Raw genomic sequence first — 57,671 nt, forward strand, 5'->3', positions numbered from 1 at the left:
AGCAGAGCTGTTAGGCTACAAAGACTGGGCTTCGTATGTAATGACGTCGCGTATGGCGCAAACAACTGAAAATGTATATGGCATTTTAGATGACCTTGCCCCTAAAGCAGTTGAAAAAGCAAAAATTGAAGCCGCTGCTATTCAAAAAGTAATTAATGATTCGGGCGAAAGCTTCGAACTTAAACCTTGGGATTGGGCATTTTACGCTGAAAAAGTACGTGCTGAAAAATACGACCTAGACCCTGCGTTAGTTAAACCTTACTTTGAAATGAGCTCAGTAATTAACGATGGTTTATTCTTTGCGATGAATAAACTATACGGTATTACGTTCAAAGAACGTCAAGACTTACCGGTTTACCACGAAGATGTAACCGTTTACGAAGTATTCAACGCTGACGGCAGTGCAATTGGTTTATTTTACATGGACCCATACGCACGTGAAGGCAAGCGTGGCGGCGCATGGATGAGTGCATACGTAAGCCAAAGCGGCTTAAAAGGCACTAAACCGGTTATTTATAACGCGCAAAATATTCCAAAACCTGCTGAAGGCGAGCCAACGCTTATGACCTTTGACGAAGTGTCGACTATGTTCCATGAATTTGGTCATGCGGCTCACGGTTTATTCTCAGATGTTAAATACCCAAGCCTTGCTGGTACTGCAACGGCGCGTGACTTTGTTGAATTTCCATCTCAAGCACATGAAGATTGGATGATTGAACCTAGCGTACTTGCTAATTACGCTAAGCATTACAAAACCGGTGAGCCAATTCCACAAGCATTACTTGATAAAGTATTAGCATCGCAAAAATTCAACCAAGGTTTTGGTACGACTGAATATTTAGCGGCTGCTTTACTGGATATGGAATGGCATTCATTTGGTTCAGATAAAAAAATCAATGATGTTCAAGAGTTTGAAAACGCAGCACTAAAAGCTCACGGCATTGATTACTACCCTGTACCACCGCGTTATAAATCAAACTACTTTAGCCATACTTTTGCTGGCGGTTACTCTGCGGGTTACTACGCCTACCTTTGGACTGAAGTATTTGCAGCCGATGCGTTTGCACATATGGAAAACAACGGCGGTTTAACACGTGAAAACGGTGATAACTTCCGTAAAGAAATCCTATCAAAAGGTAATAGCCGCGACTTAATGCAAAGCTACATTGAGTTTAGAGGTCAAAAACCGACAACCGACGCACTACTTAAGCGCCGTGGTTTAGTAGAATAATAACTTAACTTATTATTTTTAACATAAAAGCCCGCTTGCGGGCTTTTATTGTTTATACCTTAATTTATAACAGATAAACTTAGCCAATTAGTTATTACAAAATGATGGTTATGGGCTATTTATTTGCAGTGACCCTACTTTGGGCATTTTCGTTTAGTTTAATTGGCGTATATTTAGCTGGGCAGGTTGATGCATGGTTTAGCGTATTAATACGTGTTGCGCTAGCCACATTGGTATTTTTACCTTTTATTAAACGCCTTCCTCCCGCCACCGCAATCAAGCTTATGCTAATAGGCGCTGTGCAACTTGGTGTTATGTACAGTTTTTATTACCACTCATTTTTGTTTTTAAGCGTCCCTGAAGTATTGCTTTTTACCGTAATGACGCCGCTCTATATCACTTTATTGAACGACGCCCTTAACAAACAGTTTAATCCGCAATTTTTTATTGTCGCTTTAATTGCCGTATTGGGTGCTGTCGCAATTCGTTATGAAAACCTCGACAATAACTTTTGGTTAGGGCTGTTGCTTGTGCAAGGAGCTAATTTAAGTTTTGCCACTGGTCAAGTCACTTACAAACGACTAATGCAAGGCAAGCAGCTTGACGGCAAAGCGGCATTTAGCTGGTTTTTTATTGGTGCGCTTATTATTGCCGGCTTATGTTACGCTTTATTTGGTAATCCAAGTAAGTTACCAAGCACGAATACACAATGGGGAATTTTAATTTATTTAGGAATTGTGGCCTCAGGCCTAGGTTATTTTTTATGGAATAAAGGCGCAACGCTTGTCAATGTTGGGGCTTTGGCAGTTATGAATAACTTACTTATTCCAGCCGGTATTATTGTTAATATTATTATTTGGAATAGAGATGCCGATATTTTTAGGCTAAGTGTTGGTGCTGCAATAATGCTTTTAGCTTTAGTGGTTAATCAAATAATGGCGAAAAAATAAGTTCACTTTCCTGTCGTTTAAATGTCATTAAGTGTGACTAAGGTAGTGCAACTTTTATTTTTTAAGGATAAACAATGAAACGTATTACCTTATCTGCCAGCTGCCTTCTATTTGTTGCACTTGTTGGCTGTGACGACGAAGTTAAAGTAGTCGAAAAAGACGTGGTAGTAACGAACACACACGTTGAAATTGTAGAAGTGCCGACCCCAGTGGTTGTAGAAGTTGCACAAGGAAGCAATATTCAACTAGGTACACGCCCAGATTATTTAATAAACGACATGGCGCCAAGCGAACTAAAAACACAATTAACCTCTTGCCAAGATGGCCCATTTTATACGACAGACTTTTCAATTGGGCATCGTGGTGCGCCAATGCAATACCCTGAACATACTAAAGAGTCTTACGTTGCAGCAGCGCGTATGGGGGCAGGTATAGTAGAGTGCGATGTAACGTTTACAAACGATAAAGAACTCGTATGCAGGCACTCACAATGTGACTTACATACCACCACCAATATTTTAGCAATTCCAGAACTTGCTGCAAAATGCAGTGTGCCATTTACCCCTGCCAATCCAAATACTGGGGTTTCTGCTTCAGCAAAATGCTGTACAAGCGATATTAGCCTGAGCGAATTTTTAACCCTTGAAGGAAAGATGGATGGCGCCAACACAAACGCCACCACGGTAACTGAATACCTCAACGGCACCCCAAATTGGCGCACCGATTTATACGCAACAACAGGTACGCTTTTAACCCATAAGCAAAGTATTGAATTATTTAAAGCACTGGATGTAAAAATGACCCCAGAGCTTAAGTCGCCTCAAGTTAGTATGCCTTTTGATGGTATGAGCCAAGAACAATATGCACAAAAAATGTTGGATGAATACACGCAATTAGATGTACCAGCAAGTCAGGTTTATCCACAATCATTTAACTTAAACGATGTTAAATACTGGATAAATAACAACCCTGAATTTGCAGAACAAAGTGTTTATTTAGATGGCCGCGATAGCGAAGCAGGGTTTGATCCGAGCAATCCAGCAACATGGCAACCAAGCATGGCCGAGCTGGTTGCTGACGACGTTAAAATACTCGCGCCTCCCATTTGGATGATGTTAACCATCGATAACGATAATAATATAGCTCCTTCACAATACGCCATTGAAGCAAAAGCTGCTGGCTTGAAGCTCATAGCATGGAGCCTTGAGCGCTCAGGGCCGCTAAATGAAGGCGGTGGTTATTATTATCAATCAATTGCTGATGTAATAAATAACGATGGCGATATGATGACTGTAGTTGATGTTTTAGCAAAGCAAGTAGGCGTTATTGGTATATTTTCTGATTGGCCCGCCACAGTAAGTTACTACGCAAGCTGTAATAAAATGCCTGCCAGTATTTAAAAAACGCATTTCAGCGGTCGTTTATTCTGCTGCGCTCAGTTACCATAAAGAGAGAATCTAAACATTTTTAACTGAGCGCTTTTATGATCATCCAACAACATAATGCTGATTTACCAACACCAACAGGCCTAATGCGAACCACAGTGTATCGCCCACAAGCCGATGGGCAGTTTCCTGCTATTATTTTTTACTCTGAGATTTTTCAGCAAACCGCCCCCATTGCCCGTAGTGCTGCACTTTTGGCAAGCCATGGTTTTGTTGTGTTAGTACCTGAAGTATTTCATGAGTTAAACCCTATCGGGACTGTACTTGCCTACGACGATGCAGGTAAAGATAAAGGTAATGCTGATAAGTGGGAAAAACCGCTTGAGCATCACGATAGCGACACACAAGCATTAATCGATTTTGTAAAATCGCAACAATACTGTTCAGGTACAGTGGGTGCAATGGGCGTATGTATTGGCGGGCATTTAGCTTACAGAGCTGCACTTAATCCCCAAATAAAAGCGGCGTTTTGTTTATACGCAACCGATATTCATAGCGACACACTACCAGCTCAAAAAGGAAACAATTCATTTGAGCGCATGGCCGACATACAAGGTGAAATACATTTTATTTGGGGTAAACAAGACCCTCATGTACCACAGGAGGGTCGCAGTAAAATTTATCAACAATGTATTAGTAGCGGTATTAATTACCAGTGGCAAGAAGTTAACGCACAACATGCCTTTATGCGCGACGAAGGTGAGCGATATGACGGTGCACTCGCAATCACTATGTACCAACAAGCGGTGGCGCTATTTAACCGCACGCTTTAATGCAAAGCCATTGAGTTATTTAAACGCTTTTCAGCATACCCAGCGCGGTATGCTGCTTTACAAAGTACGCTTTTAAATAATCAATAAATAACCTAAGTTTTTTAGAGCCAGTGGCACCTGGCGGAAACACCCCATAAAGCTCAATATCTTTAGTTTTGTAATCGTCTAGTATGATCTCTAGTAGCCCTGCTTGGACTTTAGGCCACGCATCATAAAGAGGAATACGACCAAGGCCATGCCCCGCCTCTACAAATGCCGTTCGAGCTGCCGCATTATTAGTACTTAAACCACCTTGCATTGTAATGTCGTGTTTTTTGCCATCTTTTTGAAGTGTTAATGTTTTACTTCCTAATTGATACACGACCCACTTGTGCGCTTTTAACTCCGCTGGGTTTTTAGGTTTACCAAAGTAATCAAAGTAATCTGAAGAGCCACAAATACAGGTGCTCATTGTGGTGAGTTTTGTAGCTTGTAAGTTTGAGTCACTTAACGCAACACCACGAATAGCAATATCAAAGCCATTTTTTATTATATCTACTACGTCGTCTGTCAGTTGTAGGTCGATGTCAATTTTTGGATATTGACGCTTAAACGTATTTATAGCGGGTACAATTAATTGCATGCCTACATTAACAGGGCAACTCACTTTAAGTAAACCTTGCGGCTCGCTTTTTATATTTTCTATTTGCTGATTCGCGGCATTGGCTTGCTCAGTAATAACGCGACAGCGTTCGTAATACGCTATACCGGCCTCAGTGAGTGTCATTGTGCGAGTTGAGCGATTTAAAAGCGTAACTTCAAGCTGGGTTTCTAGCTTTTTTAAGTGATAGCTTGCCACAGCACGCGTTAAACCTAGTTGCTTAGAGGCGGCAGTTAAACTTCCTTGCTCTACAATTTGTGCAAACACCACCATACTTTTTAATTGTTCGAATGACACTTTCATGGTTGTTTCCGCCTAGTTTAAAATTCAACCCACACATTGTATCAATTATTAAACCAATAAAGTCAAATTTATCATCGTTGTTTAAAGCAGTTTAAATGCATATAGTAAATACACGAGTTTGGTGAATACCAAATACTGATTAACTCAATTATCGAAGGAATATTGTTATGGCTAAAAAAATACTTATGGTACTTACTTCACATTCGGACCTTGGTAACACAGGTGAAAAAACCGGTTTTTGGGTTGAAGAATTTGCAGCACCTTACTATGCATTTGTTGATGCAGGCGCTGAAGTAACACTTGCGTCTCCGGCTGGCGGCCAACCGCCAATTGACCCTACAAGCACGCTTGCTGATTTTCAAACCGATGCAACTAAACGTTACGATGCAGATAGCGCAGCGCAAGCGCTAATGGCTAATACCCATGCACTAAGCGAAGTAAATTCAAGTGATTACGACGCAGTATTTTACCCTGGTGGCCACGGCCCATTATGGGATTTAGTAGATAACACCGATTCTGTATCGCTAATTGAAAATTTTATTAAAGAAGAAAAACCCGTCGCTGGCGTATGTCATGCAAGTGCTGTGTTTTTAAATGCCAAAGATGCAGACGGAAACGCATTGGTAGCTGGTAAAAAAGTAACCGGCTTTACTAATAGCGAAGAAGAAGCAGTACAACTAACCGACATAGTCCCATTTTTAGTAGAAGACGAGCTGATCAAAAAAGGCGGCGACTACCAAAAAACTGAGGACTGGGGTGTGCTTGCTTTAGAAGATGGTTTATTGATCACAGGTCAAAACCCTGCAAGTTCAGAGCTTGCTGCTAAAAAACTATTAACTAAATTAGGTTAATAGCAATTATACACTAAAGGCCAATACGGCCTTGATTAAGCACAGCATTTAAGCTGTGCTTTTTATTTGCTTTTCATTACTCAATACAATTCCTATACTAGCAACTGCTTAAGCTCATTAGGGAAAATATATGACAACCCAGTCTCTGTCATTAGTTACTACTTCAAGATTTGCAATATTTAGTATTGTTGCTGTTTGCTTTGTACTTCAAGTTATTAATAGCCTCCCTGGAATAAACCTCAATGGTTTAGGTATTTATCCGCGTAGCATTCAAGGTTTAATTGGCATACTTTGCGCTCCCTTTTTACACGGTAGTTGGTGGCACTTTGCCAGTAATATGCTGCCATTTGCGGTGCTCAGTTGGCTTATTTGCCAATACAGTGTTAAACGATTTTACACCGTGTTTGTTTTTACTGCGCTTGTAGGAGGTTTGCTTGTATGGGCATTTGGTCGCAGTAATTTTCATGTTGGTTTGAGCGGCGTAATATATGGTTTATGGGGTTTTATTCTCTGCTATGGCGTGGTTAGGCGCTCGCTAAAATCAATCGTAATCGCTGTAGTCGTTGCCATACTTTATAGCGGTTTTATTTGGGGCGTATTGCCGCAACGTTTTCATATTTCGTTTGAAAGCCACTTATTCGGAGCCTTAAGTGGTTTGTTTTTGGGTTATAAATTAGCAAAAGCAGATAGACAAAAAGGTTTGTGAAAAAACTATTTTAAGTAAATCAATCTAACAGTGAGGTTATTTATGAGCAATAAAAACGATTACACACCACCCAAAGTATGGACTTGGGAAAGTGAAAGTGGCGGTAAGTTTGCCAGTATTAATAGGCCCATAGCTGGGGCAACTCATGACAAAACCTTACCTATTGGTGAACATTCATTTCAGCTTTACTCGCTAGCAACACCGAACGGCCAAAAAGCCGCTATTATGTTTGAAGAACTTTTAGAGCTTGGCCTTAATGATGCGCAATACGATGCTTATCTAATTAATATTGGCGAGGGAGATCAGTTTGGTTCTGACTTTGTTAATATTAATCCAAATTCAAAAATTCCTGCGCTACTTGATCACTCAACAACACCGCCAACACGTGTATTTGAGTCGGGCTCTATTTTGCAATATTTAGGTGAAAAATTTAACGCATTTATACCTAAAGGCCTTGTAGCAAAAACCGAGTGTCGTAACTGGTTATTTTGGCAAATGGGTTCTGCACCCTACTTAGGCGGCGGGTTTGGCCATTTTTATAGTTATGCGCCAAGTAAAATGCAATACCCTATTGACCGCTTTACTATGGAGACCAAACGCCAACTCGATGTACTTAACCAGCATTTAAGTAACAATGACTATATGGCGGGCGATGAATATTCAATTGCCGACATGGCTATTTGGCCTTGGTATGGCTCGCTTGTTTTAGGCGACTTGTACGATGCTGCAGAGTTTTTAGACGTTACCTCTTATACGCATGTTGTTAGATGGGCTAAACAAATCGCTGAGCGTCCCGCGGTTAAAAGAGGTCGTCGTGTTAATCGCACATGGGGCCCCGAAGAAGACCAGTTAGCCGAACGACATAGCGCAGACGACTTTAAGTAAACTGTTGCTAACACTTCAAAAAACCAGCTTAAATGCTGGTTTTTTATGTTCAATTTTAATATGGCGTTGCTAAAGTGATCACACTCCACTAACTGAGAGTAGAATATTTAATCATATCAACCTAGTATAAATTTACTTACTTCAAAATTTGTGAAAACACCGTGGTCAAACTAACAAAAGAGCAAATTTATAAACGCCTTAATAATGAAGAAGATGCTAAAGCCTGCAAAGAAATTGATGAATCTGCATGTAAAGAGGTACCCGGTAACTTCATTATTTTATTACTGAGCCAGCTGTTTAGTAAATTTGCAGATGCACTACTCAACCCTAAAGTAACGCTCCCTTGGTTAATGCAAAGCATAAATGTGCCTGGCAGCTTTATAGCTTGGCTTGTACCAATAAGGGAATCTGGCTCTTTACTTCCGCAGTTGGCCATTGCCGATGTGATCCGCAAACTATCTGTTCGAAAATGGGTATGGGTAATTGGCGCTATTGCGCAATCGTTATGTATCTTTGCGATGGTAGGCGTTGCTTTTGCATTAGAGGGAAAACAAGCGGGCTACGCTATTTTAGGTTTATTAATTTTATTTAGTTTAGCGCGTGGCTTTAATTCAGTAGCAGCAAAAGATGTACTGGGAAAAGTGATTCCAAAAAAACAGCGAGGAAACATTAGCGGCTTAGCGGCAAGTATTGCAGGTTTAGCAACCCTGACCTTTGGGCTGTTGATGTGGTTTTTTTCTCAGCAAAAAGAACAAAACACGGTATTAATTGCTTTGGTATTGGGCGCAGTAATGTGGATTGTGGCGGCCTTTTTTTATAGCCGCATAAATGAATACAAAGGGGCCACTGAGGGAGGAAAAAACGGTTTACTGCACGCATTTACAAAGCTTAAACTCCTTTACCACGATAAGCAATTTGCCCACTTTGTTGTCACACGGGCTTTTTTGTTGTGCTCAGCCTTAAGCGCACCATTTTATATTATTTTAGCAAGTCGCCAGTCGTTTGACTTTTCATTACTTGCAACGTTTATTGCCGTATCGGGGTTAGCTAGTTTAGTGTCGGCGCCAATTTGGGGGCGATTAAGTGACCTATCAAGCCAGCGAGTTTTAGTGCTTAGTGCCATGCTAGTCACTTTCAATGGCTTAGCGGTATTTGTTATTGCAACGTGGTTTAACCATCTGTTGAGTGCATGGTTGCTACTGCCTACGCTTTACTTTTTACTCTCTGTTGCTCACCAGGGGGTTCGCCTTGGCCGTAAAACGTATTTAGTCGATATGGCACAAGGAAACAAACGTACCGATTATGTTGCGGTAAGTAATACGGTTATTGGTGTGCTTTTACTCATGTTAGGCAGTCTTGGGTTATTTGAGAGCTTTTTGTCTACCGCTGAACTTATTTTGCTCTATAGCATGCTTGGGTTTTGTGGCGCTATTAGTGCATTATTTTTACCTAAAATAGAATAAACATCGCCATAACAATTCGCACTAACACCCAAAAGCACTTACTTTATTAATCCATTTAGTATAAACATTTTATTACAATTACTTACACCCTAACGTTAGTTTTTGCCGTAGGCTGAAGAGAGTTAAATACTTGCCTACTTAAAACTACACAAAGGGACTTACCATGTTGAAACCGTTTAGTGCATTACTTATATTGCTTGCGCCTAGTGTTTTATCGGCACAAACTATGTCGATTAAAACTACCGAAGAGTTAGTAACTACCGACTCAACGACGTTATTTGCATTCAACAAAGAGCTTAAACAGCTAGAACATATTGATTTGCTATCGGCACAAAGTACTCAGCTAATTTTGCCTGATAATGCCATTGGCTTTGACGTGGCAACACTTGCTAATTCGAGTGGTAAACAAGCGCTTGTTGTAGCAAGCGATGGCATTTACAAAGCAGGCAAAGATACACCTTCACTGTTATTTACATACACATCAGTAATAAACCAGCTAGAAGTCACCGAGTTTGAAAAAATAAACTTTATTATTGATGCAAACAAAGATGGACTGAGTGATATTTTGCTCCCTGACTTAAAGCAAACAACTCTGTATGTTCAAAACACCAACGGCCAATTTACTCCTCATACTTTTGAAAAAACAGCGCTATTTACCGGTGATTTTTCAAAAGAAGGGCTCACTCTTGAGGTTGATATTAATAACCAGCCTACTATTACCGACTTTAACCACGACGGCCTAAACGACTTAGTATTTTTAAATAAGCAAGGCGCCAATGTACTTTACGCGAATGCTAATGGTTACAATAAAACCATGGCTGACGTTAATTTTAAAATTGAGCTGGGCGAGCTCAGTAACGGTGAAAAACGCAAAATAAAACAGCTTATTGATATAAACAACGATGGTTATTTAGACTTTATTACCAAGCAATATAAGCCAGTGAAAGGTATGGATTCGCTCGATATTGAAATAGCGCATAACCTTTATTTGGGTAATCAAACAGGTTTTAGTGAAACACCTATTAAATTGTTAAATACCAGCGGCCCTAGTCAGCTTGTATTTGAAACAGATTTTAATAACGATGGCTTAATAGATCTTCAAACAATGGACTTAGACATTGGCCTTGGCACTATTGCTTCTATGGCTATGGGCGGTGGTAAAACTGACGTAGATGTAGAAATGAATATTTATAAGCAACAAGCAGATGGCTCATTTGCCAGCAAATCAAGCATAGAAATTGATCTTGAGATGGAAATAAATATGAGTAATGGCGATGCAACCCCGCCTTTATACATAGGCGATATAAACGGCGATAACAAAACCGATGCAGTCTATAAGTACAGCAAAAAAACGCTCTATGTTTACTACGGCGATGAGAACAATTTGCTGAGCAAAAAGCGTAAAAAAATAAAGTTAACTTTACCTAAAAAAAGTAAAGATATTTTGTTAGTTGATATTAACCAAGACGGTAAAAAAGACTTTGTGTTTAAATTTACAGAAGAAGATGGCACCAGTAAAATATCAACCCGCTTAAACTAACCTCCTACACAAAAAGCCCAGAATTACTGGGCTTTTTGCAAAGGCTTTAACATATGTTTACGCTTTAATACTGAGAAGCGAATCAAATTTAGACAAACCAAACTTTTCTTGAACAGCCGATAGTATAGCGTCTTTATCTTCATCATTTATTTGGCTTGAATACTGCTCTAATAATTCATCTAGGTAACTTACTACCTCTTCTGTATTAACTTGCTCTAGTGAATTTTGTGGCGGTGGAGGCGGCCTTTGCCCTTCAGGGCGGCCAGCATTACCAATACTTTTAGCGTCAAATTCAAGCTCGCTCATTAATTCTGCCAGCTCTTTAGTAGGTGAAATACCCTGCTCTTCAAACGCAGCTTGAATGCTCTTTGCATCTTCAGATGTTAAGTTTTCGGGATCAAACTGCGCTAGCGTTTCTTTTACAAAATCACTTTGTTCTGACGTTAACGATGCAGCTTGGCTTTTTTGCTGCGGGATAAAACTAGTAGCGTTATTGTTTATAGAATTGATCATGTTAGTTTCCTTTCAACGTTCACGACGAGGTGGTTTATATTCACTTAATTCTTGCTCGCTGATTTCCCCATTACCGTCAGCATCAATTTCATCAAAAATAGTCTGTGCGTCACCGTGAGGTGGTTTTTTAGTATTAAATTCGTCAAAACTAATTGCACCATTGCCATCGGTGTCGAGAGTTGAAAAGTCTGGCTTAGGCTGTTTGTTATTACTTCCTTTTGCAGCAATATTGGCCGAAAAAACAATGCTAAGTAATACAATTATTGCCGTTGATCTTAAATGCTTCATAGTAATAACCTTATATTCAGGACATGTTGATACCGTAAACTTACACCTTAAAAAAGCAAAAAATGTGCAAACAATAAGGAAGCATTCAATAATTTAAAAAATTGATGTGTTCTAGGGCGTTCTGGTTGCCCAATTTACAATCAGCAGATAAGCTAACGCAAACATGTGCAAATGCGCGTAATACTGCCCTTAATTCTCAAAGCTGATATACTGCTTGGGCATATAAAACAACTAATTACAGAGCACTTTTATAAATAATGATTAATAACCATCTCTACTTAGCAGGCAAGCTGTGAAAACACCAAAACGCTTACAACCCCTTATCGATGACGGTTTAATTGATGAAGTACTTAGCCGACTAATGAGCGGCAAAGAAGCCGATGTATTTGTGGTTAGATGTGGTGAACACATCCGGTGTGCCAAGGTTTATAAAGATGCCGTTAAACGCAGCTTTAAAAAAGCCGCACAATACCAAGAAGGCCGTAAAGTTCGCGGTGGTCGCCAAGCTCGTGCCATGGGGAAACGCTCAAGTTATGGGCGCCAGTTAGAAGAAGAAATTTGGCAAAACGCTGAGGTTGATGCACTTTCTCGATTAGCTAGGGCCGGTGTGCGCGTACCCGACACATATTGCTGTGTTGATGGTGTATTACTTATGGAACTTGTGTCTGATAGCGATGGCGATGTTGCGCCGCAGCTAGGCCATGTAAGTATGAGTAGAGAGGAAGCTATAAAACAACATACACTGATGATGCATTACATTATGCTTATGCTGTGCGCGGGTATTATTCATGGCGATTTATCAGAGTTTAACGTGCTTGTTGACGATAAAGGCCCTGTGATTATTGATTTACCGCAAGCTGTAAATGCGTCTGCTAACAATAGCGCTGAAGCCATGTTTGCTCGTGACGTAAACAATATGCGCCGATATTACAGCGAGTTTGCGCCTGAGCTGTTAAATACTCAGTATGCCAAAGAAATGTGGGCACTATTTGAAGAAGCAAACCTAACACCTAACTCTATACTTACAGGTGAGTTTGAAGATAACAGCGAAGACGCTGATGTTGATTCTATACTTGACGAAATTCAAGCCGCTGCCGATGAAGAACAAGAACGTTTAGCGCGTATCAACTTCTCTGACGACGAGTAATAACACTCATTTTTATGATAATCGCTTTGCTCCCTTATTGCGGGTGTACAAAGCGATACCCCACCCCATAAACAGATTGAATCACACTCTCAGTTTTAGTTAACTCATCAAGCTTTTTGCGTAATTTTTTTATGTGGCTGTCAATTGTTCTGTGGCTCACAATGCGCTGATCGGTATACATGGTATCCATTAGGCTATCACGTGAATAAACTCTACTCGGGTTATTAAACAACGGTTTAAATAACTGAAATTCAACGTTTGTAAGCTCAATGTTGTTATTTTTATAGTTCACTTTGTAGGTGGTTTCATCTAACTGCATTGCCGACGTTTGAGCCTGTGACGTATTAATACGCCTTAAAATAGCTTTAACGCGGGCAACCAGCTCTGCGTAACTAAATGGCTTGCAAATATAATCGTCAGCGCCTAACTCAAGCCCTAACAGACGGTCTATTTCTTCTACTTTAGCCGACACCATAATAATCGGTACTGTGGAAAAGCGCCTAATCGCTTTGCATAATTCAATTCCGCTTTGACCTGGTAACATTACATCAAGTAACACAAGGTTGGGCCTATTAATTTCAAGCCATGGAAGTACGTCATTCCCATGGTGTATTTGATGAGTATTAAAATGATGATTCATTAAAAAATCACTCATTAAATTAGCCAATTTTTTTTCATCTTCAACTATTAATATTTGTTCACTCATTGGCATCTCGCTTTGTCATATAAGTCCTAGCCACTTACTAAAGTAGGTAAATTAAAAAGTTACACTTCTGCGCTTTACATTGTGGGTAAGCTAATCACAACAGCAAGGCCGCCTATGCTTGCTTTCTCTGCGACTATTTCACCATGATGGCCTTCGACTATGTGTTTACATATTGATAAACCAAGGCCCGCTCCACCTTTTTGGCGGTTACGCGCACCATCAACCCGATAAAGGTATTCAAACAAATGCGCTAAATGCGAAGACTCTACCCCAACGCCATTATCCTCGATGGTCAGCTCAATAAATGATTGCCCTTTTTTGCTTATGTTCTCAGCGGTTATTGAAATAGTAGTGCACTGAGCATAGTGCACAGCATTCATTAAAATATTGTCAAATAGCTGCAATAGCCGTGTTTTATCAGCCTGAACAATAGCTTGTTTGGCACTGTTAAGTACGTAAATATTAATTGCATGTTGTTCAAAAAGTACCTGATATTTTTGCTCAATTGTATTTAACAGTAATGTTAAATCGGTTGGCTGCATGGTGTAATGCATCCCCCCTAATTCAGCACTATTTAGCATGTGTAAATCATCAATCAACCGTTTTAAATGCATTGCCTCATCGTTAGCAGAGCTAATGTTTTGGGTGTTGGGCTCACGTACGCCAAGTAACATTGCTTCAAGTTCACCAAGTAAAATGCTCATGGGTGTTCTTAATTCGTGAGAAATATTTGCCAGCCAACGTTTACGCACTTTTTCATCTTTAGCGAGCGTTAAGGCAAGCACGTTAAAGTCTTCACTTAACTGACCTAATTCGTCTTTTCGATCAAGGGTAAGCTTAGTGGTGAAGTTACCTTGGGTCAGCTGGTGCATACCTGTTGCAATTTGTTTTACGGGGCTGACTAAATGTCGTGATAATAAAAAAGTTAACAACAAGGTAAATAAAGCAGCGGCTATAGCAATAAGCCATAAGTAGTTGGTTTGCTGCTCTAAAAAGTCAAGCTCGTAGCCATCAACTAAACCATCTCTTTTAGAAACAGCTATATAACCAACGGCTATATTATTAACAATAATTGGCGTATTTATATAGGTAAGCTCATCAAGGTAATGCCCTCTTATTGGCTGTTTATTTTTATCAAGCAACGCGTAATGAGCTATATTATTGGGCTTAGGTGGGCCTTTCATTTCAAAGCGGGCGCGTTCTGGCGGGGGCGGTCTCATTGAGCGACTTCTTGGCCCCGGGCGTTCAGAAAATTGACTACTTTGTAGCTCGGTTTCGATAAGGCGTCTAAAGCTTTTATTATCACGGATGACTTCGTCCCATGAGGCACTGCTTTCATATTGCGTGGCGAGCTTTATAACGAGTGGCTCAAGTGCTTTTATTTCTTTAGCATTCACATAATCAATAACCCCCTGACCTATACTCCATTGTATAAGCACCACCAGCCCTGCAATAATACTGAAGGTAAAGCTAAACAAAATTAAAAAAAGCTTATTATGAATTTTCATAAGGGAGTGTTGACCTTAAAATAAAACCGCCACTTATAACTTGGCCACATTTAAATAAATAGTTTAACAACCAAACGTGCAAACAATGTGTATTTTCCTAAATTTTTATACAAAAAAGGCGACCTAAGTCGCCTTTGTATTATTCACTTTTTAAGTGTTTATCAAAAAAATCTAAAAAAGCCTGCAGCGTTTTAACGCGATGTGCTTGATGCGATAAGTAATGGTCGCCATCGTCCAGCTCAATATAGGTTACATCTTTTCCTTCATCATCGAGTTCATCTTCCATTTCACGGCTATGGTAAACAGGCACCACACTGTCATCGCTGCCATGTACTAATAATATAGGTCGGTTGATTTGCTTTGCGTACGTTACAGGTGAGTTAGCCTCTAACATATCGTCATCTGTACCAAACTGCTTTCTTACTATTTCTTTATTAGTAAAGTAACGCGCTTTAAAAACAAGGTGCTCTAAATCACTTACGCCTGCAAAACTGGCAGCACATTTAAATGTTTCAGGGTGCTTAACAACCGCCATTAACGCAGCATACCCCCCATAACTTGCGCCACCAATACAGATTTTTTCAGGCTGTGCTATGCCTTGTTCAATTAGCCAATTAGCACCATCTTGTAAATCGTCTTGCATGGCTAAACCAAAACCCTGAATCGACTCCATTAAAAACTCGTAACCATAACCACTTGAGCCCCTAAAATTAGGTTGTAAAACAGCGTATCCGTTATAAGCAAGCAGTGCCGTCCAATAATCAAAGTTAGCGTAATCTCGCGCCATTGGACCACCATGCGGGAATATTATAGTGGGTAATTTATCGCCCTTTTCATACCCTACAGGCAACGTTAAATAACCTTCAATGGTTAATCCATCTCGCGCTTTATAACTAATGCGCTCTTTACCGCCGTATACTGTCTCATCTATTTTTGGGTAAGCATGAGCAAGTAAAGCCAATTCATTCTTAGTTCTATCGCCAAGAAGGTACATGCCAGAGGTGCTGTCTGAGGTAAAGTAAACAATATACTTTTGTTGGTCTTCGGTGGTGCTTACAATGTCAAGATCGTACTCATCTTTAGCGAGCGATGCACGTAGCGAACGGTACAATTTATCTAAATCTGCATCCCAGTAGTTTACCCCGTCCTCTAAATGAGAATCAGTAAAGCCTGCAACCTCACCTGTTTTGCTAGAATAAAAAATAGAACCATCAAAGTCGTATTTATCATTACTGTAAATTAACTCGCGCTCTTTGGTAGTTAGGTTAAGTCTAAACAATGCATCTCGCCCGTTGTGCAAAGCCGAGATATATAAAAGGTTAGGGCTTTTATCAAACCCTAATATAGAAATACTTTGCTCACTAAATACTTCGTAATCAAATAACGTGTCCCAGTCTCCAGTCTCAGCGTTAAGTAATTCATAAGTAAATTGAGTATCGTCCATTATTTTAGCGATTCGCACATTGCCTTGTCTGTCGGAAAACCACGCTGTAACATTATTACGAGGCCTTTGTATTTGCGTTCTGCGCAATGTGGTTAGGTCTAACTCGTATACCGCAGGAGTATTAGCTATTTTAAAGTCACCCTGCACTAAAATTTTATTTTTTTGCTTAGGTAAAAAACTAACAATTTTATCGGCAAACTGTGGCTGTCTCTCGCCACGAGCTGCATTACCCCTCATAGCCAACTTAATGCCTTTATCGTTAGTTAAGTTATAAGCATACATAAGTGTTGAAGTATATTTAGCACCACCAAATTGGTACTTTATATGGCGTGCACCAAGCAACAGCACATCATCATTCGCCCAACTATACCAGTCAAAAAATACAGTTTGGTTGTCAGACTGTAAAACAGGGGTAATAACACCTGTTTTAAAGTTTTTTACCATTAAAATTAAAGTGCCTTTGTTGTTTCTTACAAAGGCAAGGTTTTCACCATTAGGCGAAAGCTTTACTTGGCTAAAGTCTTTTAAGCCAGCAAAGGCTTCTATTGGTAGTTTTTTATCTTGCGCGCTAAGGGTGTTAAAGCTCAGAAGAGTAATTAATGCAGCAGCAATGAATTTACGCATCAAAAATCCTTTTATTTTTATGTTTTTAAATCAGGTCCGTATTCTACAACTGAGGGCGCTTCAGAACAAATTTATCTTTTGTTGTACTAAAGTAATCGCCACCCATTTTTCCTACAGCATCTAAGCGAGTAGGATCTATATAACCGTTTACTAATATTGCATCATCAACGCAAATACCTACTACATCTAATAACATCATTATACCGCCACTTGCCTGTTCAGAAATAGTAATGACCTCACGTAGTGTGCATTCATAGCGTACTTTAGAAGCCTCGACACTTGGCGGGCTCACTAACAAACTTGGCGCCTGTTGTATATTTGCTTCATCAAACTCGCTCACGTCATTTGGATAATTAGCACAGCTTTGATTCATTTGTTCAACTAAGTTATGGCTAACAATATTGACTACACACTCTTTAGTTGCCAGTAAGTTAGTTAAGGTGTCTTTGTTGGCTTGATCTCGCGGGTTTACCTGAGTAACACTTAATACAGGAGGGTTACAGCTTGCGACGGTAAAAAATGAGTACGGGGCAATGTTCGCAATTCTCTTCTCACTTAACGTGCTGATCCATGCAATAGGTCGTGGGCTTATACCACCCACTAAATATGAATACACATTGTGATTGGCATTGTTAGTTAAATCTAAAAACATGTTTTTCCTTTTTATTATTAAAACTAAATCGCAATTTAAAACCTTTACGTATTAACAACTTTAACTGTTTTGTATTTCAATACTTTTATCTAGCAACCAGTACCAACTAGCTAATACGCAAGCAAAAAACACAAATAACGTGAACACTAATATACTAACTTTAAGCGACGAGTCGTAAATTAAATGCGTGAAAAAATAAACATAGTGTGGTTCAAACGCGATTTACGCTTAAGCGATCATCAGCCCTTAAAAAATGCGTTCGATACTGACATAGCGACCTTAATACTTTATAACTTTGAACCAATCCTACTTGAAGATGCTCATTACAATGAGCGGCATTGGCGCTTTGTATATCAATCTATTGTTAATTTAAATTCTCAGTTAGCGCGCTTTAATGCAAAGGTTTATATATTTAATGAAAATATGCAAACACTGCTTGATAGGCTCAATAACCAGTTTGAAATAGCACGTATTTTTAGTCACCAAGAAATCGGGCTAAACAATACATTTGAGCGCGACCTAGCAATTAAAGCTTGGTGCCATCATAACCATATAGACTGGCTAGAATCGCCAACTGGCGCTGTTATTCGTGGTAAAAAAAATCGTGATAACTGGAATGAGCGCTGGCAAAAAACAATGCAAGCTCCGCTTGCTATACCTAATTGGAAAAATGTTAATACCGTAAAACTTAAAGATTATGAAACTCCAGTGTTACCTAAAACCTACACGCAAGATGATGATAACTTTCAACAAGGAGGATCGCTTCACGCAAGAGAAGTTATGCAAAGTTTTTTTGGCCAGCGCGGTAAAGGCTATCAAAAAGGGATTTCTAGCCCAAGCTTAAGCCGTACACATTGCTCTAGGCTCTCGCCATATTTAGCGTGGGGAAATATAAGCCTTAGGCAAGTCTATCACACTGCGATAGACGCTTATCATTCATCACACCCAGATAAGAAAGGTTGGAAACGCCCGCTTGCTGCTTTTGTATCTCGTTTGCATTGGCATTGCCACTTTATGCAAAAATTTGAAAGTGAATGCACCATGGAATTTAAAGCATTAAATCCGGGATATCACTCATTTCCATATCGTACCGATGAGCATGTAGAACGCGACATTGAGCGCTGGGCACAGGGGCAAACAGGCATACCAATAATAGATGCATGCATGCGCTGTTTAAAAGCCACCGGTTATATTAACTTTAGAATGCGCGCTATGCTTGTGAGCTTTGTAACGCATCATTTAAATATAAGTTGGCAGCAAGCAAGTTTGCCACTGGCGAATTACTTTTTAGATTTTGAACCCGGTATTCACTACCCGCAAATTCAAATGCAGGCATCGGTTACGGGCATTAATACTATTCGTCATTACAACCCGATTAAACAATCAGAAGATCAAGATTCTACCGGCGCATTTATTAAAAAGTGGTGCCCCGAGCTTGAAAAGCTTCCTATTGAGTATTTACACGAACCATGGGAACAAACCCCAATGGAGGCATTGTTTAACGATTTTAAACTCGGTGAAGATTACCCAGAGCCGATGCTTGATTTGACGGTCGCATCTAAAGACGCCCGCGAGCGATTATGGCAATACCGAGAGCGTCCAGACGTTAAACGTGCCATAGGCAAAATTCTTAGAAAGCATGTTGCAATCACACCTAAAACAAGCAAAGTAAAAAATAAAAGCACCACTAAAAATAACACTAAGGTTAAGTAATTATGGCGCATAAAAAACTAAACCTACCTCACAAAATATGCCCAGTATGCGACAAGCCATTTTCGTGGCGTAAAAAGTGGCAGCGTGACTGGGATAATGTAATTTATTGCTCAGAGCGGTGTAAGCGCAATAAAGAGTAATTGAAATTTACTGGCGTCTATTTTGCAACATCATCAGAAATTAGTGCTTTTTCAGCCGTTATTTAAGCTTTTTTGTAAATAACGCTTAATGAGTCTGAAAAGCTTACATGCAACGCAAGGAGAAGATGATGACGATTAAAAAAACAGCAAACTCAACGTGGTCTGGTGACATTAAAACAGGCAAAGGCAGTATTTCAACGCAAAGTGGCGCACTTAATAAACAACCGTATGGCTTTAATACCCGCTTTGAAGGTGAGCCAGGGTCAAATCCTGAGGAGCTAGTAGGTGCGGCGCACAGTGCCTGTTTTAGCATGGCGCTGTCGCTTGCATTAGGTGATGCTGGTTTTACGGCCGATAAAATTGATACCAAAGCAACGGTAAGCCTTGATGAAGTAGACGATGGCTTTGCAGTGACGCATATAGCTATTGAAGTAAACGCACGTATTAAAGATATTGCTAATGAGCAATTTCAAGCATTGTGTGAGCAAACTAAAAAAGGCTGCCCTATTTCAAAGCTGCTTAATACCGAAATATCACTTAACGCAACACTCGAGAGCGTCTCATAACCGACTATTACCTATGCTCAATAGTAGGTAATCTAAGCCAAGTAAGTTTTTACTTGGCTTTGCATTCATTACCCAACCCTTTTTGAGTTGTTTAAATTTAATAAATCGTTAAGTAGTGCAATACCCATACCTAACGCCGGCCATATCACCCATAAATAATTTGGCGAGGTAATTAAATTAATGACTGTTAATAGTGTTAATACAGCTAAATAACGCTTTAGATTTTCAAAAAATGTAATTGTACTCATGTTTACTCTCCTCTTTATGTATGAGGTTATTTTTAAACATAAACACAGCAAATACAGCTGTTAAAAGTCACTCAATATTATGACAAGTGTCATCAATTAGGGCTTACTTATTAATCACTTATAACTAGTTAAAATATAAAAACTCATACTTTAACTTGTTTGTGTTAAAATCGGATTTAAACTAACCTTAATGTATATGTTACAAAGGCTGAATTAAATGAATGAAAAATCAACAAATTGCGCAAAAGTTACCTGCAGTAACTGTGAGGATGCAAACACACTTGAATTTGATTTTTCAATGGCCTTCCAACCTATAATAAATTGCCAAACCAACCATATTTTTGGCTACGAGGCATTAGTGAGGGGGCTAAACGGCGAATCTGCTTATTCTATTATCTCAAGAGTGAACGAGGAAAACCGTTATACGTTTGACCAGCTTTGCCGTATTAAAGCCATTAAGCTAGCCTCAGAACTAGGCATTACATCAATGCTTAGCATCAACTTTTTACCCAACGCTATTTATAAGCCTGAGCGCTGCATACGCACCACATTAGAAGCGGCAAAAAAGTATAATTTCCCAATTAAAAACATCATGTTTGAGTTTACCGAGGTAGAAAAAGTAGAAGACACCGCACATATAAAACGCGTGGTTGATTATTACCAATCGCTTGGCTTTAAAACCGCGACCGATGACTTTGGTGCGGGTTACTCTGGTTTAAATCTACTTGCTGACTTTCAAACAGATATTATTAAGCTAGATATGGCACTAATACGCGATATTAACCACGATACGAAACGCCAATTAATAGTAACTCATTGCTTAAGCATGTTTCGCGATTTAAATATTACAGCCCTAGCTGAAGGAATTGAAACAGTAGAAGAATACATGTGGCTTAAACAGGCTGGCGTTGAGTTAATGCAAGGCTACTTATTTGCAAAGCCTGGCTTTGAGTGTTTACCTAATGTGAATCTTGATTTTTAAGGTAGAGAACAATCGCACACCTTAAGTTTATAAAAAGCTTGATTAATGCCGCTTATTGTAAAGCGGCATTAATCTATTAAGTCTAACCTACTGCTTACCTGACCATGCCTGCACTAATTGGGTTAATTGCTGTTTTATATCATTACTAGCAATTGCCTGACTTAGGGTTTCAGTTAAAACTTTAATTTCGTCCTGATTACTATTTTGTGCAATAACCTCACTTAACTGCTGCCCAAACATCGTAATTGTTTGATTAACATTATTAGCATTGAGTGTTTTATTGAGTTCACTTAACTGAGAGTGTGCGCTACTTTTTTCAATTACACTAATTAGCTCTGCAACACTGCTTTTATCTGGCGCTTGGTGTAATAAGCTTTGAAGTGTTTCATTAAGTACATTAAAGCTCTGACGATTATCTAAATTGGCCAAGTTTTCGCCAACCGTGCCAATTGATGCATTGTAGTCATAACTTAAATTACTTTTACTAAGTTTATTTGCAATGCCCTCTAACGCCTCATGCAAATATCCCATTTGCTCAACTGCCATCATTACTGGGCTACCAGCACCATCAAGTTTATTTAACCTCACAAAGTCAGCTTTAATTTGCTCATAGCGCGCTTGTTCTTGCGCTGTACCGGTACCACGTAGTTCACCTAGTTTAAGCAAATTTTCTTCAGATCCTTTACTGAGTGTTTGAGCCTCACCCCGGTAATGATCGCAAATCAAATTCTCAAGCTCTTCGTCATTCATGGCTGCAACCACTTTTTCAGCCATTTTATTCATATTACGGTAACTACCTTGCAGCTTAAATGGCGGCTCTGTACGGTAGTTGTTATCTTGAGCAGCAGAAGCAATATATTGCGCATTTACTTTTAATACGGTGTCTCTAATAGTAATCAGTTTATTAATTACTGCTTTAATTTCGTTGGCCTCAGCCTGTGAGTAGCCATATTCAAGCTCGTTTAACGGTATATCTTCACCTTGGCAAATACGCACAAATTTGTATAGGTCGTCCATATTTCTGTTTGCCAGCGGTGCAAGCACGGAGTTAGACGTAAGGGCATTTTCTATAAAGCTCATTGCAAACTCTTGCTCGCACCCTGCCAACGTATCACCTAAGTTATAAATATCGGCACGGTTGGCAAGCATATCCGGTATTTTAAAGCTCTCACCCGATTCGGTATAGGGGTTACCCGCCATAACCACAGCAAACTTTTTCCCGCGTAAATCATACGTTTTACTTTTTCCATTCCACACACCATCAATTCGGCGCGAGCCATCACATAGCGAAATAAACTTTTGTAAAAATTCAGGGTTAGTATGCTGAATATCATCTAAATAAAGCATTACGTTATTGCCCATTTCAAAGCTTTGATTGATTTTAGCAATCTCTTTTTCGGCAGTTGCGTTAATGGCTTGAGATGGATCTAGCGATACTTGGTCGTGCCCTATTGACGGGCAATTTACTTTTACAAATGTTAATCCTAGGCGGTTAGCTACATATTCTACAAGTGTTGTTTTACCATACCCTGGCGGTGATATAAGCAACAGCATACCCATTAAATCGGTGCGTTTGTTTTTACCCGCTGAGCCAATTTGTTTTGCTAAGTTATCGCCAATAATTGGAAAATACACTTTATTAATAAGTTGGTTTCGTACAAATGAGCTTAAAGGCCGCGCTTTAAATTCATCTAACTGTAAGCGCTCTTTTTGCTCAGCTAAAATTTCACTACGAAGAGAATGGTATTGCTCAAAGGCGGGCACTTGCCCAGTAATATATTCACGCGTACGTGCATAAAACGACGCATAATCAACTTGAAGTGTTTGCTCACTTATTTGCTTATGCTGCCCCATTAATCCACTAACAGTGTTATCGGTATTTACGTCTAAAACGCTGTACTTGAAAGAAGTAGAGGCTGTTAAATGAAGGTAATTCGCAGCTTCAGCTTGAACTTCACCGCTAATATTACTGTGTTGTAAACAATAGGCATTTAGCCAACTTAAATAAAGTAGCCCTCGCCCATCTGCGCTATTAAGTGTGGTATTAGCTTGGGCCAGCTCTTTGCTAAACCCCTTACTATTTGCATCATTGTTAAACTGCTCGGCGAGGTTTTTAGCTTGCTGAGATACGATAAACAGAGGTTCATCTGCACTTTTTTGCTGCGCCAATTGCTTTATTAAATACGCCGCGCTGAGCTCACTTGATAAATCACTAAAGTGCACAAGCATACGAGGTATCGTATTTAAAAACTCGCTGATATATTCACTCAGTTGAGATGTTAAAGCGCTAATAAAATTAATTGCACCAAAGTGCGTTTCCATCAACAATGCATTTTTTGCTTGGTGATAAAAAGTAGCCAACTGCTCTGCTGACAACTGCGCGCTGTAAAGCTGCGCAACTACCCTACAACTCACTGGGTAAATGAGTAAATCCAGGGTGCTTTTTTGATTAAGTAAAGACTCTAATATTGTGCTAGCGTCATGATCGTGTATGCCCTTTTCGTAACCTTCTTGGTAACGGGGCTCTGCAAATTTTTGCACTACATTTAACAGCGTGCTGTTGTCTTTAGCTTGATGCAGTTGTGTAAATGTAAGTGCATGCTCACTATTTTCGCACGCTAATAAAATTTGCGCAGCTAAATATTCACCACGATAAATAGTGCTGTTTTCAGACACGAGCGCTTGCTGCCACAAGTGACGGCTTTGCGCTAATGTTTCAACACTTTTTGCATCGGTAATTGGCTCAAAATAATCGGTCCCTGTTAAATGCAGCATTAGCTGCTCATCGCGAGGCAGTAACGTTAAATCAAGTAATTGCTTATTAACACTAAATGCGTGTTTACCTATACTTACCGTGTTACCGCCATCGGTAAATATATCTTGTTTATCACGTAATGAGCGAATGCCCTGATCTTTGCTCGCTTTTAGTTTTGACTGAATATCATCGGCACGTATTTCGTCGCCAATATCTTTTAACTCTTGCGTAAGTGCACGTAATTTACTGATCATCGGATCAGCTGCAAAGTAAGTGTTTAGCGCATCTAACTCAGTGAAACTTTGCGATCGTCGGTTAACGCCCTGTAAAATACGCTCTGCGGCATTTGCTAAATTAAGTGCACGGCGCTGACGCGCATCTATTAAACTTTGTTTATGCGCTTCAAAGCTCTCATAAACGTCATCGCGCTTGGCTATTATTTCGCTGAGGTATTCATCAAAATCGCTAAATTGCGACTCGAGCTCTTCTAGCTGTATTAACAAACGCGATAACTGATCGTCACACGCCTCAGGGGTTTTTGCATTATTTAATGCGTTAGTAATACTTTGCGAAAACAACTTAAAACGGGCGGCAAACTCAGCTTTAGCCTCAACGCTGCCTAAGCTTTTTTGACGTATTTCTATGCCTGCTTTTGCCCTATTGACTAACGCATATACACCGCTAATATCTTCTAAAATTTGGGTGCGAATACGGCTATCGTCTATGTCTAAATCAAGCATTGTGTGGTTAAGTAAATCAAGCTCCACACTTTGTTTATCAAGCTCGGCAATATAGGTTTTAAGTTCGGTTACGCTTTCACTCTTAGCGCTTAGCTCTTCGAGTTCTTTTAATTTTTTATGATACGGCTCAAGTGCTGTTGATTGCTGTAAAAAAGCAGCAGTTGCTTGGCTTACACCGCTCAAATACTCATCTACATCAGCTTGTAACTGGTTAAGTGCATCTGTGTCTATGTACTTAATATCTTCAAGGCTGATTATTTGCCCTTTTAGTACTTTTAACGCGTCTATTGCCGTAACAAATTCAGACACTGCTTTAAAGCTATCAGGGCGAACCTCTCGTGTTACTTCTGTGTACTGTTTAGTTATATCTGCAAGTGCTTGCTTAGCTTTGTTCTGTATTTCAGTTACTTTTTCAAATTCATCAAGTACTTGTTCAGCTGTCTCAAAAATACTGTGCAAGCTTTGCGCTATGTCAGCAAACTCAGTTTCGTTGAGCCAATGATAGCGGTCAAATATATTTCGGCTCAGCGAAATCATATCTTCGTAGTGAAACAAACTTGGGCTTTGTTCGTTAATCGCTTTGCATACGCTATATAAATCTGAAATACCGCGTACTAAATCGGGGTTACCAATTTTTCCAAAAAAACTCGTTAAAGCAGGTGCATTGGCGGCAAACTCAGCAGATACAAATGGGCTTTGCCATATTTGGATTGGGTGCACGCGCTCAGCTTGTTCGTTATCGGCTTTGAAGGTTAACGCTATGCCATCGTTGTAAATACCATAACCGTGACAGTAAATTGGGTTTTGTAAGTTTTTATCAATAATATTGTAAGCAAACAAAGCATAGCGTCCTTCGCTTGGCTCATAAAATACATACAAAACATCTTCGCCATTGGGCGATTTAACTTGGCGATGAAATTCTAAATCATCAATTTGTTCTTCAAATGAGCGAGCCTGTCCCGACTGCAAATAGTAACCACCGGGGAAAATAATACCGTGGTCTTCGGGTAAGGTAACACAAGCGCTACCAATGGCATCTTGACGCATAACCTGCAAAGTGCGGCTGTTAAAAATAAAATAGCGCCACTGCTTTTCACGGTATGGCAAAATTTTAAGTAAAATCATGTCCCCCACTTGCGCGTATTCAACCTCGCTATCAGCAAGCGATTGATTTTTATCTTCAACGGGTTCTTGATGAATGCCTTCGCCGGTTTCGGTGCTGTTTTCTATTTTTATGGTGAGCGTGCCACCAATAGTTTCAACAAATACGGTATCAGCAATATTTATATGACCGTGACGCCCTTCAACATGATCACTGCGGTCTGTTTGTTGCCATTCAAAATCATAATCGTGTGCGTGCTTAATATCGCGCTCACCACGGTTATCTATGTAATTAATGGTGTTATCAGGGTGTATTTCCCATCTAAACACTCGCACATCAGAGAGCTTTTCACCAATCTGAAACAGCGCAAATAACTTACCGTTTTGCTGGTATAGGTGCTGTAGCTTGGTTTGTTTGTAGTAAGTATAAAGCTCTTCGAAATCTCTAATAAAACGGGTATCGGTTAAAAATAAGGTTTGTTCTGGGTATGGCTCAATTTCAAAGTGATCCTCTTGCTGAACCAATTTGTGCACACTAAATACATCATCAATTGAGGTTTCTTTTTTCAGACCCAAAAACACGTTGTAAGCAAAAATAACTTTGTCGCCCACAATAACAATATCGCGTGGCGTACAGTTTTGCTCAGTTCGCGCACGCACGCGCCCTTTAACCTGAAGCTCTGTACTACCAAACTCGCTAATACGCTGCGTATTAACGTTATCTGTTTGCGTTTTGAGTGTTGCGCCAAAGTTATTTAAGCGACGCTTAATTAAATCGTACGATCCCTGCTCTAAAGCATGTTGTGTTGAGTCCGTCATTAAACCTTTCCTGCAGTATTACTTTTTGTATGTGTGATCAAAAAAGCCGTAAAGTTAACTATTACGGCTATAGATTTAAAGGGAATTAGTCTTGCGGGTCGAGTTTAATTTTATCTTCAAGGCTGCTGCCCATATTGCCCCCTAGCATACTCAGTAACTGGCTTTTTTCTGCAGCTGTGGTGTTACTCAATTGCTTTAGTAATTTACTCATATTAAGATTTTTCATGGTTTCAGCTGAGCCGTTAGCGCCCGCTAATACTCCTTTCAAATCCTCAATTAAATTACGATCACCATTTAAGTGATCTTTAAATACAGTTTGTACTGTTTTGCTTTCATCTACTAAACCATCTATTGATTTACCTAAGCTAATAGCACTCATAAACTGGTTAAAGAACTGGCCATCGCCACCCATAATATTAATATCGGCATCGCCTAGTGCTTTGCTCATCACTTGAGCTTGATGCTCAGCTATGTCTTTACCTGCCTCAATTTTAGCCAGCACTAGCTCTTTTTGCTGGTTTAGTTGTAGTGTAAAGCTTTCGTAGTCACGGGCATCTTGGTCCATCGCATTAAGCGCCTGTAGTTTTTCTTCAAGGCCTTTGGCCTCTGCAAGCATTTTACGCTCAAGGTTAATGGCTTCAACTTCACCTTGTTTTTCATATGCATCAGCCATGGCGGTTTGTACTTGCGCTTGAGATAGCCCTATTTCACGGTTACCTTGTGCTTCGGCTTCTAATTTTTGACGCAACACTTTAGCATCCACTTCACCTTGCATTGCATTCGCTTGTGCTTTAGCAGTAATAACATCAGCTTCAGCTAAGCCCTGTGCAGCGGTTTCTACTTGGTGTGCCTGGGCAAGTATCTTTTTAGACTCAGCTTGCTGATTAGCAATGCGCAGCTCTGCATTAGCCATTGTTTCAAGTTCACGAGCTTTAAATTCAGCGGCTTGATCTTGCGCTTTAGCGGCTTCAATATCTTTAACTAATGCTTCTTCTGCTTCCGCTTTAGCTCGAATTATAATGGCGTCTTTTTCACGTTCTGCACCCGCTAAAACCTGCACATCTTTAATACGTTCTTGCTCTTCAGCTACCGACTTTTCTACTATTACGCGATCGCGCACTACATCAGCAATTTCTTTACGTTCTACTTCAAGTGCTTTTTCTTTATTAATACGTAAAATTTCAGTTTCTCTTTCTCGTTCAATGACTTCTATTTCACGAGAGCGTAAAACTTTTTCCTCTTCAATACCCAGTACCCGCAGTCGGTTTTGCTCTGCAATATCAAGCTCACGTTGCTTGTTTTGCTCGCTAATTCCAATTGATTCTTCAGATTGAATTCGAGCCTGTTCTGATTTTAAACGCTCTTCGTGGCGTACTTTTTCAGCTTCGGCGTGTTCACGCGCTTTAACGGTTTCAATTTCACGAACTTGACGCGACATTGCATCTTGTTTTTGACGTTCTATTTCAAGTGATTTTTCAGTGGCTTCTTGGTTTTGTATTTCTACTTTTGCGCGCTCATCACATTTTAATTGATTGGTTAATACATTTTGCGCTGCCGTCATTTCGGTAATACGACGAATACCTTCTGCATCAAGGATATTTTGTGAATCAAGCTTTTCAATCGACGTTTGTTCTAAGTAATCAATGGCAACATCTTCAAGTGTATAGCCAGATAAGTCTTGTCCTATCACCTCTTTAATGTTGTCTCTAAATTCGTTTCGGTGAGTAAATAACTCAACAAAATCCATTCGCTTACCAACGGTTTTAAGTGCCTCTGAAAACTTAGCTTCAAATAATTCTTGCAGCGTTTCATGCTCTGACGCACGTGCACAACCTACTTGCTTTGCAACACGTAAAATATCGTCTTTGTTTTCATTAACACGAATATAAAAGGTGATTGCGATATCGGCGCGTATATTGTCTTTACAAATCAAGCCGCCTTTGTCTTTACGTTCAAGTACCATGCGCTTTGTTGAAATATCCATCACTTCCATTTTATGGATAACAGGGTACACAATGCCACCTGTAGTGGTAACGTCTGGCTCACTTTTCATTTTATTTATAATGAGAGCTTGGCCTTGTTCCACTTTGCGATAAAACTTGCCAACAATTAACAAAATAGCAAAAATGACCGCTATCGCTATACCTACAAACGTTAATATAGGTAGTAAGTTATCTAAAAATTCCATGTTATGTCCTAACGTAATTATCGATTTATTATGTGTTATTTACAGCAAAAAACGGCGTTGTGTTACCAAGGTTTAGCAGTAACAATATAACAATGCTGCTCTTTTATATGCTCAAGTAATACAACCGTATCACCTGCGCTGAAGGGGTATTCGTCATGCGATCTTATTTCAATGAGTTGCTCAGAGCCTTGGAAATTAACTCTGCCTTGACCAAACGTTGGCGTCACCTTTCCAGTAACAACCGTGCATTCAAGACCCAATAAGTCGCTACTGCGAGAAGTTTCTACACTTGAGAAAAAGCGTTGTAATGGTTTTGAAATAATAACTGCAATTGGTAAAGCAATAATCGCGCTTACTATCAGCATCACTAAGCCAAAAACATAAAATAAAACACCGTCACCAAGTAGATAAGCAAAAAACTTATGTGCATAAATGCTAATTAGCCAGCTAAGCATAACCACTAAGCTAATTGATACCGTAATAGGAATACTGCCAAAACCAAAGTTTGACGCTGAATGGGCGCTATTTGAGTTAGATGAACTGGGCTCTATGTCTAAATCAGATTCAAACATATCAATGTCAGCAAATCCTAATAAAGTGATCATCCAAAAAAGGATTACAACCAAAAGCAGGGCCGTGAAAATAATGGTAGGAAACGTCAGTGCTAAATTCAAAAAGTCCATATTACTGCTATCCATCTGTATTAATACATTTACACAGTATGATTTTTACCATTTTGAAGAGAGTTTGTTAAGTTTTTTATAATAATTAGCCACTGGTTTATAAAGAATTGTAAATAGCTCACCTCTATTTTAATTACCTCATTATAAACCCATTACTTATAGACCTTTTTTAAACGGTCAACCTAAATCACTTACTTCTAGATTGAAGTGCTCTATCTGGATGTATGACTTTACTAATAATAGCCTCTATTTCACTGCAAGTTATACCGATAATAATGACTACGATGAATACAAAAAAGCCGCCTTGCTGAAGTCACTTCAGTTAAACAAGGCGGCTTTTATATTAAAAAATCTATAGCTTACATATTACCTAGCTCTATCATCATTGCGGTATACATGCGTAAATTTAGCTCCAATTGCTCAAGCGTAATAAATTCATGCTCAGAGTGGCCTGTATAACGTTTACCCGGCATTGATGGGCCAAACGATACGGCATTATCAAATAGTTTTGCGTTAGTACCTCCGCCAATTGATACAAAATCGGCTTGTTCGTCACCTGTAAAATGTTTAAAAATATCGAGTAGCTTTTGTGCGTGCGGCGCGTTATCTAACAGCATAGGGTTACCTATCACTGTATCTATACTCTCGAGTGTAACGTTATTGTTAGCTTGCCATTGATTAATGGCTGTCTCTATTTGCTGCCTTAAAACATCTTCATTTTTACCAACAGGGCGACGAGCATTAACGGCTAACGTTAATTTATTTCCGCTGCGCTCAATGACGGTTGGAGAAACAGTCATTGGGCCCATAAAGTCATGTTTATAGGCAATATCGCCAAACTGCTTACCGTGAAGATCTAACCCTATCAGTTGATTTACAAATTTAATAAGCTGTCCATCGCTATTGTTTTCAAGCGCTACGTCTTTAAATAACTCGCTCAAGTGTGCGATAGCATTAACGCCCGATTCTGGCTCAGATGAGTGCGCAGACATTCCTTTTATACTTATTTTTAAGCCTTTACCTTGCTCTTCAAAATTAAACTCAACATCACTAAGCGTTTTAGCTTTCGCTTTTAGTGAGTCAATTAAGCGCTCATTAGCATTATGCAGTACTAAACTTGCATCTTCTGGTATTTGGCTTTTGAATGCACCACCAGCAAGGTCGCTTACATACACTGCTTTTTGATCTGATATGGCATTAAATGTAGGAGAAATTAAGCTCCAACCTTTTTCAGCAACCACTACCGGGTATGATGCATCAATGGTTACTGCATACTTTGGTTGCTCATATGTTTTCATGAACTCAGTAAGTGGGCCCCAATCAGACTCCTCAGCCAGATAAATCATCAGCTCAATGCGGTTATTGAGCTCAATACCTTTATCTTTAATCGCTTTCATGGCGTAAAGCGCGGTAGCGATAGCGCCTTTGTCATCTTCGGTACCACGGCCAACTAATTTACCTGGCTCAGAGGTATCAATAATAAAGGGGTTTTGCTTCCACTTACTCGCATTAGCTGGCTGCACATCACCGTGTGTTACCACTGTTACCTTGTCTGTTTGTTTACCCATGCCAATAAGCACGGTGTAACCAAGGTCTTGGTAGTCGAACCCAAGCTCTGCAGCTTTCATTTTTAATACCGATTTAAAGTTAATAAAATCTGGGTTTTGTGGTGCGGGTATTGAATCTTTATTTACTGTAGGAAAAGCAACTAAGTTAGTTAGCGTGTGTACTTGCGCATTTTGGTAGGTATTTACAGCGTAATCGGCAACATTATCAATATTTTTATGTAACTGTGCGTGCGCGCTAAACGCGAACAAAAGAGCACTGGCTAAAGCTAACTTTTTCAAAACTTATTCCATTTAATTAATAACTAAGGGCTTTAATTATAGCGCCCACACAGCATTACAAATAGCGCTTTGCGGTAATTTAACAAACTATTAAGTGTAAATATTTATATGGCGGCTTTAATATGGATAGCGGTATAATAAGCGGCTTAAAATAATTGGGGTAAATCAGTGTGAATCGTCGTAAAAAAATAGTCACAAAGTTTCAAAAGAAAGACAAACGCGCTAACGCTAAATTACACAAAAGTAATAAGCCCGCGTATATATCAAAAGCAGAACGCGAGAAGCTAGAACAACAAGCAGCACAATTAACCCAAATCGAACAAAACCAAGAGCAGCCGTAACCTGCTCTTGGTTGTAAATTATATAATCACCTTAAAAAGCGACACTCATCCCTATATTAAACGAACGCCCCTGCCCTGCGAGCTGCTCAAAACCCGTGCTTTCGCCTTTTTTAAGCTGCGCAATGCTCACCCCACCAAGCGGTAGTTGATAGTACTCGTCAAATAAATTACTCACTTGTGCACTTAACGTTAAGTCGCCCCATGACGCTTTTGAACCTAAATTTACAATGTTGTAGCTATCGGTTTGGTTTTCTAATCGGTTGTTATCGACGCGTGTTTTAGCATCATTCCATTGCCACGACAGCGTATTTTCAAAGCGGCCGAGTTGATGGTTAATTGCAAACTTAGTATGCAGTGGTTTTATTTGATAAAGCGGCTGGTTGGTATCATCTCGCTTTGCACGTGTATTAGTAATATTGGCATTTAATTGCCAATTACCGAGTGCTTTAGATTGATGAATATTAGCGGCTAAATCTAACTTAACCCCATACAATACGGCATCCGTATTAGTAAATTTAAGTATGTTACGTGCTGTGTTTTCTAAGCCAAATCGATTGAAAGACCTGACGAGGTCTGCATCAATGTAGTCAGATGCATTGGTATACCAAATGTTAGCACTTACTTGCCAGTCGTCGTTTTGAGCCGATTTAATATAAGTAGAGCTTATTGTATGCGCGGTTTCTACTTCTAAATTTTGGTTGCCTATATAGCCATTACCATCACCGTACCAACCAATCATGGTGGTTGCCATATTGCTCACACCCCAGCTGTATCGCTCATACAAATTAGGTGCTCTGTTTTTGCGAGCAAGACCAAGCTGTAGCTCGTCAGTATGAGTAAGCTGATAATTAAGTAATACACTGATATCAACCACCGTGTCTGATTTATCGTGCTCTTTGCTATTAAAAGCAGCAGCGGCACTTGCGTTACTGGGCTGCATTGGCATGGCGCTCATAGTCATCATTGCCATACCTTCGTTATATGGCTGAACATCGTCAGCACGAGTATTTACATGCTCAACACGTATACCTGAATTTAACCCAACTTAGTATTTATTTGGCTCTCAAATTCTGCAAATGCTGCAATACGCTTACGCTGACCATTATTTATATTAATGTAATCGTTAGGGCCCATCATGGCGGAACCTTCAACAGCAGACCACCAATCATCAATTCGGTAATCATAAAATGCTTGCCCAAGTAATAGGCTGCTATTGCTATCTAGGTTTAAACGCCATTTAATTTGAGAGCTTATATCGCGCGCATCGGTATTCATTGGCATCATGCCTGTTTTTTCAGCGCTAAAAAAACCCATTTCGTGTTTAACCTCATGCCAATTAAGTTGGGCTTCCAATTCACTGTTTTCCAATACACGCTTGTACTGGGCCGTTGCGCCATAACTTGTGTTGTCAGTCATATCCATATACTGATTAGCAAAGCCCTGATAAGGTATTTTTTGATGTGTAAGCTTAATAACAAACTGTTGTTTTTCGTCTCGTATTGCTGCAAAAAGCGCATGGTTTTGAACGCGATATAAGGTATCTAATACCAAGTTTCCATTTCCGTCGTCGTAACTTTTGGCATCACTAAACGCACCTTGGTAATTAAAACTCAGGGTATTGCTCGCAATACGTGCTCCTACCCCCACTTTTCGCGCATTGTTTACGCTATTATATTGAGCAGATACATAGCCTGAGTGCCAGTGAAGCTCATTACTTTGGCTATACTGTGGTGAAATAGTATTTACGCTTATCACCCCGGCAATATTATCGCCACCGGCACTTACCGCTGATATACCCGCAATAACATGATAAGCCGCAATTTGATTAGCAGAAACATACGAAAGCGGAGGGTTCATATGATTAGCACATGCCGCTGTAACATCAGCCCCATCGACTAATACTTTTACTCTATCCCCCATCAAGCCATTTAAAATAGGCAAATTAGACACCCCACCTGCAGCAGAAAAATCCACACCTAAATCATTTAGTAATGATTCTGCAGAGCCAAGTGCAAGGTGTTTATTTTGCGAATGTCCATGAACCTCAATAACTTCTAAAGAGGTGTCGTCTGCAAAGGCTGCTGAAGAAAATATGCTGCCTATAAAAAAAGCCAAAGGCGTTAATAAATATGTGTTTGGAGTATTGCTTAAATCTGCCATTTTATAATTATGCCACTGTAATAGTTGGACTAATTATAATTCTTGAGGCTAGAATAAAAGCGCGACAAATTGTCGCACTTTGCTCATTTTATTTTAAATATGCCTGCGTTATTCATCATCAAAAATATCTTCTATTTTTAATTCAAATAACCGCGCTGCTTTAAACGCCAGCGGTAAACTGGGATCAAACTTACCTTTTTCAATTGCATTAATGGTTTGGCGCGATACATCTAATAATTCAGCTAGTTTAGCCTGTGTTAGATTTTGCTCAGCTCTGAGTACTTTTAAGCGGTTTTTCATTCGTCGCCCTCATCACAGCTGTAGCGTTTGTTAAGTATGTAGGTGCTAATTAAATACACTGAGCCCATTAAAAACATCAAGTCAGGTATGTCAGCCCGTACGCTAATAATGCCACTTAATTGTAAGTTACTATATGCAAGCCCACCGACCACAACCGCTCCAAGCGTAAAACCCATTGCACTTAAATGTATTTTTTGCTGTAACTCATCAAGTCCCTGTAAGTTGCGCTTATTGGCTATGATCATTGCAATGCCCACAACAACATTTACGACAATAAAAAAGCCACTCATCGCGTTATTATGATCCCAAATTAAAACCGGACCAAACGAACAAATGGCTAGCGATAGTAACCAAATGAGCGTCCACTTAGCTAAATTAGTCGTATTTATTTTTTGACGCTGCTTTAACGTTAATTGTGTTTGCATTTTTTAACCCTCTCAAAAAGTAAAGTGTGCTTTACTATACTTGTACAAAAACAACTACAAGTCAAACAAACTTTACATAAAGATTGGTTTTAATGACATTACAATGTGTTACAAATCTCTAGTGAAATGTTTCCAGCAGTACTTCTAAAAAGATAAAAATAACAATAGAATAACGTTATTAAATATTAAGTAACAAGTAGCCATGATATTTAATAAATACTCTAAAATTTAAGGATATAAAATGTTAATTACAAGGCTTATAGTTTTATGCTTATTGTTATTAAGCTTTAACTCATATAGTAAAAATACGTTAGAAGATTTCTTTGATAAAAGCGGATACGTTCAAGTTAAAATTTCACCTAGTGGGAAATATTATTCACTCACTTACAGAGAAGATACTGAAGTAAAGCTGGTCATCCTTGAAAGAGAATCTGGAAAAACAACGGCCGCATTTGCATTTGGCGAAAATCAAAAAATACGTAATGTTACTTGGTTAAATGACGAAAGATTTATGATGTCAGTAGCTAAAACAGTTGGCTTTTTAGATACCAAAGGCGGACGCCCATATTATGTTGTTGCTAATTACGATGGTTCAAAAAGACGTGAAATTCTATTCTCAAACACGTCAGTTTTAGAAGTCATTAGCACCCTTCCAAATGATAAAGAAAACATTCTAGTCGCCAAAGGTCACTTTAATGATGACTTTGCCGTTAATGTTCATAAATTAAATATTTATAACGGAAAAATGGATTATGTAGGCGGCCAACCCAAAGACGATGTCTTTGGTATAACTACCGATATTTCGGGTAACCCTAGATTGGCATTTCATTATGAAGAAGATGAAGAGCAAGAGCTTGGCAAAGGCGATTTAAGTGTTTATTTTAAGAAAAAAGTGAACAGCGATTGGCAGTCTTTAAATCTTGCTAAACTAAACTTTGAAAAAGGAGATGCGTTAGGTTTTTTAGGTATGAACCTAGAGGGTAACGAGGCCTTCTTAATGAGTGACTCGGGCAGAAAAACTACTGCTATTTACAGCCTTAACTTCGAAAGTGAAGAACTGACACTTTTAGCGTCAAATGACAGTGTTGATATTTCAACGCCAATATTTGGCCCTAACAGAGATGTTATAGGGGCTACGTTTGACCCTGATTACCCTCAATATCAATACTTTGATGCAAAGGGTGAAAATGCAATATTTAAAGAGCTAAGTGACACATTTAAAAATTACCGATTACAATTTACAAGCCACTCTAAAGAAAAAGGTCTTTCTGTGTTTTCTGTAGAAGCTGATAATTCGCCAACTACTTTTTACTTGTACGATACTAAAAATAAAAAAGCGACTTTTATTGCCTCAAGCGCCCCTCAGATAGATAAAAAAAGCCTCTCTATGACTGAACCTTTTAAAATAAAAGCAAGAGATGGCGTTGAATTAAACGGCTATTTAACCATACCAAAAGGAGCTGCTGATAAAAACTTACCTGCAATTGTATACTTGCATGGCGGCCCACATGGACCTAGAGATTTATGGCAATACAACCCTGAAACTCAGTACATGGCTTCATTAGGTTACGCTGTGCTTCAAGTAAACTTTAGAGGGTCTGGTGGCTATGGCAGCGAGTTTGAGGAAAGTGGTTATAAAAAATGGGGACGCGAAATGCAAGACGACGTCACTGATGCCACTTACTGGGCTATTAATGAAGGAATAATAGATAAAGATAAAATATGTATCTATGGTGGTAGCTACGGTGGTTACACTACGTTAATGGGCGTTATTAGGGAGCCAGACCTGTACAAGTGTGCAATTGGTTATGTGGGTGTATATTCAATTCCAGAAATGAAAGAAAGCGGCGATATCCCCACCAGAGAGTCAGGTCGAAAGTATTTAGACATGGTTCATGGTACCGACATGGAAGATATGCAAGCTCGCTCTCCTTCATTTAATGTTGATAAAATTAAAGCTAAGCTGTTTATTGCTCATGGTGAGGACGATGTAAGGGTTCCTATGGAACAATATGAAGCATTAACGTCTGCGCTTGATAAAATAGGCTATCCATATGAGTCAATGGTGAGAGACGAAGGACATGGATTTCATCAACCTAAAAACATCTCTGATTTCTACACAAAAATGGCTGAATTTTTTGCAGAGAGCCTAAAATAATACGCTAATAAAATTGTGCCAGCATAAATGCTGGCACTTTCATCCACTCCACTAAAAAACAATTTTACGTAGCTTCCACTGCTTTTAATAGCATCCAAAAGTTATGCCCACCATCATTAAATAATATAAATCGTATTTATTTAACTCTATCTAATGACTTAGCCTACCGCTTCACTTAAACTAATTGCTTCAAGTTTTTCTATATTCATTTCATAAATTTTTTGCATTTATAACCCACAGTGCTTTTTGCTCTGGCGTTACTTTTTTATATTTAAACATCTAATTCAAAGGGGGTTTATGAAACCTGATGTTACATCTATACCCAATCAGCTAAATAAAACGGCTATTTTAATTGTGCTGGCGTTAGGCACCTTTATTTTAGGTTTATCTGAATTTTCGATGATGCCAATGTTGCCCCTTATAAGCGAAACATTTGGTACTACACCTTCTCAAAGTGGTTATGCTATAAGCGCGTATGCTATAGGCGTAGTGGTTGGTGCACCTGTGTTAATGCTTACAACGGCTAATATGCGAAAACGAAAAGCACTGCTGATTTTTTTAAGTTTAATGTGTGTATCTAATGGGCTTAGTGCATTGGCTACGTCGTTAGAGCAGTTAATCATATTTAGGTTTTTAAGTGGATTGCCTCATGGCGCTTATTTTGGTGCTGCCATTTTGCTTGCATCTGATATTGCGCCGCAAGGTAAACGAGCCAGCTTTATGTCAAAAGTATTTATGGGATTAACCATTGCAACTATTGTTGGTGTGCCCGTTGTAACATTGGTAGGCCAAAATTTAAGTTGGCGTTACTGTTTAGCTGGTGCTGCAGCGATTGCTTTTGTTGCATTTATTTTAGTTTATAAAGTCGTGCCCAACATAGACAACGCTAAACCCTCTAACTTATTAAACGAGTTTGGTGTGCTCAAAAACAAGCTCGTATGGTCAATTCTAGGCATTGTTATTATTGGCTTTGGTGGTGTTTTTTGTATTTATACCTACATTGCTGACACCATTTTAGATGTAACAAATACAGCGCCTTATACTATTTCGGTGGCAATGGTAATGTTTGGCATTGGCTGTACACTGGGTAATTACGTTTTAGGAAAAGCTGCAGATAAGTCGGCAATAAAAACGACTGGCTTTGCGCTTGTATGCACCATTATTTTTGCATTTGCTTATGTTACGGCAAGTTATAATATTTGGGTACTTTATGCGGTTATTTTTTTCATCGGTTGTAGTGTCGGTTTAGCGACATTAATTCAAAGCCTACTCATGGATGTAGCACCTGAGGGTCACGCAATGATAGGCGCATTAGTTCAATGTGCATTTAATACAGCAAACGCAATTGGCCCGTGGGTAGGTGGAATCGCGATTGCTAAAGGGGCTGCGCCAAATCAAACTGGCTATGTCGCTGCGGCATTATTTTTAGGTGGCTTAGGAATGTGGTTGCTGAGCTATTTACAACTTAATAAGTCTCCCGATTTAAACACAGTTAATTAATCACAACACAAAAAGAGCGACTGATAAGCCGCTCTTTTACTTTCATATCAATAATTTTTACGAATCTAACGACGCCATATCAATTACAAAACGATAACGTACATCTGAATTTTCCATACGTTCGTATGCGGTGTTAATTTCGTCAATGTTAATCATTTCACACTCAGGCAATACATTGTTTTCACCACAAAAATCGAGCATTTGCTGAGTTTCTGCTATACCACCTATAAGTGAACCTGCAACCTGACGTCGTCCCATTAATAATGGCACTGTATTTAACTCTTCAACAGGCCCCACTTGACCAACAATAATTAATGCTCCATCTATGTCTAATAGTGGTGTATAAATTGATAGGTCGTGCTTAACAGGCACTGTATCAATGATTACATCAAAAGCTGACTGCGATTCTTTCATTTCGTCATCATTTGTTGAAACTAAGTAATGCTGGGCACCAAGTTTAACAGCATCTTCTTTTTTAGATTCGCTTCGGCCAACAACAGTTACCTCAGCACCCATTGCTACGGCATTTTTTACCGCCATATGACCTAAGCCACCCAGGCCTACAACTGCAACACGGCTGCCTTTTTTAACGCCCCATTTATGTAGTGGAGAATACGTAGTAATACCTGCACATAACAGCGGTGCTACGCGTGAGAGATCTAAATTCTGTGGTATTGAGAGTACAAACTCTTCACGAACTACAACATGCTTAGAATACCCGCCTTGGGTCATTTCTCCGGTTTCTCTGTCTTTACCGGCATAAGTGCCAACCATGCCCTCACGGCAAAATTGCTCTTCATTATTGTCGCACTGATCGCAGCTTTTACATGAATCAACCATACAGCCTACGCCAACGGTGTCACCTTGTTTGTATTTTTTAACATCGCTACCAACCGACTTAACTCTGCCAACAATTTCATGGCCTGGAACGAGTGGGTATTTTACACCGCCCCAATCGTTTCTAACGGCGTGTAAATCTGAATGGCACACACCGCAGTATAAAATTTCAATTTCTACATCGTTATTTCGTAAATCGCGGCGTTCAAACTCAAACTCTGTAAGCTCAGACCCTTGGCTTTTTGCTGCATATCCTACTGTTTTCATCATAACTCCATAGTTGTTTAAAAATTTAAAACGCATTGAGTATGTACTTTGAGGAGTGAATACAAACTGAAAAGCAGCCACAAAAAAGCCCAAATATTATTTGGGCTCAATCACATACTACTATTTAAGGCAGTGTTACTTAGTAAGCTCTGCGTTAATTTCGTCAATTAAAGTATTAATACGCTCGGCATTTTTACCTAAATCGCTGCGACCAACACGTGATTTACTTCTTATATCAACAAAACGCTCAGTACCTTCATCAACAATACGAACAACAACATCATCTTTAAAACCAAACCACGTTGTGGTGTCTGTTGCTTCTATTAAACCAAGTGATTTATTAGCGCTTACCAATTCCCAGCCTAAATTTTTAATTGCTTGCTCAGTTGCTGCAATTAAATCACTTTGCGACTGCGCAAAGTTAAGGGTTGTTAGTTCTGGGTAAGCTTTACGTTGTTGTACCGCGGTTTCTTCCCCTGCGTATTCAACTGGATTTGGTGCGTCAGCGCGAAGTGGTGCAATAGCAACAAATTTAGGCGGGTTAACCAAGTCGGTCGAAATATCATGAATTGGCGGCACACTTTTAGCTTTATTCATCATGTTAAGCGGCATAGCAATAGCAACCACAGAAAATACTACAGCAACGATAGCACTACCAAATGAAGCGGTTTTACGCATAAATATTAACTGCACTAGCAGTAAAACAAGTGCTGCACCACCCACATACACGCCGTATCTAAAGCCTGTAAAAGCAAGGCCTAAATCAACCATGCCAAACTTGTATAAAGGGCCTGGTAATACAACCAGTAAAAAGGCGATTAAACTCACCAAGCTGACTAAAATCTTCATTCTTGTGCTCCATTTTGTGTGTAATTGTTATTTTGTAAACAGCACTTATACTGCACGTGCTTGATTTTGGTTTACCATTAGCAACTAATTACATAAAAAAGTCCAATGTTGTGCGATCAAAGTTAGTCAGATTAGGAAATATATCGCTCAATTCAGATGATGAAACGCCAAACCATTGCGCCAATGAGGCAAAGTATTGCTCATTTGCCACGCTTGGGATAAGCCTGCCACTGTCAACGTCTTGCGGGCCGTCTAAATGCTGTGTTAAAAATTCACCATAAATATCGCCTCCTTTAACGGCTCCTCCCATTACGAGCTGATTGCCCGCCCAACCGTGATCGGTGCCATCACCATTTGAGGTCAGCGTTCTACCAAAGTCCGACATCGTAAAGGTCGTTACTTTGTCTGCCATATTTAGCTCTTGCATTGCGCTATTAAACTCGCTCAAGCTTTGCGCTAATGAATTTAACAAAAGCGGATGGGTTTCTAATTGGTTGTCGTGGGTGTCAAACCCGCCCATTGAAACAAAAAACACTTGGCGCTGTGTTGCTAAAGTAGACTGCACACTAATTGCTTTTGCCACTGCGGCCAATTGCTGAGAAATACTAGAATCGCTGAATGGTGTTATTAGCTCTGGGGCAGTCTCTAACGCATTGTTCATAGTTTGAGTATTGTTAATAGCCGAATTAAAGCTTTTTGCATAAGCATCACTAAGCGGATGATGAGTATTGCCCATTATACGATTCATAATGTTAGTTACATGGTCTGTGCGTGGTTGATAACCGCCAAATGCATTTATACGACTAATCCCACTTTTATTTAGTGCAAACGCTTTTGTTTGGCTGCCTGTTTGCCACAGATTAGTTCCATCTAACGACACATTAGCAGCAAACTGATCCTGCTGATTTAAGCGCTCTAACAAACGTGCTCCCCAACCACTGTTCAGCGACTGTTTTTCACGGCCATACATCCAAGATGCTTGCTGATCATTATGAGAAAATAAGTGCTTAGGTAACACCACTGCATTGTTTTTGTAATCGTTATAACTTGTTGGCGCAAGCAAGGTACCCACCCCACCAACAAACGCTAAATTAGATTCATTAAAAACACGTTGAATAGGCGACAATGATGGGTGCAACCCTACACCACCTGCAAATTGGGTTGCAGTATTTAAAGTAATTGGCGATGCAACAGCTAAATTTTGTCGGCTTTGTTCGTACAAGCTACGCTGCTCACCTTCAAGGGGTACCAACATGTTGAGTGAATCGTTACCGCCGTATAAAAAAATGCATACTAGTGCTTTGTAGTCGCCTAGTTCAACTGCATTAACAGAGCCTGTAAGCGCTTGTAGTTGCAAACTAGTCAGTGCGGCTGCCGATACACCGCCTTTTAAACATAACGACAAAAATTGTCTTCTATTAATGCTCATTATGTCTCTCCTAGTACTGCAAATTAAATTCAGGTGAAATAGCAATCATATAAAGTAAATACGATACCCGTTCGCGATATTGATCGTCATCAAAATAAGCATCTAAATCTAATAATGCTTGGCGTGTATCACTACTCATAGAACCTGCAAAATACAGTACGTTATATTGATCGAGTAAGTAGTTAATCCCATTGTTTTGCAAGGTATTCATATCGTTAATGATGTAAACATAAATGCCATTTGGGTTTAAATCGGTGTGCGCCTCTGCAGTACTCCACACTAAATCGGCAAAGTGCTCATTCATGGTGCCAATAAGCGTAGCGTCACCCGCTATTTGTAGTTCAGGAGCCACTAATGCATCTGCTCGCAACTGAGCAGGCTGGTAGTCAGGTCTAAAAAAGTTAAACACCGAGCTAGACTGCATAGGCCCTTGCCCATATCGATCAACTAAATTCCATGTTTTGTAAAAACCTTCGGGTGACCTTGCGTTTAGGTTTCGCCAAAATTGAACTGTTTTAAGAAGCGGTTCTTTTATTTTACCTTGGTAGCTTAACACGCTGCCATAATGACGAGCTTCATCATCTAAATATATAGCTTTTACTACTGCTGCTAGATCACCTCGTACGCCTTCGCCATTATCATTAAACACACTGGCAATTCGCTCTACATATTGCGGTGTAGGGTTTGATGTAATTAGTCGTTGTATTAACTGCTTACTGATAAAAGGCGCTACATTTTGATGGTTAAATAAATTATCAAGCGCTAGTTGTAACGACTCTTGCGCACCATACCCTTGGGGAATAATATCGCCGTTTAATAACGTTTTTTGCTTTTGTGAATGGTACTCTTCAAATGCTTGCATAGGCGCAACATAGTCGCGACTTTTGCGCTTAAATGTTTCACTGCCTGCAAATGTCCACCCTGTAAATACACGAGCAAACCCTTCTATTTCTGCTTGGCCATACGTTGCAATAGTATTAGCGTTAGCGTCTAATTTAGCGGTACCATCTTGGTTTAGCTCATCAAGCCCGATAGTAAATAACTGCATAACCTCACGGGCATAGTTTTCATCGGGGCGAATATTAAGTGCATCATCGGCCTTTTCGTTACCCAAATGGCTAAGATAAGTGCCCATGATTGGCGATAAAGTTACCGCCTCAAGTAAATCACGAAAATTACCAAATGCATGCGTTAGCAGTAAATCGTAATAGGTCACCATGCCTTCTGGCTGAGAGCGTAAATCGTTATTGAGATCAGACACTACAAGTATTTCACTCAGCGCAAAGGCCACGCGCTGGCGTAGTTGATCGTCGCTTTGCATTACGGCTTTCCACCACGCGTCTATTCGGCTTATATACCTAAAATCTTCATCGTCATTAGTAAACACCATATAGTCACGATGATAGTTAATGGGCAATGCCAGTTGGGCATCAAGCCATTGCAGCTCAGATTGACCTTGCGCGTTTTGTATTTCTACAAGCGTTGGCCCCATGCTTCCTTGATGCAACAACCGAGCTGCAGAAAATGCATCCATGCTATTGCGGGCAAAAAAATTGACCGTTTTAACGGTAGTGGCCCCTTCGTTATCGGTCGCGGTAACATTAAACGCATACTCTGAAGGCGTGTAAGTGAGTGCATCAGCCAATTTAACGCTAACTGAGCTTGCGTTTACTGGCTCATTTAACACCGTAGGCCCCGAAGTTTGTTGCCAAATTACACTTGCGATGCTGCCGTCAGCATCGCTGGCTGTTGCTTTTAGCTCAATAGTTTGGCTTTTTGTGATATCACTGGGTAAGCCCGACAGGGTTAAAGAAGGAAGTTTGTTACCATTAACGGTTGGAGTATCATCTGAGCCAGAACCACCGCAGGCACTAAGAAAAAAGACTGAGCTTACTATCAAAACTAATTTATAATGCATGTTAAATCGCCATGATATTTTGGTTTAAGTAAGCAATTGCCTACTTAGTTTAATGCATTAATTGAAACACAAAATTTACATTTTTTCCTTTTATTTTTTGTAATCGAAACTTGACTAACGTTCAAAATTACACAAACTACGGGGGTTAAACAGCCAGAGACTCATACATGAAAACAGAAATTAGTTATCGTTTTGAATCATCGCAAGTGGCCAACCGTTTTTTACATGAGTTAAAAAACTGGCCAGTGAACGATGTTAAAACACGTCTTTTTAATGGAGGTGATAGCGTAAAAGTAAGCTATGATTACGACGAAACAGGCTTCGATTATACCATTGCCGAGCTTGATGATTTAGCCGAGCAACATGGAGGAAAAGAAGTTTAGCGCAACGTAATATGTATTAAACTTTTTAGCATTAATAGTAACAATTCGCGATGGTGGTTTAATTATATTGATTTAATTAAGGCTCTGTCTCTTCCGGTGTTTTTTGCCTCGTACAGCATAACGTCTGCATCTTTGATTAATGATTTGGCTGTGATGCTTTCATCATCCATAGCCTTTGCCGTTGCAAAAGCACAGCCTACACTTATAGTTAAAACATCACTTACTTTAGAGCCTTTGTGAGGTAATTTAAGCGCATTTACATTTTTTCGTAATTGTTGAGATGTTAGTTCAAATTGCTCAAACGAAAGCTGGTTAAACAGCAGTATAAATTCCTCACCTCCATAGCGTGCTGCTATACCATTATTTGATTGGGCGGTTTCTTTTAAAACACCACATAGTGCTTGTAAGGCACTATCTCCTTCTTGATGACCATAACAGTCGTTGTACAACTTAAAGTAATCAACATCAATTAGCATTAATCCCAACGTTGTTTTTTGATTGTGGGCATCATGCCATTGTAATGTGTAAATTTCTTCAAAGGCACGTCGGTTATAAATTTGCGTTAGCTCGTCTACTTTACTTATTTTTTCAAGTTGTTCGTTTTGTTTTTTGACCTCTTTTATTAAGGAATTAAAACCATTTATAAGTACACGCATTTCTAAAAACTGATTTTTAAAATGAAGCGGTTGAAGGTCATTTTTAAGTAACATCAAATTGATTGCCGATGCACCATTAATTAATGGTGTAATAAAAAAACGATTAACTACCAAAAAACCTATTATAGAGGCTACAAAAAACATTATTAAAATAATAATTAAATACAAGTCAAATAACACGGGCAACCTTTGATGGTGATGCTCAATCACCATTGTCAGTAATGGGTTACCATTTATGTCTAGCAATATTCTTTGCCGCTCAGTGGCTATTCCCTCATTTTGGATTCCACCATTTAAAACAAGTAAATTTTGTGTTGCGCTATCGTCATTTATTATTGAGTAGCTAAGTTTTACTTGTGCTACTTCTGCCATCATAGCAACTTGTGATTTCCTTACTTTTTTAATAAAAACAATACTACCAACAGGCTCTCCTGTTTTATTTGTTCGTTGTATTGCGTGGGATGCAAACATAACAGGGCCATGCTCTGTTCTTAAAAAACCGAAGCGTTCTGACGTATTTTTTTTATAAGGTAGGATAGTACGGTTAGGTAAATGAGTATTTAGATCAAATTCTGGCAGCTCAAAGGATTGCTCCTGAATGTAATCAAAAGTATGCCCATAAACTTGTTTAAAGTTCATATCGTAAATAAATACACCATCTATTTTGAGTGATTTAAAGGTATCGTCCACATAATTTGACTCAATATAGTCTTTATCAAAGCTCGTCATGTAATCGTAAGAGTCATCCCACACCGCATAATCGTAATTTAGGGTTTTTAAGAAAACAAACTCTCTGTTTAAAGCAATTTCTAGGCTTAATAACTCTCTATCTTGGTAGTCTTTGATGTTTTCATTTATAGTTGGTAACGTAAAAAAGTATCGATAGCTAACCAATAAACTAGTCACAAAGCACATTAAAATTAAAGTACCTATTATTACAAAAAATCTTAATGTCATTATTAGGCCCTAGGGTGTGAAGTAGCTTAATTCATTTTATAAATAGCGCTTATCTAAAGTTTTTTAAGTGTGCTTGAGTTTATTCTGCGCCAATATAACTAGTTTAATGATGATTCCGGCATTAATGTTATTGGCATAGTACAGCGCATTAGCGTACCTTCGCCAAGCTCACTTTCTACCTCAATTGAACCATTATGCTCTTTTAGCACGTTATAAACGATGGCCATTCCCATCCCCGTTCCCTTCCCTACTGGTTTTGTTGTATAGAATGGTTCAAAAATATGGCTTTTAGTTTGCTCGTCCATTCCACAGCCATTATCAGCAATTTCAATATAAATATTTTTTTCGTCTGAAAATAACTTGATGACTATTTTACCTTGCTTGCCATCAACTAAATCACACGCATACTTTGCATTTAGCAGTATATTTACAAACACTTGGTTAATTGCCGATAAATTACAATAACTCAATGGCAGCTCTTCATAATCACATTCCACCTGACAACTTTTTAGCTGATTGGCGAGTAACTTAATGGCACCATTTAATGACTCAGTAATATCAGCCATAGCCAATAAGTTATTTTTCGGTCTGGCAAAGTTAAGCAAATTATTTACTATGGCAGCGATACGTTGAAGTCCCTCATGAGTGTCGCCGAGCAGTTCATCTAAATCTTCTAAAATAAAATCTATATTCGTTTCTTGGTCGAGCTTAACCAATTGTGCTTCAAGCTCTGAAGCCGAGATAGACTTATCTATGAACTGCTTAGATATCTGCATTAATGAATGAAGTGTTGGTTTAAAGTACTTAATGCTTTCTACATTACTCATTACATAAGCAAGCGGGTTATTTATTTCATGTGCTACGCCTGCCGATAACGTACCGAGTGTTGCCATTTTATCGGTTTGCATTATGGTTACCTGCTGGCTTTTTAGCATGCTCAGCTTTTCTTTTAACTCTTGATTAGCGCAAAATAACTTACGTGTTTTATCTTCAAGTAAAACTTCTAACTGATCTCTTGCCGCTTTTTCACGCAAATACGCTTTTTTGTAGTTATAGTCGTCTTCAGCCATTTAAAGCCTCATACTTCACTTCAATAACGCACTTGTCAAAGCCGTCGTGCATACATTCAACATGGTTTAAAGAAACATCAATACCGTAGTGCGAAGCCGCACCATAAATAAGCCCTTCTGCGCACATACATAATTGCCTTTTAGAACGGTAATGCATTAAAATAAATCCATCTTCAATCAGTTTAGACTCTATTTCTGGTAGGTTTGGTTCATGGTATAGCTTAGCGACTTCAACATGAATGACCTTATCAATCCCCATTATTAACTCTGCAAAACTATTAAAGCCTTTCGCAACCGTCGGGTGGCTTCTGTTTAAGTGACCAAACAAATACTCACCAAATGCTTTTAATACTTCGGGCATAGTCATCGATAGGGCTATTGCTACATCCTGGGCTAAACCAATTATCTCTTCATCTGGGTAACTTTGTGCTGAAATATACACACGGCCATCAGGGGCGTTTTTTTCAAGTAAATCATCCCATGCCGCCATACCGCACTTTTCAATAACCAGTGCCTCTAAGCCTCTAAAAATTATGCCTTTCATGTTTTATCCTTATTTATTACTTAACCACCATTGCTCTATGTCGGGAAATAGCGCTAAGTCATCTATAAAATCAAACTCTTCAAGATTAAAGTTAAACGCATTATTGCAAAACACATGTTCAACAATCATGTGAATCACGGTTAATGATATGCTTTTTTTTGAGGGTAATTCATCAATCAATTGCGCGTCGACTATTTTTTGTTCAAACCCCCAAAGTGCCAGTAAATAAGCACTTAACACAAACTTAGGTACAACTTCACTATCTAAGTCGCCATGAGGATCACTCGTTATAATTAACTCACCTATAACACTTAATAACCCTACAGCACATGCGAGTAATTGAGTTTGGCGATCTTGCTTTATATATTTTGCTAACGATTGCGATAACTCTGCTTTTTTATAACCTTTGTCTATTAGGTTATTAATTGCTTTTTGTTTATTTTTACTAAGTAACTGATGAGATAACTCTGAAAAAACCACAATTGCTCTAAGGTTTATTAAGCCAATCCTTACAATCGCTTCTTTAACACTTGAGGTGCTACTATCAAACCCCATAAAAGCCGAATTAGCAATTTGTAAAACCTTACCAGCCAGTAAAGGGTCGTGCCTAACATCTTTTTCTAAAATAGAAATATTAGGCTCGCTTTTATTGAGCTCATTGAGTAGGTTTTGCGTTACCTCACCTAAAAACGGAAGTTCAGAGAGTTGCCCTAAAATAATGCGATGCTCACAGCTAATAGGTAGTGTTTTTAAAACAACAGCACTATTTATTACGCTCTCTAAATGTGACTGAGCAAAAGGCTTAACTAGGTGAAAATGGATTACATTATTTAATTGTAGCTGGTAATTCCCACTCATATCACCTGTTAATAAACACCTTAGCGCAGATGGACAGAGCTCTTTAGCTTGTTCTAGAACGTTTTTCCCGGTAGGAAGTTGCATCATCGAATCACAAAAAATAATATCAGGTAAGGCGTTGTTATTTATTTGCTGTTCAAATTGAGTAGCAACTTGAACTGTGCACACATGAGCACTGGGGTATAAACGGTTAAGCGTGCGTATTAACGCACGTAACAGCAATTCGTCGTCATCAATAATAAGAATATTGATTTTTAAATCATGCATCTACTACACCTAAAGCTATAACGTACTAGTTTATAATTAAAGCGTAGTATATTTTTATCAATACCCCTACTTTCAAAGGCGCTAATTAATAAAAAGTAAATACATGGTTTTATTCATGATATTTACGGATCATCGCCACTTTACCGTTTTCAACTTCTATTACTTCCATCATTACTGATGTGTACTCTATTGGCTGCTTACTTTGTGGGTGAATGCCTTTAGCGTGGTTTTTATAACGAATCGCAAAACCGCTATCGTTAAATATAAAAGTATTGAGTAGCTCACTTTCATAGTGGGTATGCGCGCCTAAGTAAAAGCTCATGCCTTTGCGCATTAGTTTTTTACCCTCGGCAGTGCGAGAGTCATCTACTTGATACGGTATGTGCTGACTGCCAACATCGTCCGTTAATAAGCTAAGGTAGGCTTCAAGCTCTTTTTCACTTGCGTTAGGCGCTTGCGTTGCGGTCATGGCGCTGTAGTAATGCTGTGCAAATTTGTTTAAGTCCAGTGCCTCTTCAGCATCAACCAAAAAGGTACTCACTAATAGCAAACCAAATGTAAATAGTCGTTTCATCACTTCTTCCTTGTAGTTAAAAGTATTGATTTATTTATAGGTACACTATATTCATATGCTCAAAAATAAAACAAATATTTTTAAGTTAATAAACCTACATTTTGCTTTTTACTCTATTGGTTGCCGCGCTGTTGGCTGGGTCATCTGGCCAAAAATGCTTGGGATAACGTCCTTTCATTTCTTTTTGTACATCGCGATAACTACTAGCCCAGAAGTGCGCTAGATCTTGCGTAAGTTGTAAAGAGCGCTTACCTGGCGAGAGTAATTCCATAAGCAGTGGCAGCTTGCCATTTGCAAGCATTGGTGTACTTGTTAAGCCATACACTTCTTGCATGCGCACGCTTAACTTTGCGGGGCCATCTAGCTGGTAATTAATTTTTATATTTGAGCCACTCGGTACCGTTAACCTAAGCGGTAACAGTGTTTTTAAGGCTGTTTGCTGTGTCCAGTCAAAACAATTTTGCAGTGCTTCAAAGTAGTTAAACTTTTTAAGCTGCTCCAGCGTTTTTATATCCTGTAAATATACGCCTAACCAATCATCAGCTGTTTCTATAAGTTGCTGCTCGCTTATTGCCGGCAACGTATCTGGCATAAACTGACTGGCTAAACTCATGCGTATTAATAATTGCTGCGCGTCGGGTTGTTCATTAAATAATGCAAAACCATGCTTGGTAAATAAATTAAGCCACGCTTTGGCGCGCTCGGTTTTATTAAGCTTTTGCTTACTTGGTTGGCTTGTAAGCGTAATGGCGCCAAGCTTTACTTCGTCTTGATGGATAAAGCGCGCGGTTTTTTCATCAAACTCACAGCGGGTAAGCGTAGTAAACAAATGCGGTAAGTAATCTTGTAGCTCAAATGGGCTAAGTGCGGTGGCTGCAAAAATACGCGTGCCTTTATGGCCGCCCATACTTGCAATAGCAAGATAGTCATCGTTATGCCAGTAATCGGTGTTTAAATCAGCGCCCGCACCATTGGCAAGTAAATAGCCATTACCGCGTTTTTTTGCAATGCGATCGGGGTAAGCTAATGCCACCAGCAAACCTAAATACTCGGTGTTTAGCTCACTGTTACTGTCGGTTACTTTTAAACGGCTTTGCCAGTATTTTAACTGCTGTTTAAATACTGGGTGTGGCCTTTGCTGTTGGCTATGTAGCGCCAAGCTTAGCTCGTTGGCACTGTTTATTCGGCTCTCAAGCAGCGCCACTAAATAAAGTGCTAAACGGTAAATACCAGGGAGTTCTGTCTCAAGCGCCTGCGCTTTTAAAAGCATATGCGCTAAGCGAATATCCGCCCCAAAACCCAGCATGTTGCTGCCCAACTTGGTTAGCTTGCCTTTGCCGTCGATGGCTTCAAGCATAGTTAGTAAGCTCATTGCTTGTGTGCATTGCTGCGCTGTTGGCGTATCAAGCAAGGTGAGTTCGCTAATATTTGCGCCCCACTGTTTTGCTTCAAGCATAAGTTGGCTTATGTCTGAGGTGAGTATTTCGGGGCTATCGTGACTATTACGTCGCTCAAAGGTTTGCTTTGAGCCAAGCCTGTAAACAACACCGGGTTCTATTCGCCCTGCACGCCCTGCACGCTGAACGGCAGAGGAGCGCGATATACTTTGTGTTGTAAGCTCTGTTACACCTGTTTTTAAGTTATAACTGGCCGCGCGTCGTTTACCGCTATCAATAACAATGCGAATGCCTTCAATGGTTAAGCTGGTTTCGGCTACATTGGTGGTAAGCACTATTTTGCGCATGCCCTCAGGCGCAGGAGCAATCGCTGCCTGCTGATTGGCTTTATCTTGCTCGCCAAATAACGTGGCAACTAGGCAATTACTTGGCAAATCATTAAGGGCCTGTTGTACACGTAATATTTCAAATTGCCCAGGCAAAAACACCAGCGCACTGCCGCTTTGCTCGTTTAGTGCTTGTTTTATTAAAGAGGGAATAGCATCAAGCCAGCGGCTTTCATCTTTTATTGGTATGTATACTTCATCTATGGGGTAGCTTCGCCCACTTGATTGAATAACTGGGCAATCAAAAAATTGCGTATAGCGCTCTGTATCAAGAGTCGCCGACATAAGGAGTATGGTTAAGTCGTCACGCAGTGCACTTTGGGTCTCTAAAGCAAAAGCCAGTGAGGTATCGGCTGCAATTGAGCGTTCATGAAACTCATCAAATATCAGTAAATCAATGTCGCTAAGCTCTGGATCGTTTTGTAGCATGCGAGTAAGCATGCCCTCAGTAACTATTTCAAGGCGCGTATTGTTACTTACTTTACTTTCACCGCGTACACGAAGGCCAACGCTTTGCCCCACATTTTCGTTTTGGCACTGCGCTAGGTAATTGGCAATATTACGTGCAGCTAAGCGGCGCGGCTCCAGCATTACAATACGTTTAAAATGGCCGTCGCGCATAAGTTGTAGCGGCAACCATGTTGATTTACCCGCACCAGGCGGTGCTTGTAATAACGTTATAGGATTGCTTTGTAATGTAGTTACGAGTTGTTGATATATGTTTTGAACCGGCAGCACTGCTATTTACCAAAAATTGCTTTGCACGCATTGTAACAAAAACCAAAAATAAACGCGCCGCTAAAGCTGTGTGGTTATAAATGGCATCATAATCAGAAATAATTACAGACCGCTCTGTACATTTTTTAAGGACATGCGCGCCATTTTAATTACTACTGCGCTAATAAAAACATAACCCCATGATTATAAATATAAAATCTAAATTTAACTTATTGGTACACGCCTTGCTCCTATTATACTGAACGTTAATTAAATCTAAGTAAGGAGAAACTTATGAACAGCGATCGTATGAAAGGTAATTGGAACGAACTTAAAGGTAAGGCGCAACAAAAATGGGGCGATCTTACTGACGACGATTTAGACAAAATTGAAGGTAGCCGTACAGAGCTAGTGGGTAAAATCCAGCAGCAGTATGGTAAATCTAAAGAAGAAGCAGAGCGTGAAGTAGATGAGTTTGAAAAAACTCACTAATCGCTAACTTCTAAAAAAACCGCCATTTGGCGGTTTTTAATTGGCTATATTAAAGCTATAGCTAGTTTATCTCTGTAACACCAGGATAAAATGTATCAATGGGTCTATCTTCGGGCACTATTTGACTTGACGTAGTACCATCAGCAATAGTGTAAGAGAAAACTTTATCTTCTAGAGCATTACCGTTTGACAATACCCCAACTATAGCGCCTTCAGCATCCTCAGTTAAAAACCCAACAACACCTGTATTGTCAAATGAAGCGACAATAACAGGCTGACTTACACCATCAAACTGCATGAGCTTTCCACCTTCAGTGCCGTAGTAAAAATTACCATCAGAACTTGCTAATAAAGCCGTAGAAGGGGCATCACTTAACCCAGTTATTACAGAGCTAATTATTGGCGCTGCACAGTCATTGACTACACGATGAATAGCAGCATTTGCACCGCTGGTTGAACGTGTTGCAAAGTAGCCATCAGCACTTGGCGTTGCAAATTCAACTGCTCGCACAGGTTCATTACTGCCAGATGAACTTACTTGCACACTTTTAAGTTGATTAGTGGACAAGTCAACACAATTAAGCGCATCACCAGTAAAGAACCACGCATTGTTATTATCTATCGCTAATGCATAGCGAGATATCTCGTCGCTTGTTTGGCCAATAGATCCTTCTTTTTGGTAACCTAATGAGTCAGTATCAATCGAATACAGCTCGTAAGTATCAGCAAAAAGATCTATTCCTAAGCTATATAATTTACCTGAGGCCGATTCAACATGATTTAATCCAGGTCTTTTGGTACGTGGTAAAACAACTTCTGCAAGCTCGCCAAGCGCAGAATCATATCGAAGCACCTTACCTCCATCTCGCCCACGCTCGCCATCGCTCACAGCAAAAAAGTAATCCCCAGCTGAATTTTTAGTGACTTTACCAAAAGGAAATCCACCTTTGCTAAAGCCCAGCGAAGTCATACTAACCGAACTATCTGCGCGATCGTAGGTGAGTATCGCACCTCGTTTATTCTCCCCACCATCATAACTAAGCACCGATACATAGCGGTCATTAATTGAGTCATCTGGGTCATTTAGGATTGCGGGGTCACCAATAAATAATATCCCTTTATCACCCCCGCCTTGTATGATGGTTTTAGTACTATAATTTGGCTTTGTGATTTCGCTTACAAAAGGTGGCGCAACTGTTAAGCCTGTGTCAGCAACTGAGTCAACTAAAAATTTTGCCAAATAATCAGTGACTGTCATATACATATTATCAGCAACTTTAGAGGGTACTAACCCAGCAATAGAGATATTTTTCCAGTTACTAAAAGAGTGCCTTAATGAAAGAGGTCCACCTGATATCGTTGTTTCGTATAATACCGCAGGCGTTTCTGAGGTGACTCCTTCACAAACACTAAATACCAGAGGCGCCCGCCAAAAGAAAGCACCGATAGGGTTTCTGCAATCAGAAGCGACTTCACCAACCCCACCGCTGCGCCCTGAAGATTCCATTATGGGGGAGTTAGAACTAACAAAATGAACAACCGTATCATTATTCACAGCAATATGGCGTCCGCGAGCCCCCAAGGCACCAAAACCAGATATAACCCATGGTTTACTTAAGTCATTTGAATCACTTGCCGTTAATTCAAAACCAGGCCAGTATAAAGACCCGCGAGGAGCAACGAACACTGATAATAAGCGATTATCACCATTCCACATTAAATTAGTGACAGGAGCAATAGGATATCCTGCGTAGTCTGTACCTGTAGCACCAAATTCACCAATAACCTGTACGGTAAGGTAATCGTCACTGCTTGCATCCATGTTAAATTGCAGCACGCCACCAGACTGGTTTAAACCTCCTGCATCAGCTTTAACATAGGCTGTTTTGCCATCAGGGTGAAATAGGAGTGTGCCCTTTACATTTCTTATTTCATTGCCAGATGGAAACAGTCGAGGAATACTCATTAGCAGTTCAACGTGATGACTCGCTGGGTTATATTTTAACAAAGCCCCTCGTCCGTATAACCCTGTTGATCCTAACACTGTATATAAGTGGCCATCATTAGGGTGAGCAACTAAACTCTGACTAAAAGATGATGAATTGATTCCAGGTAAGCCATGAAAACTAAATAGCTCAGTCGACTTAGATAAGTCGCTTTCAGAGATAGAATAAACAGCACCCGTACGACTATCTCCCCCTGTACCACTTAGCATCATTAGGTTATGTCCTGCAGGAAGTGAGATAGCAGCCCCCTTAGGAGGATTTTCTATCGTGATTGCTCGAGAGTAAATGGCAGACCAAAGTGAGCCATCTGATACTGTCAGCGTAATTATATAGCTGCCAACTGCATCAGGCATAAACGTTGGGGTTGAACTAGTTTTATCTGAAAGCGTAGCTGCGCTTCCTTGTGTCGGAATTAAACTCCAGAGGTAACTTAAGCTATCGCCATTCGGATCAGAGCTTTGGTTACCGTCAAGGTTATAAAGCGTGCCTACAAATCCCTGTGGTGTAATACTAATATAAGCATTAGGCGCTAAATTTCGCTCTTTATCGTGAATAATAATAACATCAGGAATACTCACACTTTTAGCGTCGCTAACCACTAACTGAATAATGAAATCACCTTCAACATCAGGCGTTAAGTCAGGGTTGGCAGAAGTTGCATTGTTCAGTTGTGCAACGCTCCCTGCGGGTCTGCTTACAATTGCCCAGCTATACGATAATATGTCGCCATCAGCATCACTCGACCCTGACCCATCGAGTACAAACTTAGCACCTAAATCAACTTGTATATCGCGCCCTGCATCCGCCACTGGTAATGTATTTTTTGCAGCATCACGAACAATAACCACATCACTATCACGCTGGCCCAATGCATCCGTTACGGTTAATTGCGCAACATAATCACCTGAGCGATCTGGGGTAAGCGAAGCAATAGGACGGTTCGCATCCATAATAGTGCTACCACTACCTGCCGGGCTAGACAATAAAACCCATTGGTAACTGAGTGCTTGTAACTCAGGATCACTCGATAAAGAACCATCTAGTTTGACTGATGACCCCGTGCCGGCGGATTGGTCATTTCCGGCATTAGCAGTCGGTGGTAAATCCTTATCAGTAACAATCACGGTCGCAGGTGAACTCGTTAGTACACCATCGGAAACAACAAGCTGAAAAATAAAGTCCCCCGCTAAGTCTGGTGTAAATGACGGGGCAACAACGTTGGAGTCAGACAGCGTGACTGCACTACCTGTTGGTATCGAAATAATACTCCATTGATAACCTAACCCACTCTCTTCAGGATCACTAGAACGTGAGCCATCCAGGTGAATAATTTGACCTGTAGAAGCAAGTTGCGAAGGACCGGCATTCGCAGTTGGCGGAAGGTTAGACGTTGAGATAGTCACTGTACTTGCGGTACTTAAATATTGCCCATCGTAAACTATAAGCTGAACGACGTAGTCGCCACTTACGTCTGGCGTTATAACAGGATGAAAAGAATCAATATCTGATAATTGCGCCAAAGACGCCTTTGGTTTGGAAATAATAGACCAACGAGGTTGAATGCTATCGCCATCACCATCTATCGATGCAGAACCATCAAGGTGTATAACTTGACCAATTTGACCACTTAAATGACGACCTGCGTCTGCAATAGGCGCTTGATTTGTGCGATGTAAAATGACACTACTTGGACTACTATCATAAACGCCATCATTTACTGTTAAAGAGACAACATAATCACCGGCTACATCTGGGCTTAATGTTGAAATAACAGACGTTGCATTCTGGATTTCAACTGTACTTCCAACTGGAGCTGATACTATTCGCCATTGATAATTCAATGCGTTTCCATCAGCATCGCTAGAACCCGAACCATCAAATCGGATGGTTTTTCCAACCTCATAGGTCTGGTTAGCTCCTGCATTTGCTACAGGTGCGACGTTGGTATCGCTTATTAAAACAGTATCGGCAGCGCTCTGTAAAACACCATCACTAACAATAAGTTGTACCTGATAGTCACCTGAAATATCTGGTGTTAATAGAGCAAAAGGGCTAGTAGCATTTGTAATAGCGGCATTACTACCTGCAGGGCTACTAATAACTGACCACTCATAAGATAGTTGGTCACCATCACTATCTGAGCTTCGGCTACCATCTAACATAACTGGTTGACTACCAGATACCCGACGGTCAGGACCCGCATTCGCTACTGGCATTGAATCGGTATCACTAATAATAACTGTGCTTGGATCACTATCGGTTGTTCCATTATTTACAACAAGCGCTACTTCATAACTTCCTGCTTCATCAAGAAAAAGGCTTGGAAATGGAGATGCTGTATCACTTAATTCGCTCGTACTACTTGGCGGCGCGCTAACAATGCTCCAACTGTAGGTTAAAGCAGCGCCATCAGGGTCATATGAACCACCGCCATTTAGAACTACCGTTGCTCCTTTTTGCAATTGCGCAGAATGGCCTGCATTTGCAATGGGTATAACGGCATCTGTACCTGCATTAGTACCACCGTCTACTGGGTTATCCGATGTATCGCTACCGCAGCCATTCAACAAAAAGATTAAAAAGAGCAAAAATATACGCATAGTGTAATTTCCTCAAACAAGCCAAGCATTTATTAACTAGATTTTTAGCTTAGACAAAGAAATAATTTTTGTACAATTAGAGCTAGAAGTTAAAGGTTGAATAACAAAAAATTAATTTAAATGAGCCAGCAAAAAACCGCCTTATGGCGGTTTTTTTGTTTAACGGCTAAAAAGGACGTTATTTACGCTTTTAATTGGTTACCTATAGGCAGTTGCCTAATGCGCTTACCACAAGCTGCAAAAATAGCGTTACACAATGCAGGAGCATAAACCGGCGTTGCGGGCTCGCCTACGCCTGCTGGTGGTGCATCGCTTTGTATTATTTCTACTTCTACCTCTAGTGGTGAATCGCTCATACGGGGCACGCGGTAATCATGAAAATTACTTTGTTGCACGCGGCCTTTATCAAAAGTAATACCATCGCTAATTGCAGTGGTAATACCGTAAATAGAGCCACCTTGCGTTTGGTTTTTAACGGTATCGGTGTTTACAACCGTACCCGCATCAATAGCCACCCACGATTTAATCACGTTTAAGTCGCCAGCATCAGATACTTCTACCTCTACAACCGTTGCCACATACGTTAGAAAGCTGCGGTGCGCTGCAATGCCTAACCCGCGCCCTTTTGCCAGTGTTCTCCCCCAATTTGCCATACTCGCTGCTTTTTCAATAACATGACGCAAACGGCTTATTTCAAGTGGATAAACCGCTTTATCGCCACCGTAGTTATTATAGTTTGCGTTCTGGCTTGCGAAATCGATAGTACGCGCTGGCTCAATGGTTTCCAATAAATAATCTTTTGAGTCTTTACCCGCCTTGTGGGCAGCCTCATTTATAAATGACTGCACAGCAAACGCATGAAAAATATTTGTGACCGAGCGCATCCAGCCTATTCGGGCTTTTGCTGGTGCTTCACCTCGTTCCAGTTTCATATTGGGTGTTAAAATTGGATTATCAGTAAAACCTAGGTCTAGCTCAAAGCCACCAGGTGCAGATGCCCCTTCTTGAAAGGTAGACATAATTGGCGAAAACGCCGTGCGATGCAAGTAAGCCTCAATATTACCTTTTTCATCTAGTGCAGCCTCAATATGTTGAGCCGATACCGCATGATAGAAACTGTGCTGAATAT

The 57,671-nt window shown here is 39.8% G+C and carries 45 protein-coding genes and 1 pseudogene (2 of these 46 cut by a window edge); 19 read left to right on the forward strand and 27 right to left on the reverse strand.

Annotation, left to right across the window (positions count from 1 at the left end):
• From AC27I2_RS13785 to AC27I2_RS13800, 4 genes are all read left to right on the forward strand, one after another.
• Positions 1 to 1,231: the 3' portion of a M3 family metallopeptidase gene (locus AC27I2_RS13785; protein ID WP_058405049.1), read on the forward strand. 911 nt of this gene lie to the left of the window's left edge; 1,231 of the gene's 2,142 nt are visible here — the last part of the coding sequence; the start codon falls outside the window, past its left edge; it ends in the stop codon at positions 1,229 to 1,231.
• 110 nt (positions 1,232 to 1,341) lie between these two features.
• Entirely contained in the window at positions 1,342 to 2,181 is an 840-nt protein-coding gene (locus tag AC27I2_RS13790) for a carboxylate/amino acid/amine transporter (RefSeq protein ID WP_487204594.1), read from the forward strand.
• 74 nt (positions 2,182 to 2,255) lie between these two features.
• Entirely contained in the window at positions 2,256 to 3,581 is a 1,326-nt protein-coding gene (locus tag AC27I2_RS13795; protein WP_487204595.1) for a glycerophosphodiester phosphodiesterase family protein, read from the forward strand.
• A gap of 83 nt (positions 3,582 to 3,664) precedes the next feature.
• Positions 3,665 to 4,399 (forward strand): dienelactone hydrolase family protein, encoded by a 735-nt coding sequence (locus tag AC27I2_RS13800; protein WP_487204596.1) that lies wholly within the window; start codon positions 3,665 to 3,667, stop codon positions 4,397 to 4,399.
• A gap of 19 nt (positions 4,400 to 4,418) precedes the next feature.
• Here AC27I2_RS13800 and AC27I2_RS13805 read toward each other — a convergent pair whose 3' ends face one another.
• A complete protein-coding gene (locus AC27I2_RS13805; protein WP_058552233.1) occupies positions 4,419 to 5,342 on the reverse strand; it encodes a LysR family transcriptional regulator in 924 nt (307 codons plus the stop codon).
• A 167-nt stretch (positions 5,343 to 5,509) separates the two neighbouring features.
• Between AC27I2_RS13805 and AC27I2_RS13810 the strand changes: the two genes are divergently transcribed.
• From AC27I2_RS13810 to AC27I2_RS13830, 5 genes are all read left to right on the forward strand, one after another.
• Entirely contained in the window at positions 5,510 to 6,193 is a 684-nt protein-coding gene (locus tag AC27I2_RS13810; RefSeq protein ID WP_058405044.1) for a type 1 glutamine amidotransferase domain-containing protein, read from the forward strand.
• Between the two features lie 130 nt (positions 6,194 to 6,323).
• A complete protein-coding gene (locus AC27I2_RS13815; RefSeq protein ID WP_487204597.1) occupies positions 6,324 to 6,899 on the forward strand; it encodes a rhomboid family intramembrane serine protease in 576 nt (191 codons plus the stop codon).
• 42 nt (positions 6,900 to 6,941) lie between these two features.
• Positions 6,942 to 7,784 carry a glutathione-dependent disulfide-bond oxidoreductase gene (yghU, locus tag AC27I2_RS13820; RefSeq protein ID WP_487204598.1) on the forward strand — a complete coding sequence of 281 codons (843 nt, stop codon included), beginning with the start codon at positions 6,942 to 6,944 and terminating at the stop codon, positions 7,782 to 7,784.
• Positions 7,785 to 7,945: 161 nt separating this feature from the next.
• Positions 7,946 to 9,247: an MFS transporter gene (locus AC27I2_RS13825; RefSeq protein ID WP_487204599.1), complete on the forward strand. Its 1,302-nt coding sequence runs from the start codon at positions 7,946 to 7,948 to the stop codon at positions 9,245 to 9,247.
• A 163-nt stretch (positions 9,248 to 9,410) separates the two neighbouring features.
• Positions 9,411 to 10,787: an FG-GAP repeat domain-containing protein gene (locus tag AC27I2_RS13830; protein ID WP_487204600.1), complete on the forward strand. Its 1,377-nt coding sequence runs from the start codon at positions 9,411 to 9,413 to the stop codon at positions 10,785 to 10,787.
• A gap of 57 nt (positions 10,788 to 10,844) precedes the next feature.
• Here the strand turns inward: AC27I2_RS13830 and AC27I2_RS13835 are convergent, their stop codons facing one another.
• Both AC27I2_RS13835 and AC27I2_RS13840 read right to left on the reverse strand, forming a co-directional pair.
• Positions 10,845 to 11,300, reverse strand: coding sequence for a hypothetical protein (locus tag AC27I2_RS13835; protein WP_487204601.1), 456 nt, complete (start codon positions 11,298 to 11,300; stop codon positions 10,845 to 10,847).
• Between the two features lie 12 nt (positions 11,301 to 11,312).
• Complete coding sequence (locus tag AC27I2_RS13840; protein ID WP_487204602.1) at positions 11,313 to 11,588, reverse strand: EF-hand domain-containing protein; 276 nt, start codon at positions 11,586 to 11,588, stop codon at positions 11,313 to 11,315.
• Between the two features lie 292 nt (positions 11,589 to 11,880).
• Between AC27I2_RS13840 and AC27I2_RS13845 the strand changes: the two genes are divergently transcribed.
• On the forward strand, positions 11,881 to 12,735 hold the full coding sequence (locus AC27I2_RS13845) for a PA4780 family RIO1-like protein kinase (RefSeq protein WP_487204603.1): 855 nt from the start codon (positions 11,881 to 11,883) through the stop codon (positions 12,733 to 12,735).
• Between the two features lie 34 nt (positions 12,736 to 12,769).
• On the opposite strand, the gene AC27I2_RS13850 is transcribed toward AC27I2_RS13845, so the two are convergent.
• The 4 genes from AC27I2_RS13850 to AC27I2_RS13865 form a co-directional block, all read right to left on the reverse strand.
• Positions 12,770 to 13,441 (reverse strand): response regulator, encoded by a 672-nt coding sequence (locus AC27I2_RS13850; RefSeq protein WP_487204604.1) that lies wholly within the window; start codon positions 13,439 to 13,441, stop codon positions 12,770 to 12,772.
• 74 nt (positions 13,442 to 13,515) lie between these two features.
• Entirely contained in the window at positions 13,516 to 14,949 is a 1,434-nt protein-coding gene (locus AC27I2_RS13855; protein WP_487204605.1) for an ATP-binding protein, read from the reverse strand.
• A 139-nt stretch (positions 14,950 to 15,088) separates the two neighbouring features.
• The gene (locus AC27I2_RS13860) at positions 15,089 to 17,017 is read right to left on the reverse strand and encodes an alpha/beta hydrolase family protein (protein ID WP_487204606.1); all 1,929 of its coding nucleotides are present in this window, start codon (positions 17,015 to 17,017) and stop codon (positions 15,089 to 15,091) included.
• Positions 17,018 to 17,060: 43 nt separating this feature from the next.
• On the reverse strand, positions 17,061 to 17,669 hold the full coding sequence (locus AC27I2_RS13865; protein ID WP_487204607.1) for a flavin reductase family protein: 609 nt from the start codon (positions 17,667 to 17,669) through the stop codon (positions 17,061 to 17,063).
• Positions 17,670 to 17,852: 183 nt separating this feature from the next.
• Here AC27I2_RS13865 and AC27I2_RS13870 point away from each other — a divergent pair, with 183 nt between their 5' ends.
• From AC27I2_RS13870 to AC27I2_RS13880, 3 genes are all read left to right on the forward strand, one after another.
• Positions 17,853 to 19,382 carry a cryptochrome/deoxyribodipyrimidine photo-lyase family protein gene (locus AC27I2_RS13870; protein WP_487204608.1) on the forward strand — a complete coding sequence of 510 codons (1,530 nt, stop codon included), beginning with the start codon at positions 17,853 to 17,855 and terminating at the stop codon, positions 19,380 to 19,382.
• A gap of 2 nt (positions 19,383 to 19,384) precedes the next feature.
• Positions 19,385 to 19,522, forward strand: a complete 138-nt coding sequence (locus AC27I2_RS13875; RefSeq protein ID WP_082653623.1) for a DUF2256 domain-containing protein — start codon at positions 19,385 to 19,387, stop codon at positions 19,520 to 19,522.
• Between the two features lie 128 nt (positions 19,523 to 19,650).
• On the forward strand, positions 19,651 to 20,088 hold the full coding sequence (locus AC27I2_RS13880) for an OsmC family protein (RefSeq protein WP_487204687.1): 438 nt from the start codon (positions 19,651 to 19,653) through the stop codon (positions 20,086 to 20,088).
• A gap of 68 nt (positions 20,089 to 20,156) precedes the next feature.
• Here AC27I2_RS13880 and AC27I2_RS13885 read toward each other — a convergent pair whose 3' ends face one another.
• Positions 20,157 to 20,336, reverse strand: a complete 180-nt coding sequence (locus tag AC27I2_RS13885) for a 2TM domain-containing protein (RefSeq protein WP_219422366.1) — start codon at positions 20,334 to 20,336, stop codon at positions 20,157 to 20,159.
• A 217-nt stretch (positions 20,337 to 20,553) separates the two neighbouring features.
• Here AC27I2_RS13885 and AC27I2_RS13890 point away from each other — a divergent pair, with 217 nt between their 5' ends.
• Positions 20,554 to 21,318 carry an EAL domain-containing protein gene (locus AC27I2_RS13890; protein ID WP_487204609.1) on the forward strand — a complete coding sequence of 255 codons (765 nt, stop codon included), beginning with the start codon at positions 20,554 to 20,556 and terminating at the stop codon, positions 21,316 to 21,318.
• 87 nt (positions 21,319 to 21,405) lie between these two features.
• On the opposite strand, the gene AC27I2_RS13895 is transcribed toward AC27I2_RS13890, so the two are convergent.
• The 4 genes from AC27I2_RS13895 to AC27I2_RS13910 all read right to left on the reverse strand — a co-directional run bounded on the left by AC27I2_RS13895 (position 21,406) and on the right by AC27I2_RS13910 (position 31,451).
• Positions 21,406 to 26,733, reverse strand: a complete 5,328-nt coding sequence (locus tag AC27I2_RS13895) for a DNA repair ATPase (RefSeq protein WP_487204610.1) — start codon at positions 26,731 to 26,733, stop codon at positions 21,406 to 21,408.
• 85 nt (positions 26,734 to 26,818) lie between these two features.
• A complete protein-coding gene (locus tag AC27I2_RS13900) occupies positions 26,819 to 28,921 on the reverse strand; it encodes a flotillin family protein (protein WP_487204611.1) in 2,103 nt (700 codons plus the stop codon).
• A 62-nt stretch (positions 28,922 to 28,983) separates the two neighbouring features.
• Positions 28,984 to 29,619: a DUF1449 domain-containing protein gene (locus AC27I2_RS13905; protein WP_487204612.1), complete on the reverse strand. Its 636-nt coding sequence runs from the start codon at positions 29,617 to 29,619 to the stop codon at positions 28,984 to 28,986.
• 344 nt (positions 29,620 to 29,963) lie between these two features.
• On the reverse strand, positions 29,964 to 31,451 hold the full coding sequence (locus tag AC27I2_RS13910; protein ID WP_487204613.1) for a dipeptidase: 1,488 nt from the start codon (positions 31,449 to 31,451) through the stop codon (positions 29,964 to 29,966).
• A gap of 170 nt (positions 31,452 to 31,621) precedes the next feature.
• Between AC27I2_RS13910 and AC27I2_RS13915 the strand changes: the two genes are divergently transcribed.
• Entirely contained in the window at positions 31,622 to 31,792 is a 171-nt protein-coding gene (locus tag AC27I2_RS13915) for a DUF2986 domain-containing protein (protein WP_008132329.1), read from the forward strand.
• A 31-nt stretch (positions 31,793 to 31,823) separates the two neighbouring features.
• Here the strand turns inward: AC27I2_RS13915 and AC27I2_RS13920 are convergent.
• The 3 genes and pseudogenes from AC27I2_RS13920 to AC27I2_RS13930 all read right to left on the reverse strand — a co-directional run bounded on the left by AC27I2_RS13920 (position 31,824) and on the right by AC27I2_RS13930 (position 34,677).
• Positions 31,824 to 33,952 (reverse strand): annotated as a pseudogene (locus AC27I2_RS13920) (TonB-dependent receptor plug domain-containing protein).
• 108 nt (positions 33,953 to 34,060) lie between these two features.
• Positions 34,061 to 34,252, reverse strand: coding sequence for a helix-turn-helix transcriptional regulator (locus AC27I2_RS13925; protein ID WP_006791459.1), 192 nt, complete (start codon positions 34,250 to 34,252; stop codon positions 34,061 to 34,063).
• Positions 34,249 to 34,677: a hypothetical protein gene (locus tag AC27I2_RS13930; RefSeq protein ID WP_006791460.1), complete on the reverse strand. Its 429-nt coding sequence runs from the start codon at positions 34,675 to 34,677 to the stop codon at positions 34,249 to 34,251. Before AC27I2_RS13930 ends, AC27I2_RS13925 begins: the two co-directional genes overlap by 4 nt.
• 241 nt (positions 34,678 to 34,918) lie before the next feature.
• On the opposite strand from AC27I2_RS13930, the gene AC27I2_RS13935 reads away from it, so the two are divergent.
• Positions 34,919 to 36,835, forward strand: a complete 1,917-nt coding sequence (locus tag AC27I2_RS13935; protein WP_305400856.1) for an alpha/beta hydrolase family protein — start codon at positions 34,919 to 34,921, stop codon at positions 36,833 to 36,835.
• Between the two features lie 297 nt (positions 36,836 to 37,132).
• A complete protein-coding gene (locus tag AC27I2_RS13940; RefSeq protein WP_305400853.1) occupies positions 37,133 to 38,335 on the forward strand; it encodes an MFS transporter in 1,203 nt (400 codons plus the stop codon).
• Between the two features lie 57 nt (positions 38,336 to 38,392).
• On the opposite strand, the gene AC27I2_RS13945 is transcribed toward AC27I2_RS13940, so the two are convergent.
• From AC27I2_RS13945 to AC27I2_RS13960, 4 genes are all read right to left on the reverse strand, one after another.
• Positions 38,393 to 39,439: an NAD(P)-dependent alcohol dehydrogenase gene (locus AC27I2_RS13945; RefSeq protein ID WP_487204614.1), complete on the reverse strand. Its 1,047-nt coding sequence runs from the start codon at positions 39,437 to 39,439 to the stop codon at positions 38,393 to 38,395.
• 135 nt (positions 39,440 to 39,574) lie between these two features.
• Positions 39,575 to 40,288, reverse strand: a complete 714-nt coding sequence (locus AC27I2_RS13950) for a DUF1499 domain-containing protein (protein ID WP_305472012.1) — start codon at positions 40,286 to 40,288, stop codon at positions 39,575 to 39,577.
• 88 nt (positions 40,289 to 40,376) lie between these two features.
• The gene (locus tag AC27I2_RS13955) at positions 40,377 to 41,717 is read right to left on the reverse strand and encodes a DUF1501 domain-containing protein (RefSeq protein ID WP_487204615.1); all 1,341 of its coding nucleotides are present in this window, start codon (positions 41,715 to 41,717) and stop codon (positions 40,377 to 40,379) included.
• A 10-nt stretch (positions 41,718 to 41,727) separates the two neighbouring features.
• Positions 41,728 to 43,635: a DUF1800 domain-containing protein gene (locus AC27I2_RS13960; RefSeq protein ID WP_487204616.1), complete on the reverse strand. Its 1,908-nt coding sequence runs from the start codon at positions 43,633 to 43,635 to the stop codon at positions 41,728 to 41,730.
• Between the two features lie 167 nt (positions 43,636 to 43,802).
• Here AC27I2_RS13960 and AC27I2_RS13965 point away from each other — a divergent pair, with 167 nt between their 5' ends.
• Positions 43,803 to 44,018, forward strand: a complete 216-nt coding sequence (locus AC27I2_RS13965; protein ID WP_006791468.1) for a hypothetical protein — start codon at positions 43,803 to 43,805, stop codon at positions 44,016 to 44,018.
• 62 nt (positions 44,019 to 44,080) lie between these two features.
• On the opposite strand, the gene AC27I2_RS13970 is transcribed toward AC27I2_RS13965, so the two are convergent.
• The 6 genes from AC27I2_RS13970 to hrpB form a co-directional block, all read right to left on the reverse strand.
• On the reverse strand, positions 44,081 to 45,631 hold the full coding sequence (locus tag AC27I2_RS13970) for a sensor domain-containing diguanylate cyclase (RefSeq protein ID WP_487204617.1): 1,551 nt from the start codon (positions 45,629 to 45,631) through the stop codon (positions 44,081 to 44,083).
• 98 nt (positions 45,632 to 45,729) lie between these two features.
• Positions 45,730 to 46,701 (reverse strand): sensor histidine kinase, encoded by a 972-nt coding sequence (locus AC27I2_RS13975; RefSeq protein ID WP_008132344.1) that lies wholly within the window; start codon positions 46,699 to 46,701, stop codon positions 45,730 to 45,732.
• Positions 46,694 to 47,245 carry a heme NO-binding domain-containing protein gene (locus tag AC27I2_RS13980; RefSeq protein ID WP_487204618.1) on the reverse strand — a complete coding sequence of 184 codons (552 nt, stop codon included), beginning with the start codon at positions 47,243 to 47,245 and terminating at the stop codon, positions 46,694 to 46,696. Before AC27I2_RS13980 ends, AC27I2_RS13975 begins: the two co-directional genes overlap by 8 nt.
• A gap of 9 nt (positions 47,246 to 47,254) precedes the next feature.
• Positions 47,255 to 48,370: an HDOD domain-containing protein gene (locus AC27I2_RS13985; protein ID WP_487204619.1), complete on the reverse strand. Its 1,116-nt coding sequence runs from the start codon at positions 48,368 to 48,370 to the stop codon at positions 47,255 to 47,257.
• A gap of 109 nt (positions 48,371 to 48,479) precedes the next feature.
• On the reverse strand, positions 48,480 to 48,944 hold the full coding sequence (locus tag AC27I2_RS13990; protein ID WP_008132346.1) for a nuclear transport factor 2-like protein: 465 nt from the start codon (positions 48,942 to 48,944) through the stop codon (positions 48,480 to 48,482).
• A gap of 94 nt (positions 48,945 to 49,038) precedes the next feature.
• Positions 49,039 to 51,465: an ATP-dependent helicase HrpB gene (gene hrpB / locus AC27I2_RS13995; protein ID WP_487204620.1), complete on the reverse strand. Its 2,427-nt coding sequence runs from the start codon at positions 51,463 to 51,465 to the stop codon at positions 49,039 to 49,041.
• Between the two features lie 273 nt (positions 51,466 to 51,738).
• Between hrpB and AC27I2_RS14000 the strand changes: the two genes are divergently transcribed.
• Complete coding sequence (locus AC27I2_RS14000) at positions 51,739 to 51,936, forward strand: CsbD family protein (RefSeq protein ID WP_002958133.1); 198 nt, start codon at positions 51,739 to 51,741, stop codon at positions 51,934 to 51,936.
• 61 nt (positions 51,937 to 51,997) lie between these two features.
• On the opposite strand, the gene AC27I2_RS14005 is transcribed toward AC27I2_RS14000, so the two are convergent.
• Both AC27I2_RS14005 and AC27I2_RS14010 read right to left on the reverse strand, forming a co-directional pair.
• Positions 51,998 to 56,542, reverse strand: coding sequence for a PKD domain-containing protein (locus AC27I2_RS14005; protein WP_487204621.1), 4,545 nt, complete (start codon positions 56,540 to 56,542; stop codon positions 51,998 to 52,000).
• A gap of 182 nt (positions 56,543 to 56,724) precedes the next feature.
• A protein-coding gene (locus AC27I2_RS14010) for a xanthine dehydrogenase family protein molybdopterin-binding subunit (protein WP_487204622.1) crosses the window boundary here: on the reverse strand, positions 56,725 to 57,671 show its 3' end. It continues 1,315 nt past the right edge of the window; the window shows 947 of its 2,262 coding nt (coding positions 1,316-2,262); its start codon lies off the right edge, out of view; the stop codon is at positions 56,725 to 56,727.

Source organism: Pseudoalteromonas sp. NH0006-46, assembly GCF_057547735.1.

Excerpts from the sequence above, each read along its gene's own strand:
- AC27I2_RS13790 (WP_487204594.1), top strand. The coding sequence starts at position 1,342 with ATGGGCTATTTATTTGCAGTGACCCTACTTTGGGCATTTTCGTTTAGT.
- AC27I2_RS13795 (WP_487204595.1), top strand. The coding sequence starts at position 2,256 with ATGAAACGTATTACCTTATCTGCCAGCTGCCTTCTATTTGTTGCACTT.
- AC27I2_RS13800 (WP_487204596.1), top strand. The coding sequence starts at position 3,665 with ATGATCATCCAACAACATAATGCTGATTTACCAACACCAACAGGCCTA.
- AC27I2_RS13805 (WP_058552233.1), bottom strand. The coding sequence starts at position 5,342 with ATGAAAGTGTCATTCGAACAATTAAAAAGTATGGTGGTGTTTGCACAA.
- AC27I2_RS13810 (WP_058405044.1), top strand. The coding sequence starts at position 5,510 with ATGGCTAAAAAAATACTTATGGTACTTACTTCACATTCGGACCTTGGT.
- AC27I2_RS13815 (WP_487204597.1), top strand. The coding sequence starts at position 6,324 with ATGACAACCCAGTCTCTGTCATTAGTTACTACTTCAAGATTTGCAATA.
- yghU (WP_487204598.1), top strand. The coding sequence starts at position 6,942 with ATGAGCAATAAAAACGATTACACACCACCCAAAGTATGGACTTGGGAA.
- AC27I2_RS13830 (WP_487204600.1), top strand. The coding sequence starts at position 9,411 with ATGTTGAAACCGTTTAGTGCATTACTTATATTGCTTGCGCCTAGTGTT.
- AC27I2_RS13835 (WP_487204601.1), bottom strand. The coding sequence starts at position 11,300 with ATGATCAATTCTATAAACAATAACGCTACTAGTTTTATCCCGCAGCAA.
- AC27I2_RS13840 (WP_487204602.1), bottom strand. The coding sequence starts at position 11,588 with ATGAAGCATTTAAGATCAACGGCAATAATTGTATTACTTAGCATTGTT.
- AC27I2_RS13850 (WP_487204604.1), bottom strand. The coding sequence starts at position 13,441 with ATGAGTGAACAAATATTAATAGTTGAAGATGAAAAAAAATTGGCTAAT.
- AC27I2_RS13855 (WP_487204605.1), bottom strand. The coding sequence starts at position 14,949 with ATGAAAATTCATAATAAGCTTTTTTTAATTTTGTTTAGCTTTACCTTC.
- AC27I2_RS13860 (WP_487204606.1), bottom strand. The coding sequence starts at position 17,017 with ATGCGTAAATTCATTGCTGCTGCATTAATTACTCTTCTGAGCTTTAAC.
- AC27I2_RS13865 (WP_487204607.1), bottom strand. The coding sequence starts at position 17,669 with ATGTTTTTAGATTTAACTAACAATGCCAATCACAATGTGTATTCATAT.
- AC27I2_RS13870 (WP_487204608.1), top strand. The coding sequence starts at position 17,853 with ATGCGTGAAAAAATAAACATAGTGTGGTTCAAACGCGATTTACGCTTA.
- AC27I2_RS13875 (WP_082653623.1), top strand. The coding sequence starts at position 19,385 with ATGGCGCATAAAAAACTAAACCTACCTCACAAAATATGCCCAGTATGC.
- AC27I2_RS13880 (WP_487204687.1), top strand. The coding sequence starts at position 19,651 with ATGACGATTAAAAAAACAGCAAACTCAACGTGGTCTGGTGACATTAAA.
- AC27I2_RS13885 (WP_219422366.1), bottom strand. The coding sequence starts at position 20,336 with ATGAGTACAATTACATTTTTTGAAAATCTAAAGCGTTATTTAGCTGTA.
- AC27I2_RS13890 (WP_487204609.1), top strand. The coding sequence starts at position 20,554 with ATGAATGAAAAATCAACAAATTGCGCAAAAGTTACCTGCAGTAACTGT.
- AC27I2_RS13895 (WP_487204610.1), bottom strand. The coding sequence starts at position 26,733 with ATGACGGACTCAACACAACATGCTTTAGAGCAGGGATCGTACGATTTA.
- AC27I2_RS13900 (WP_487204611.1), bottom strand. The coding sequence starts at position 28,921 with ATGGAATTTTTAGATAACTTACTACCTATATTAACGTTTGTAGGTATA.
- AC27I2_RS13905 (WP_487204612.1), bottom strand. The coding sequence starts at position 29,619 with ATGGATAGCAGTAATATGGACTTTTTGAATTTAGCACTGACGTTTCCT.
- AC27I2_RS13925 (WP_006791459.1), bottom strand. The coding sequence starts at position 34,252 with ATGAAAAACCGCTTAAAAGTACTCAGAGCTGAGCAAAATCTAACACAG.
- AC27I2_RS13930 (WP_006791460.1), bottom strand. The coding sequence starts at position 34,677 with ATGCAAACACAATTAACGTTAAAGCAGCGTCAAAAAATAAATACGACT.
- AC27I2_RS13935 (WP_305400856.1), top strand. The coding sequence starts at position 34,919 with ATGTTAATTACAAGGCTTATAGTTTTATGCTTATTGTTATTAAGCTTT.
- AC27I2_RS13940 (WP_305400853.1), top strand. The coding sequence starts at position 37,133 with ATGAAACCTGATGTTACATCTATACCCAATCAGCTAAATAAAACGGCT.
- AC27I2_RS13945 (WP_487204614.1), bottom strand. The coding sequence starts at position 39,439 with ATGAAAACAGTAGGATATGCAGCAAAAAGCCAAGGGTCTGAGCTTACA.
- AC27I2_RS13950 (WP_305472012.1), bottom strand. The coding sequence starts at position 40,288 with ATGAAGATTTTAGTCAGCTTGGTGAGTTTAATCGCCTTTTTACTGGTT.
- AC27I2_RS13955 (WP_487204615.1), bottom strand. The coding sequence starts at position 41,717 with ATGAGCATTAATAGAAGACAATTTTTGTCGTTATGTTTAAAAGGCGGT.
- AC27I2_RS13960 (WP_487204616.1), bottom strand. The coding sequence starts at position 43,635 with ATGCATTATAAATTAGTTTTGATAGTAAGCTCAGTCTTTTTTCTTAGT.
- AC27I2_RS13965 (WP_006791468.1), top strand. The coding sequence starts at position 43,803 with ATGAAAACAGAAATTAGTTATCGTTTTGAATCATCGCAAGTGGCCAAC.
- AC27I2_RS13970 (WP_487204617.1), bottom strand. The coding sequence starts at position 45,631 with ATGACATTAAGATTTTTTGTAATAATAGGTACTTTAATTTTAATGTGC.
- AC27I2_RS13975 (WP_008132344.1), bottom strand. The coding sequence starts at position 46,701 with ATGGCTGAAGACGACTATAACTACAAAAAAGCGTATTTGCGTGAAAAA.
- AC27I2_RS13980 (WP_487204618.1), bottom strand. The coding sequence starts at position 47,245 with ATGAAAGGCATAATTTTTAGAGGCTTAGAGGCACTGGTTATTGAAAAG.
- AC27I2_RS13985 (WP_487204619.1), bottom strand. The coding sequence starts at position 48,370 with ATGCATGATTTAAAAATCAATATTCTTATTATTGATGACGACGAATTG.
- AC27I2_RS13990 (WP_008132346.1), bottom strand. The coding sequence starts at position 48,944 with ATGAAACGACTATTTACATTTGGTTTGCTATTAGTGAGTACCTTTTTG.
- AC27I2_RS14000 (WP_002958133.1), top strand. The coding sequence starts at position 51,739 with ATGAACAGCGATCGTATGAAAGGTAATTGGAACGAACTTAAAGGTAAG.
- AC27I2_RS14005 (WP_487204621.1), bottom strand. The coding sequence starts at position 56,542 with ATGCGTATATTTTTGCTCTTTTTAATCTTTTTGTTGAATGGCTGCGGT.